Source organism: Streptomyces gardneri, assembly GCF_006539185.1.
Classification (GTDB): domain Bacteria; phylum Actinomycetota; class Actinomycetes; order Streptomycetales; family Streptomycetaceae; genus Streptomyces; species Streptomyces gardneri.
In genome coordinates this window covers 1-55,925 of record NZ_BJMN01000057.1, presented here as the reverse complement: position 1 = coordinate 55,925, position 55,925 = coordinate 1, and the positions used below count along the sequence as shown (strand labels likewise).

General features: G+C 71.3%; 54 protein-coding genes. 7 read left to right on the top strand and 47 right to left on the bottom strand.

The window, feature by feature from the left end; all coding sequences use genetic code 11:
• From SGA01_RS35050 to rpsB, 9 genes are all read right to left on the bottom strand, one after another.
• Nucleotides 1-510 (bottom strand): ABC transporter ATP-binding protein (locus SGA01_RS35050; protein ID WP_141301878.1); only part of this gene is annotated, 510 nt, incomplete at its 3' end.
• On the bottom strand, nucleotides 510-2,123 hold the full coding sequence (locus SGA01_RS35045) for an ABC transporter permease (RefSeq protein ID WP_141301882.1): 1,614 nt from the start codon (nucleotides 2,121-2,123) through the stop codon (nucleotides 510-512). The genes SGA01_RS35045 and SGA01_RS35050, both read right to left, overlap by 1 nt.
• 38 nt (nucleotides 2,124-2,161) lie before the next feature.
• Nucleotides 2,162-3,241: a thiamine ABC transporter substrate-binding protein gene (locus SGA01_RS35040; protein WP_141301880.1), complete on the bottom strand. Its 1,080-nt coding sequence runs from the start codon at nucleotides 3,239-3,241 to the stop codon at nucleotides 2,162-2,164.
• Nucleotides 3,242-3,497: 256 nt separating this feature from the next.
• On the bottom strand, nucleotides 3,498-4,610 hold the full coding sequence (rlmN, locus tag SGA01_RS35035) for a dual-specificity RNA methyltransferase RlmN (protein ID WP_055641103.1): 1,113 nt from the start codon (nucleotides 4,608-4,610) through the stop codon (nucleotides 3,498-3,500).
• Nucleotides 4,611-4,818: 208 nt separating this feature from the next.
• Nucleotides 4,819-5,922 (bottom strand): phosphatidate cytidylyltransferase, encoded by a 1,104-nt coding sequence (locus tag SGA01_RS35030; protein WP_141301876.1) that lies wholly within the window; start codon nucleotides 5,920-5,922, stop codon nucleotides 4,819-4,821.
• Complete coding sequence (gene frr, locus SGA01_RS35025) at nucleotides 5,922-6,479, bottom strand: ribosome recycling factor (RefSeq protein ID WP_055641105.1); 558 nt, start codon at nucleotides 6,477-6,479, stop codon at nucleotides 5,922-5,924. Before frr ends, SGA01_RS35030 begins: the two co-directional genes overlap by 1 nt.
• A 97-nt stretch (nucleotides 6,480-6,576) precedes the next feature.
• Nucleotides 6,577-7,341: a UMP kinase gene (gene pyrH, locus SGA01_RS35020; RefSeq protein WP_055646001.1), complete on the bottom strand. Its 765-nt coding sequence runs from the start codon at nucleotides 7,339-7,341 to the stop codon at nucleotides 6,577-6,579.
• Nucleotides 7,342-7,505: 164 nt separating this feature from the next.
• A complete protein-coding gene (gene tsf, locus SGA01_RS35015; protein ID WP_055641106.1) occupies nucleotides 7,506-8,342 on the bottom strand; it encodes a translation elongation factor Ts in 837 nt (278 codons plus the stop codon).
• Between the two features lie 102 nt (nucleotides 8,343-8,444).
• Nucleotides 8,445-9,371: a 30S ribosomal protein S2 gene (gene rpsB, locus SGA01_RS35010; protein ID WP_141301874.1), complete on the bottom strand. Its 927-nt coding sequence runs from the start codon at nucleotides 9,369-9,371 to the stop codon at nucleotides 8,445-8,447.
• A gap of 256 nt (nucleotides 9,372-9,627) precedes the next feature.
• Between rpsB and SGA01_RS35005 the strand changes: the two genes are divergently transcribed.
• Entirely contained in the window at nucleotides 9,628-10,110 is a 483-nt protein-coding gene (locus SGA01_RS35005; RefSeq protein WP_141301872.1) for a murein hydrolase activator EnvC family protein, read from the top strand.
• Here SGA01_RS35005 and SGA01_RS35000 read toward each other — a convergent pair.
• The 17 genes from SGA01_RS35000 to SGA01_RS34920 all read right to left on the bottom strand — a co-directional run bounded on the left by SGA01_RS35000 (nucleotide 10,091) and on the right by SGA01_RS34920 (nucleotide 22,881).
• Entirely contained in the window at nucleotides 10,091-10,639 is a 549-nt protein-coding gene (locus SGA01_RS35000; RefSeq protein WP_055646002.1) for a TetR/AcrR family transcriptional regulator, read from the bottom strand. The two genes, SGA01_RS35005 and SGA01_RS35000, sit on opposite strands and share 20 nt — an antisense overlap.
• A 72-nt stretch (nucleotides 10,640-10,711) precedes the next feature.
• Nucleotides 10,712-11,548: an RNA polymerase sigma factor WhiG gene (gene whiG / locus SGA01_RS34995; RefSeq protein WP_055641109.1), complete on the bottom strand. Its 837-nt coding sequence runs from the start codon at nucleotides 11,546-11,548 to the stop codon at nucleotides 10,712-10,714.
• 251 nt (nucleotides 11,549-11,799) lie between these two features.
• On the bottom strand, nucleotides 11,800-12,951 hold the full coding sequence (gene dprA, locus SGA01_RS34990) for a DNA-processing protein DprA (protein ID WP_141301865.1): 1,152 nt from the start codon (nucleotides 12,949-12,951) through the stop codon (nucleotides 11,800-11,802).
• A complete protein-coding gene (locus SGA01_RS34985) occupies nucleotides 12,948-14,561 on the bottom strand; it encodes a YifB family Mg chelatase-like AAA ATPase (RefSeq protein WP_141301863.1) in 1,614 nt (537 codons plus the stop codon). Before SGA01_RS34985 ends, dprA begins: the two co-directional genes overlap by 4 nt.
• Complete coding sequence (locus SGA01_RS34980; RefSeq protein ID WP_141301861.1) at nucleotides 14,561-14,926, bottom strand: YraN family protein; 366 nt, start codon at nucleotides 14,924-14,926, stop codon at nucleotides 14,561-14,563. The genes SGA01_RS34985 and SGA01_RS34980 overlap by 1 nt, the downstream gene beginning before the upstream one ends.
• Before the next feature lie 111 nt (nucleotides 14,927-15,037).
• Nucleotides 15,038-15,346 (bottom strand): DUF2469 domain-containing protein, encoded by a 309-nt coding sequence (locus SGA01_RS34975; RefSeq protein ID WP_005311352.1) that lies wholly within the window; start codon nucleotides 15,344-15,346, stop codon nucleotides 15,038-15,040.
• Nucleotides 15,347-15,401: 55 nt separating this feature from the next.
• On the bottom strand, nucleotides 15,402-15,923 hold the full coding sequence (locus SGA01_RS34970; RefSeq protein WP_055641113.1) for an NUDIX hydrolase: 522 nt from the start codon (nucleotides 15,921-15,923) through the stop codon (nucleotides 15,402-15,404).
• A complete protein-coding gene (lepB, locus tag SGA01_RS34965; protein ID WP_141301859.1) occupies nucleotides 15,920-16,720 on the bottom strand; it encodes a signal peptidase I in 801 nt (266 codons plus the stop codon). The genes SGA01_RS34970 and lepB (SGA01_RS34965) overlap by 4 nt, the downstream gene beginning before the upstream one ends.
• Before the next feature lie 53 nt (nucleotides 16,721-16,773).
• Nucleotides 16,774-17,700, bottom strand: a complete 927-nt coding sequence (gene lepB, locus SGA01_RS34960; protein ID WP_371866269.1) for a signal peptidase I — start codon at nucleotides 17,698-17,700, stop codon at nucleotides 16,774-16,776.
• A gap of 1 nt (nucleotide 17,701) precedes the next feature.
• The gene (gene lepB / locus SGA01_RS34955) at nucleotides 17,702-18,640 is read right to left on the bottom strand and encodes a signal peptidase I (protein ID WP_141301857.1); all 939 of its coding nucleotides are present in this window, start codon (nucleotides 18,638-18,640) and stop codon (nucleotides 17,702-17,704) included.
• Nucleotides 18,633-19,397 carry a signal peptidase I gene (gene lepB / locus SGA01_RS34950; RefSeq protein WP_141301855.1) on the bottom strand — a complete coding sequence of 255 codons (765 nt, stop codon included), beginning with the start codon at nucleotides 19,395-19,397 and terminating at the stop codon, nucleotides 18,633-18,635. Before lepB (SGA01_RS34950) ends, lepB (SGA01_RS34955) begins: the two co-directional genes overlap by 8 nt.
• Nucleotides 19,398-19,465: 68 nt before the next feature.
• Nucleotides 19,466-19,816, bottom strand: a complete 351-nt coding sequence (gene rplS, locus SGA01_RS34945) for a 50S ribosomal protein L19 (protein ID WP_024755882.1) — start codon at nucleotides 19,814-19,816, stop codon at nucleotides 19,466-19,468.
• A gap of 127 nt (nucleotides 19,817-19,943) precedes the next feature.
• Nucleotides 19,944-20,765 (bottom strand): tRNA (guanosine(37)-N1)-methyltransferase TrmD, encoded by an 822-nt coding sequence (gene trmD, locus SGA01_RS34940; RefSeq protein ID WP_141301852.1) that lies wholly within the window; start codon nucleotides 20,763-20,765, stop codon nucleotides 19,944-19,946.
• Nucleotides 20,762-21,328 carry a ribosome maturation factor RimM gene (gene rimM, locus SGA01_RS34935; protein ID WP_141301850.1) on the bottom strand — a complete coding sequence of 189 codons (567 nt, stop codon included), beginning with the start codon at nucleotides 21,326-21,328 and terminating at the stop codon, nucleotides 20,762-20,764. Before rimM ends, trmD begins: the two co-directional genes overlap by 4 nt.
• Before the next feature lie 118 nt (nucleotides 21,329-21,446).
• The gene (locus SGA01_RS34930; protein ID WP_005311361.1) at nucleotides 21,447-21,686 is read right to left on the bottom strand and encodes an RNA-binding protein; all 240 of its coding nucleotides are present in this window, start codon (nucleotides 21,684-21,686) and stop codon (nucleotides 21,447-21,449) included.
• Nucleotides 21,687-21,688: 2 nt separating this feature from the next.
• A complete protein-coding gene (gene rpsP / locus SGA01_RS34925) occupies nucleotides 21,689-22,132 on the bottom strand; it encodes a 30S ribosomal protein S16 (protein ID WP_024755885.1) in 444 nt (147 codons plus the stop codon).
• Nucleotides 22,133-22,287: 155 nt separating this feature from the next.
• Entirely contained in the window at nucleotides 22,288-22,881 is a 594-nt protein-coding gene (locus SGA01_RS34920) for a hypothetical protein (RefSeq protein WP_024755886.1), read from the bottom strand.
• A gap of 389 nt (nucleotides 22,882-23,270) precedes the next feature.
• Between SGA01_RS34920 and SGA01_RS34915 the strand changes: the two genes are divergently transcribed.
• Nucleotides 23,271-24,008 (top strand): methyltransferase domain-containing protein, encoded by a 738-nt coding sequence (locus tag SGA01_RS34915; protein ID WP_141301848.1) that lies wholly within the window; start codon nucleotides 23,271-23,273, stop codon nucleotides 24,006-24,008.
• 16 nt (nucleotides 24,009-24,024) lie between these two features.
• Here SGA01_RS34915 and ftsH read toward each other — a convergent pair whose 3' ends face one another.
• The 6 genes from ftsH to nsdA form a co-directional block, all read right to left on the bottom strand.
• Entirely contained in the window at nucleotides 24,025-25,950 is a 1,926-nt protein-coding gene (gene ftsH, locus SGA01_RS34910) for an ATP-dependent zinc metalloprotease FtsH (RefSeq protein ID WP_141301846.1), read from the bottom strand.
• Between the two features lie 173 nt (nucleotides 25,951-26,123).
• A complete protein-coding gene (gene ffh / locus SGA01_RS34905) occupies nucleotides 26,124-27,677 on the bottom strand; it encodes a signal recognition particle protein (protein ID WP_141301844.1) in 1,554 nt (517 codons plus the stop codon).
• Nucleotides 27,678-27,796: 119 nt separating this feature from the next.
• Nucleotides 27,797-30,250 (bottom strand): [protein-PII] uridylyltransferase, encoded by a 2,454-nt coding sequence (locus SGA01_RS34900; RefSeq protein WP_141301842.1) that lies wholly within the window; start codon nucleotides 30,248-30,250, stop codon nucleotides 27,797-27,799.
• Between the two features lie 20 nt (nucleotides 30,251-30,270).
• Entirely contained in the window at nucleotides 30,271-30,609 is a 339-nt protein-coding gene (locus SGA01_RS34895; protein WP_015036464.1) for a P-II family nitrogen regulator, read from the bottom strand.
• Nucleotides 30,606-31,952 carry an ammonium transporter gene (locus tag SGA01_RS34890; protein ID WP_141301839.1) on the bottom strand — a complete coding sequence of 449 codons (1,347 nt, stop codon included), beginning with the start codon at nucleotides 31,950-31,952 and terminating at the stop codon, nucleotides 30,606-30,608. The genes SGA01_RS34895 and SGA01_RS34890 overlap by 4 nt, the downstream gene beginning before the upstream one ends.
• Before the next feature lie 348 nt (nucleotides 31,953-32,300).
• A complete protein-coding gene (gene nsdA / locus SGA01_RS34885; protein WP_055641124.1) occupies nucleotides 32,301-33,776 on the bottom strand; it encodes a transcriptional repressor NsdA in 1,476 nt (491 codons plus the stop codon).
• Nucleotides 33,777-34,204: 428 nt separating this feature from the next.
• Between nsdA and SGA01_RS34880 the strand changes: the two genes are divergently transcribed.
• Nucleotides 34,205-34,858 carry a bifunctional DNA primase/polymerase gene (locus SGA01_RS34880; protein WP_141301837.1) on the top strand — a complete coding sequence of 218 codons (654 nt, stop codon included), beginning with the start codon at nucleotides 34,205-34,207 and terminating at the stop codon, nucleotides 34,856-34,858.
• 76 nt (nucleotides 34,859-34,934) lie between these two features.
• On the opposite strand, the gene ftsY is transcribed toward SGA01_RS34880, so the two are convergent.
• Complete coding sequence (gene ftsY, locus SGA01_RS34875) at nucleotides 34,935-36,158, bottom strand: signal recognition particle-docking protein FtsY (RefSeq protein ID WP_141301835.1); 1,224 nt, start codon at nucleotides 36,156-36,158, stop codon at nucleotides 34,935-34,937.
• 84 nt (nucleotides 36,159-36,242) lie between these two features.
• Between ftsY and SGA01_RS34870 the strand changes: the two genes are divergently transcribed.
• Both SGA01_RS34870 and SGA01_RS34865 read left to right on the top strand, forming a co-directional pair.
• Nucleotides 36,243-37,700 carry a cytosine permease gene (locus SGA01_RS34870; RefSeq protein WP_141301833.1) on the top strand — a complete coding sequence of 486 codons (1,458 nt, stop codon included), beginning with the start codon at nucleotides 36,243-36,245 and terminating at the stop codon, nucleotides 37,698-37,700.
• A 58-nt stretch (nucleotides 37,701-37,758) separates the two neighbouring features.
• Nucleotides 37,759-38,730, top strand: a complete 972-nt coding sequence (locus SGA01_RS34865) for an LLM class flavin-dependent oxidoreductase (RefSeq protein WP_141301831.1) — start codon at nucleotides 37,759-37,761, stop codon at nucleotides 38,728-38,730.
• Between the two features lie 105 nt (nucleotides 38,731-38,835).
• Here SGA01_RS34865 and SGA01_RS34860 read toward each other — a convergent pair whose 3' ends face one another.
• The 4 genes from SGA01_RS34860 to SGA01_RS34845 form a co-directional block, all read right to left on the bottom strand.
• Entirely contained in the window at nucleotides 38,836-40,269 is a 1,434-nt protein-coding gene (locus SGA01_RS34860; protein ID WP_141301828.1) for a sugar porter family MFS transporter, read from the bottom strand.
• Between the two features lie 181 nt (nucleotides 40,270-40,450).
• Nucleotides 40,451-43,996, bottom strand: coding sequence for a chromosome segregation protein SMC (smc, locus tag SGA01_RS34855; protein ID WP_141301826.1), 3,546 nt, complete (start codon nucleotides 43,994-43,996; stop codon nucleotides 40,451-40,453).
• A gap of 236 nt (nucleotides 43,997-44,232) precedes the next feature.
• On the bottom strand, nucleotides 44,233-44,451 hold the full coding sequence (locus tag SGA01_RS34850; RefSeq protein WP_055641131.1) for a hypothetical protein: 219 nt from the start codon (nucleotides 44,449-44,451) through the stop codon (nucleotides 44,233-44,235).
• Between the two features lie 385 nt (nucleotides 44,452-44,836).
• Entirely contained in the window at nucleotides 44,837-45,118 is a 282-nt protein-coding gene (locus SGA01_RS34845) for an acylphosphatase (RefSeq protein WP_141301824.1), read from the bottom strand.
• 223 nt (nucleotides 45,119-45,341) lie between these two features.
• Here SGA01_RS34845 and SGA01_RS34840 point away from each other — a divergent pair, with 223 nt between their 5' ends.
• Nucleotides 45,342-46,346 (top strand): CAP domain-containing protein, encoded by a 1,005-nt coding sequence (locus SGA01_RS34840; RefSeq protein ID WP_141301821.1) that lies wholly within the window; start codon nucleotides 45,342-45,344, stop codon nucleotides 46,344-46,346.
• Nucleotides 46,347-46,452: 106 nt separating this feature from the next.
• Here SGA01_RS34840 and SGA01_RS34835 read toward each other — a convergent pair whose 3' ends face one another.
• Nucleotides 46,453-47,037 carry a flavodoxin family protein gene (locus SGA01_RS34835; protein ID WP_055641134.1) on the bottom strand — a complete coding sequence of 195 codons (585 nt, stop codon included), beginning with the start codon at nucleotides 47,035-47,037 and terminating at the stop codon, nucleotides 46,453-46,455.
• A 122-nt stretch (nucleotides 47,038-47,159) separates the two neighbouring features.
• Here SGA01_RS34835 and SGA01_RS34830 point away from each other — a divergent pair, with 122 nt between their 5' ends.
• Nucleotides 47,160-47,546 (top strand): winged helix-turn-helix transcriptional regulator, encoded by a 387-nt coding sequence (locus tag SGA01_RS34830; protein ID WP_055641135.1) that lies wholly within the window; start codon nucleotides 47,160-47,162, stop codon nucleotides 47,544-47,546.
• 59 nt (nucleotides 47,547-47,605) lie between these two features.
• On the opposite strand, the gene mutM is transcribed toward SGA01_RS34830, so the two are convergent.
• The 9 genes from mutM to SGA01_RS34785 form a co-directional block, all read right to left on the bottom strand.
• Entirely contained in the window at nucleotides 47,606-48,466 is an 861-nt protein-coding gene (mutM, locus tag SGA01_RS34825) for a bifunctional DNA-formamidopyrimidine glycosylase/DNA-(apurinic or apyrimidinic site) lyase (RefSeq protein ID WP_141301819.1), read from the bottom strand.
• A gap of 118 nt (nucleotides 48,467-48,584) precedes the next feature.
• Nucleotides 48,585-49,397, bottom strand: coding sequence for a ribonuclease III (rnc, locus tag SGA01_RS34820; RefSeq protein ID WP_055641137.1), 813 nt, complete (start codon nucleotides 49,395-49,397; stop codon nucleotides 48,585-48,587).
• A gap of 20 nt (nucleotides 49,398-49,417) precedes the next feature.
• Nucleotides 49,418-49,591: a 50S ribosomal protein L32 gene (gene rpmF / locus SGA01_RS34815; protein WP_015036448.1), complete on the bottom strand. Its 174-nt coding sequence runs from the start codon at nucleotides 49,589-49,591 to the stop codon at nucleotides 49,418-49,420.
• A gap of 2 nt (nucleotides 49,592-49,593) precedes the next feature.
• The gene (locus SGA01_RS34810) at nucleotides 49,594-50,247 is read right to left on the bottom strand and encodes a YceD family protein (RefSeq protein WP_141301817.1); all 654 of its coding nucleotides are present in this window, start codon (nucleotides 50,245-50,247) and stop codon (nucleotides 49,594-49,596) included.
• A 127-nt stretch (nucleotides 50,248-50,374) separates the two neighbouring features.
• A complete protein-coding gene (locus SGA01_RS34805) occupies nucleotides 50,375-51,433 on the bottom strand; it encodes a F0F1 ATP synthase subunit B (protein ID WP_141301815.1) in 1,059 nt (352 codons plus the stop codon).
• A 110-nt stretch (nucleotides 51,434-51,543) separates the two neighbouring features.
• Complete coding sequence (gene coaD, locus SGA01_RS34800) at nucleotides 51,544-52,023, bottom strand: pantetheine-phosphate adenylyltransferase (RefSeq protein WP_190133561.1); 480 nt, start codon at nucleotides 52,021-52,023, stop codon at nucleotides 51,544-51,546.
• A gap of 26 nt (nucleotides 52,024-52,049) precedes the next feature.
• Nucleotides 52,050-52,634, bottom strand: a complete 585-nt coding sequence (gene rsmD / locus SGA01_RS34795; protein ID WP_141301811.1) for a 16S rRNA (guanine(966)-N(2))-methyltransferase RsmD — start codon at nucleotides 52,632-52,634, stop codon at nucleotides 52,050-52,052.
• A 77-nt stretch (nucleotides 52,635-52,711) separates the two neighbouring features.
• Nucleotides 52,712-54,928 (bottom strand): ATP-dependent DNA helicase RecG, encoded by a 2,217-nt coding sequence (gene recG, locus SGA01_RS34790; RefSeq protein ID WP_141301809.1) that lies wholly within the window; start codon nucleotides 54,926-54,928, stop codon nucleotides 52,712-52,714.
• Between the two features lie 40 nt (nucleotides 54,929-54,968).
• Nucleotides 54,969-55,925: fatty acid kinase subunit FakA-related protein (locus SGA01_RS34785; RefSeq protein ID WP_503827363.1), on the bottom strand; the 957-nt coding region annotated here is incomplete at its 5' end.

The following is a 55,925-nucleotide window of genomic DNA, read 5'->3' as shown; positions in this document are numbered from 1 at the left end:
GAGCCGCTCCCGCAGCCCGCGGTCGAGCTGCCCGAGCGGCTCGTCCAGCATGAGGAGCCGGGGCCGCGGCGCCAGCGCCCTCGCCAGCGCCACCCTCTGCTGCTCGCCGCCGGAGAGCGCGGCGACGGAACGCCGCTCGGCCCCCGGCAGCCCGACGAGTTCGAGCAGTTCCCGAACCCGCTCCGCCTGCTCGGCCTTCCCGGCCCCGCGCATCCGCGGCCCGAAGGCGATGTTGCCGCCGACGTCCCGCTGCGGGAACAGCTGGTGGTCCTGGAACATCAGGCCGACGCCCCGCCGGTGCACCGGCACGCCCGCCTGGTCGGCGCCGGCCAGCAGCACCCGACCGCCGTCCAGCGTCTGGAGCCCCGCGACGGCCCGGAGCAGCGTGGACTTGCCGCTGCCGCTGGGGCCGAGCACACACACGATCTCGTGCTCGGCGACCTCCAGGTCCACGGCGTCGAGCGCGGCCCGCTCCCCGAACCGTACGGTCGCGTCCTTGATCGAAAGCATCAGAACTCCCCCGAGGTGCGCTCGGTCCGGAGCCGTTCGAGCAGCAGCAGGGACACCGCGCACACCACCATCAGGATCGTCGAGAGGGCCATCGCCTGGCCGTAGTTGAGTTCGCCGGGGCGGCCGAGGAGCCGGGCCACCGCCACCGTCAGCGTCGGACTGTCGGGCCGGGCGATGAACACGGTCGCGCCGAACTCGCCGAGCGAGACGGCGAACGCGAACCCGGCGGCGATCAGCAGCGCCCGCCGCACCAGCGGCAGGTCCACCTCCCGCCAGGCCCGCCACGGCGAGGCACCGAGCACCGCCGCCGCCTCCCGCAGCCGGTCGTCCACCGCGCGCAGCACCGGCAGCATCGTCCGTACGACGAACGGCACACCGACCAGGGCCTGCGCGAGCGGTACGAGGATCCAGCTGGCCCGCAGGTCGAACGGCGGCTCGTCGAGCGTGATGAGGAACCCGAAGCCGACGGTGACGGCCGACACCCCGAGCGGCAGCATGAGCAGCGCGTCGAAGCCCCGGACGAGCCGCCCGGCCCGCCGGGTCAGCGCGGCCGCGGCGAGCCCGCCGATGACCAGGGCGATCAGCGTGGCCACGACGGCGTACCGGAGCGAGTTCCCGATGGTGTCGAGCAGGGGCACGAGGAACGTGCCGGAGGGGTCCGGGGTCTGCAGCGCCCGGTAGTAGTCGAGCCCGTATCCGTGGGAGGTGGCGAAGGACCGCTCGACGAGCACCCCGAGCGGCAGCACGATCAGCAGGGCGACGGACACCAGGACGACCACGAACAGCGCCCACTGGCCCGCACCCCGGGGCCGGCGCGCGGTCTCCTCGGGCGCGACCAGCCTCAGCGCCGTCTCCCGGCGGCGGACGATCCGGGCGTGCACGGCGAGGACGAGGCCGACCGCGACGAACTGCACCATCGTGAGGACGGCGGCCGTCGTGAGATCGAAGCGGACGACGGTCTGCCGGTAGATCTCCGTCTCCAGCGTGGAGTACGTGGACCCGCCGAGGATCTGGACGACGGCGAAGGAACTCGCCGTGAAGAGGAACACCATCAGCGCCGCCGCGGCCACGGAGGGGGCGAGCGCCGGCAGGGTCACCGTCCGCCACGCCCTCCAGCGGGACGCCCCGAGGACCCGGGCGGCCTCCTCCTGACGCGGGTCGAGCTGCGCCCACAGGCCACCGACAGTGCGGACCACGACGGCGTAGTTGAAGAACACATGGGCGATCAGGATGGCCCAGACCGTGCCGTCGAGCCGGACGCCCCACAGTCCGTCGAGGAGCCCGCCGCGTCCGACCAGCGCCAGGAAGGCCGTACCGACCATGACGGTCGGCATCACGAAGGGGATGGTGACGACGGCCCGCAGCAGCCCCTTCCCGCGAAAGTCGAAGCGCGCGAAGACGTACGCCCCGGGCAGGGCGATCAGCAGGGTCAGCCCGGTCGAGGCGAGCGCCTGCCAGCACGTGAACCACAGGACGTCGAGGATCTCCGGCCGGCTCAGCGTCTCGCCGAACCGGCCGAACTGCCACGCCCCGTCGACCCGCAGCCCGCGCTCGACGATCGAGACGACGGGCCAGGCGAAGAAGAGCGCGAAGAAGACGACGGGCGCGGCCATCAGGCCGAGCCGCGCCGCGCTTCCCCCGCGGTCGGGGACTACTTCAGAACGAGCGACGACCACTGCTGGATCCACGGGTCGCGCTTCTCGGCGATCTTCTCGGGCGCCATGGTCTCCGGCTGCTCGACGACCACACCGTGCTTCGTGAAGAGCTCCGGCAGCGCCGCGTCCTTCGCCACCGGGTTGACGAACATCTGGAGGGGCATGTCCTCCTGGAACTTCTTCGAGATCAGGAAGTCGATCAGCGCCTTGCCGCCCTCGGGGTTCTTCGCCCCGTTCAGCAGGCCCGCGAACTCGATCTGCCGGAAGCAGGTGCCGGTGGAGACGCCGGTGGGCGCCACCTTCGGCTGCGGCTCGCCGTACAGCACCTCGACCGGCGGGCTGGAGGCGTACGACACGACGAGCGGCCGGTCGCCCTTGGCCTGCTTGCCGCCGGCCGAACCCGAGAACTCCTGGTTGTAGGCGAGCTCCCAGCTGTCGACGGTCTTCACGCCGTTGGCCTTGAGCTTCGTCCAGTAGTCCTGCCAGCCCTCGTCGCCGTACTTGGCGGCGGTGCCGAGCAGGAAGCCGAGCCCCGGGGACGACCGCTCGGGGTTCTCGACCACGAGCAGGTCCTTGTACGCGGGCTTCGCCAGATCGTCGAAGGTCACCGGCGGCGCCAGCTTCTTGTCCGCGAAGTACTTCTTGTCGTAGTTGACGCAGATGTCGCCGGAGTCGATCGGCGTGACCCGGTTCTCCTTGTCGAGGCGGTACGTGGCCGGGACCCGGTCGACGCCCTTCGCCTCGTACGGGACGAAGATCCCGTTGTCGAGGGCGCGGGAGAGCAGGGTGTTGTCGACGCCGAAGAAGACGTCGCCCTGCGGGGAGCCCTTGGTCAGGATCTCCTTGTTGACGGCCTCGCCCGCGTCGCCGGCCTTCAGGACCTTGACCTTGAAACCGGTCTCCTTCGTGAACTCCGCGAGCACCTCCTTGGAGGCGTTGAAGGAGTCGTGACTCACGAGGGTCACGGTCTTCGGCGCGGGAGCGCCGGTCTTGCCCGCGGCGTCACGGACGTCCTCCGTGCCGCAGGCGGCGAGGGTGGTGACGCCGAGCGCCGCGACGAGCGCGGCGGCGGCCATTCTCTTCGTGCTCGACGAGATGGTGGTGCTCACTGAGATTCCTCCTGGGTGTGACCAGGAAGAGACGCGGCCCTGCCCGCGTCCGGCGCAACCGGACGCGGGCAGGGCGCAACAGCTTGAGTTAACGACCGAACTTCCTACCCAGAATGACCTGGGCAAGGTTCAGAGGGTCTGCGGTCCTACGGTGACCGCACTCTCAGCGCTGTGGCGCTCCCCTGTCGGAATATGGAGATGTGTTCGACCTCAGAGTACAAGGTCAGCGCTCGGAGGCCGCCAGCTGTCCACAGGCACCGTCGATCTCCTGGCCGCGGGTGTCCCGTACGGTCACCGGAACGCCGTGGCGGGCGATGGCGTCGACGAAGGCCTTCTCGTCCTCCGGACGGGACGCCGTCCACTTCGAACCGGGGGTCGGGTTCAGCGGGATCAGGTTGACGTGCACCCGCTTGTTCTTGAGCAGCCGGCCGAGGAGGTCACCGCGCCAGGCCTGGTCGTTGATGTCGCGGATGAGCGCGTACTCGATGGAGACCCGGCGGCCGGACTTCTCCGCGTACTCCCAGGCGGCGTCGAGGACCTCGCGCACCTTCCAGCGGGTGTTCACCGGCACCAGGGTGTCGCGCAGCTCGTCGTCGGGGGCGTGCAGCGAGACCGCGAGCCGGCACTTGAAGCCCTCGTCGGCGAACCGCTGCATCGCCGGCACGAGGCCGACCGTGGACACGGTGATCCCGCGCTGCGAGAGCCCCAGGCCGTCGGGCTCGGGGTCGGTGAGCCGGCGGATCGCGCCGACGACCCGCTTGTAGTTGGCGAGCGGCTCGCCCATGCCCATGAAGACGATGTTCGAGAGCCGCGCCGGTCCCCCGGGCACCTCCCCGTCCCGCAGGGAGCGCATGCCGTCCACGATCTGGTGCACGATCTCGGCGGTCGACAGGTTCCGGTCGAGACCGGCCTGCCCGGTCGCGCAGAACGGGCAGTTCATCCCGCAGCCGGCCTGCGAGGAGATGCACATGGTCACCCGGTCCGGGTAGCGCATGAGCACCGACTCGACGAGCGTGCCGTCGTGCAGCCGCCACAGGGTCTTACGGGTGGTGTCGTCGTCGCAGGAGATGTGCCGCACGACGGACATCAGGTCGGGCAGCAGCTCCCCGGCCAGCTTCTCCCGCGAGGCCGCCGGGATGTCGGTCCACTGCGCGGGGTCGTGCGCGTACCGCGCGAAGTAGTGCTGCGACAGCTGCTTGGCGCGGAACGGCTTCTCGCCGATCGCGGCGACGGCTTCCTTGCGCTCGGCGGGCGAGAGGTCGGCCAGGTGCCGCGGCGGCTTCTTGGCTCCCTTGGGGGCGATGAAAGTGAGTTCTCCGGGCACAGGACGGGCCACGATCGGGTGTCTCCTCAGACGGCACGAGGTCCGGACAGCCCCGCGTCGGCGGGAAGCGCGGCATGACGATGCCGAAGCCAGGAGACCTCACTGGAGCGCCCTCGCGGCGGCGAGGACGACGGAAGGGCCCGCGACGCACGCGCCACGAGCCCTTCCAGAGTACCCGCTGTCCGTCAACCGTCTCCGACGGACGAAACCGACCGGCCGGTCAGCTCGTCCCCACGAACAACGCCAGCAGCAACCACACCACCGGCGCCGTCGGCAACAACGAGTCCAGCCGGTCCATGATCCCGCCATGGCCCGGGAGCAGCGTGCCCATGTCCTTGATGCCGAGATCGCGCTTGATCATCGACTCGCCGAGGTCGCCGAGCGTCGCGCTCGCCGCCACCGCGAGACCGAGGAGCAGGCCCTGCCACCAGGTCCCGTCGTCGATCATGAACTCCATGCACAGCGCGCCCGCCGCCATCGCGAAGGCCAACGCACCGACGAGGCCCTCGCGGGTCTTGCCGGGGCTGATCCTCGGAGCCAGCTTGTGCTTGCCGAAGCGCCAGCCGACGGCGTACGCCCCGGTGTCGCTGACCACCGTCAGGATCAGGAAGGTCAGCACCCGCTGCGGACCGTCGTCCGCGGTGAGCAGCATCGCCACGAACGTCGCCAGGAACGGCACGTAGAACGCGGCGAAGACACCCGCCGTGACGTCCTTCAGGTAGCCCTCGGGGGGCTCCGTCATCCGCCAGACGAGTACCGCGAGCGCCGTCAGCGCCATCGCCACCCAGGCGCCCTCGGGACCCCTGACGTAGCCGGCGACGACCATCGCCGCGCCGCCGACCGCGAGCGGCACCAGCGGAGCCTTGATGGCCTTGCGCTCCTGGAGGCGGGAGGTGAGCTCCCACAGACCGACGACCACGGCGACCGCGATCACCCCGACGAACGCCGGCTTCCAGATGAACAGCGAGGCGATGATGACGGCGCCGAGGCCGACTCCGACCCCTATGGCCGCGCCCAGGTCCCGCCCCGCGCTCTTCTTCTGCCGTGGCGCCGTCGGCGCGGGCGGCGGAGGCGGGGTGGGGCTGGACATGGGCTCCTGCGGGTGCTCGTGCGGCGTCTCGTCACGGAACAGGGGACCGCTCTGGTGAGCGGCCCCCCGGCCGTGACCGTCCTGGAATCCGCCGGCGGGAACGTCGGGCACGATGGGCATGGGCCGAGTCTGCGCCGCCTGATGCCGATCGTATGCGGGACCCGCCGGGGCAGGCCCCTGGTCGGGTCCCCGGCGGTCGGTGCCGCCCGGGGCCCCCCAGGAAGAGTCGTTCATCAGACCTCGAGCAGCTCGGCTTCCTTGTGCTTGAGCAGCTCGTCCACCTGCGCGACGTACTTCGCGGTGGTGTCGTCGAGCTCCTTCTCCGCGCGACGGCCCTCGTCCTCGCCGACCTCGCCGTCCTTGACGAGCTTGTCGATGGACTCCTTGGCCTTGCGGCGCACCGAGCGGATCGAGATCTTCGAGTCCTCGGCCTTGCCCTTGGCGACCTTGATGTACTCCCGGCGGCGCTCCTCCGTCAGCTCGGGGAACACCACCCGGATGATGTTGCCGTCGTTGCTCGGGTTGACGCCGAGGTCCGAGTCGCGGATGGCCTGCTCGATGTTGCGCAGCGCGCTCTTGTCGAACGGGGTCACCACCGCCATGCGCGGCTCCGGCACGGAGAACGACGCGAGCTGGTTGATGGGGGTGATGGCGCCGTAGTAGTCCGCCACGATCTTGTTGAACATCGCCGGGTGCGCACGGCCGGTGCGGATCGCGGCGAAGTCCTCCTTGGCGACCACGACGGCCTTCTCCATCTTCTCCTCGGCCTCGAGGAGAGTCTCTTCGATCACCACATGCTCCTGCGTGTCGTCGCTTTGTGTCCTGCACGGTGGGTACGACCGGCAGGGCTCTGTCCATCCCCTTGCGGGGCGGTTCCCGGTTCGGGTGTCAGGCCCGGGTGCCCTGGTCGCTCACGAGCGTGCCGATCTTCTCACCCTTCACCGCGCGAGCGATATTGCCCTCGGTGAGCAGTTCGAAGACGAGGATCGGGAGCTTGTTGTCCCGGCACAGGGTGATGGCGGTGGCGTCGGCGACCTTGAGGTCGCGGGAGAGCACCTCGCCGTACTCCAGCGCGTCGAACTTCACCGCGCCGGGGTTGGCCTTCGGGTCGGAGTCGTAGACGCCGTCCACGCCGTTCTTGCCCATGAGCAGGGCCTCGGCGTCGATCTCCAGGGCACGCTGGGCCGCGGTGGTGTCGGTGGAGAAGTACGGCATGCCCATGCCCGCGCCGAAGATGACCACGCGGCCCTTCTCCAGGTGGCGCACGGCGCGCAGCGGGATGTACGGCTCGGCGACCTGGCCCATGGTGATGGCGGTCTGGACGCGCGAGTCGATGCCCTCCTTCTCCAGGAAGTCCTGGAGGGCGAGGCAGTTCATCACGGTGCCGAGCATGCCCATGTAGTCGGAGCGGGCCCGGTCCATGCCGCGCTGCTGGAGCTCGGCGCCACGGAAGAAGTTACCGCCGCCGATCACCACCGCGATCTCCGCGCCGTCGCGGACGACCGCCGCGATCTCACGCGCGATGGCGTGCACGACGTTGGGGTCGACGCCCAGGCCGGTACCGCCGGAGAAGGCTTCTCCGGACAGCTTCAGCATGTAGCGGCCGGCCTTTTTGCCGTTGTTGTCGTCGCCCTGTACGGCGCCCTGGTTCATGGAGATCTCCTCGTGCACATACGAAGGAGGCCATTGCCTTGGGTCCTCTCGGTATCCCAGTACGGCAATGGCCTCCTCGTCAGATCTGCGGTCGTCCTGCGCGGTGGCGGACGACTGCCTCAGACCCTACCGGGGTCCGGTGTCCGTCGCGTTCGCGGACGGACTCAGATGCCGACCTTGATACGCGTGAAGCGCTTCAGGGTGACACCGGCCTCGTCCAGCACCTGCTGGACGGACTTCTTGTTGTCCAGGGCGTACGGCTGACCGAGCAGCGTGGCGTCCTTGAAGAAGCCGTTGACGCGACCCTCGACGATCTTCGGGAGCGCGGCCTCGGGCTTGCCCTCGGCGCGGGTGGTCTCCTCGGCGACGCGACGCTCGGACTCGACGACCTCGGCCGGGACGTCCTCACGGGTGAGGTACTTCGGCGCGAAGGCGGCGATGTGCTGGGCGACACCCTTGGCGAGGTCGGCGTCGGCCTTGTCGAACTCGACGAGGACACCGATCTGCGGCGGGAGGTCCGGCATCGTGCGGTGCATGTACGCGAAGACGAAGCCGTCCGAGTACTGCGCGAAGCGGTCCAGGACGATCTTCTCGCCGAGGTTGGCGTTGGCCTCGTCGACGAACGCCTGCACGGTCTTGCCAGCCTCGATCTCGGAGGCGAGCAGCGCGGCGATGTCGGCCGGGGAGGTGGCGGCGACGTGCGTGGCGAGCGCGTCGGCGACGGCGGAGAACTTCTCGCCCTTGGCGACGAAGTCCGTCTCGCACTTCAGCTCGACGAGGACGCCGGAGGTGTTGTCGTCGGCGATGAGGGAGACCACGGCGCCGTTCTCGGCGGAGCGGCCCTCGCGCTTGGCGACGCCCTTCATGCCCTTGATGCGCAGCGCCTCGACGGCCTTGTCGACGTTGCCGTCGGCCTCGTCCAGGGCCTTCTTGCAGTCCATCATGCCGGCGCCGGTGAGCTCGCGGAGCTTCTTGACGTCAGCGGCGGTGTAGTTCGCCATGAGTCTGTTTCTCTCTCGAAGTCTGAAAGATCGGGCGGGTCCACGGGTGGACGGCGGGGGCTTCGTGAGCCCCCGCCGTCGTCACCCGAAGGTCCTGAAGGGTCAGGCCTGCTCGGCGTCCGCGGCCGGAGCCTCGGCCTCGGCAGCGACCTCGGCCTCGGCGGCAACCTCGGCCGGGGCCTCGGCGGCCTCGGCGTCGGCGACCTTCTCGGTCTCGGCGGAGGTCTGGACCTCGGCGTCGTCGGCCTTCTTCTCGCCCTCGAGCAGGTCGCGCTCCCACTCGGCGAGGGGCTCGCCAGCGGCCTTCTCGCCCGGCTTCGAGTCGCCGGTCGCGGCGCCGGAGCGGGCGATGAGGCCCTCGGCGACAGCGTCGGCGATCACGCGGGTGAGCAGGGTGACGGAGCGGATCGCGTCGTCGTTGCCCGGGATCTTGTAGTCGACCTCGTCGGGGTCGCAGTTGGTGTCGAGGATCGCGACGACCGGGATCTTGAGCTTGCGAGCCTCGCCGACGGCGATGTGCTCCTTCTTGGTGTCCACGATCCAGACGGCGCTGGGCACCTTGGACATCTCGCGGATACCACCGAGGGTCTTCTCCAGCTTGGCCTTCTCACGCGAGAGGACCAGGAGCTCCTTCTTGGTGAGACCCGAGGCGGCGACGTCCTCGAAGTCGATCTGCTCGAGCTCCTTGAGGCGCTGCAGACGCTTGTAGACGGTGGAGAAGTTGGTGAGCATGCCACCGAGCCAACGCTGGTTGACGTACGGCATGCCGACACGCGTCGCCTGCTCGGCGATGGCCTCCTGGGCCTGCTTCTTCGTACCGACGAACATGATGGAGCCGCCGTGCGCGACGGTCTCCTTGACGAACTCGTAGGCGCGGTCGATGTACGACAGCGACTGGAGCAGGTCGATGATGTAGATGCCGTTGCGCTCCGTGAAGATGAAGCGACGCATCTTCGGGTTCCAACGACGGGTCTGGTGACCGAAGTGGACGCCGCTTTCCAGCAGCTCCCGCATCGTGACGACGGCCATGGCCGTATCTCCTTGGGTTTCTCGGTTGTATTCCTGACGCCCCGACGCGCCATGCCCACAGAGGGACCGAAAGGCGCTGCCACGACCGGTGAGGGCTATGGCGGGGCGTGCGAAGTCGACCCGGTGACCCGAGTCGCCATAGGAAGTGTACGGGACCCCGGGAGCGGCGGGTGACGGCACTGTCCACAACCGGCGGGTAGTCCACAGAAACCGTGCCTGACCGTCGCGAACCGGTCACCCCGGGGAGCCTTCCCCCATGCACCTGATGACCTTGCTCCTGACCCTCGGCCTGCTGTGGCCGGTGGGGCCGCCCCCGCCCGAGATCCTCCGCGGCTGGCAGCCCCCGGCGGGCCCGTACGGCCCCGGCCACCGCGGTGTCGACCTGGCGGCGCCACCCGACAGTCCGGTACACGCCCCGGCGGCGGGCACGGTCTCCTTCGCGGGCCCGGTCGGCGGCCGCGGGGTCCTCACCCTCACCTTCCCGGGCACGGGCGCTCCCCCGCTGCGCACGACCTTCTCCCCGGTGACCCCGCTGGTGAGAGCCGGCACCCGGGTCGCCGCGGGCACCCCCGTCGCCCGGGTCGCCCCGGGCACGCACTGCCCGGAGACCTGCCTCCACTGGGGCCTGCTCCGCGGTGACACGTACCTGAACCCGCTGCTGCTGGTCAGGAGGGCCCCGTCACGGCTTCTGCCGGTCGACGGCGGTTTCGGCCCGACGGTCAGGCCGGAGAGCCGTTGACGCCGTGGAGGGCCATGGCGACCGCCGCCTCGGCGATCCGCGTCGGGTCCTCCGCCGCGCCGAGTTCGATGCGGCGGACGGCCGCGTCGACGACGCCCTGGAGGAGCATGGCGCCCAGGCGGGGCTCGGGCTGGCCGAGGGCGGCGAGGGCCTCGACGATCATGGCGACGAGGCCGCCGTGGGCCGCGCGGATCTTCTCGCGGGCGCCGTCGTCCAGCTCGCTCGCCGAGATCGCGACGACGGCCCGGTGGCGCCGGTCCCCGACCAGGGTCAGCTGGGTGCGGACGTACGCCTCGACCTTCCCCTCGGGCGTCTCGGCGCCGGCCATGGCGGTCTCGACCTCGGCGGCCCAGACGGGGAAGTCCACGGCGCACAGCTCTTCGACGACGGCCGCGCGCGAGCGGAAGTACTCGTACACCGAGGACCGGGCCAGGCCCGTGCGCTCGGCGAGTGCGGGGAAGGTCAGCGCCTCCGTACCGCCCTCGGACAGCAGGGAACGCGCGGCGTCCAGCAGGGCGCCTCGCTGCATCGTCCGGTGCTCGGCCACGGAGGCCGCTCGAATCCTGGGCACGGCTCCACTGTACGACCGGCTCCGGGCGGCTCAGCGTCCGACGTCGGCCAGCTTGGCGCGGAGCTGGAGGACCGACTTGGTGTGGATCTGGCTGACGCGGCTCTCGGTGACGCCGAGGACCTGGCCGATTTCGGCCAGCGTGAGGCCCTCGTAGTAGTAGAGCGTGACGACGGTCTTCTCACGCTCGGGGAGGGTGTTGATCGCCCGGGCGAGCAGCCGGCGCAGCTCGCGGTCCTCCGCGACCACGACGGGGTTGTCCGCCGCCGTGTCCTCCAGGGTGTCCATCAGGGAGAGGCGGTCACCGCCCTCGCCGCCGACGTGCAGCAACTCCTCCAGGGCGACCACGTTCGCCAGGGACAACTGGCTGAAAACTGCGTGCAGTTCCTCCAGCGTGACGTCCATCTCCGCGGCGACCTCGCTCTCGGAGGGGGTGCGCCGGAGCTGGGCTTCGAGGGTCGCGTAGGCGCGTTCGACGTTGCGCGCCTTCTGGCGGACGGAGCGCGGGATCCAGTCGAGGGCGCGGAGTTCGTCGATCATGGCGCCGCGGATGCGGGTGATCGCGTACGTCTCGAACTTGATGGCGCGCTCGACGTCGAACTTCTCGATGGCGTCGATGAGGCCGAAGACCCCGGAGGAGACGAAGTCGGCCTGCTCCACATTGGACGGCAGCCCCACGCTGACGCGTCCGGCGACGTACTTGACGAGCGGCGAGTAGTGCAGGATCAGCTGCTCCCGCAGCCGCTCGTCGCCGGTGTCCTTGTACGAGCGCCACAGCTCGTCGAGCGAGGTCGGTGCGGGTGGTCGCACGGCGCCCCGGGCTGCTGGGGGCACCGCAGCGCGGTCAGACCCGGAGGTGTGCTGGGGCATGCGTTGCCTTGAGCCGTTCTGCTGTCGGGTGTGTCGGTGGAGGTGTCCTGTGGGGTGTCCTGAGGGGAATCCTGGTGAGCGTAGCGTGAGTGCGCTGTCGCGGTGCGCGAACATCGGTGGATCGCGCCGGTCCGGGTGGACGCCGTCGGCCACATCTTCGAACCCGGGTCGTGGCGCGTGTCGACCCCTCGGATCCGGCCGAGAGAACTCGGTTGCTCATCGGCTTCACCCTGTCACCCGAATGCTCCAGGTCAAGTATCGCCTCGCCGCGCGTTCGACCGCCGTGTGGCCGTGTTCGTCAACTGCCAGCCCGCTCCGTACCGTTCGACGAAGCCGAGGGAGTGGAGTTCGTACAGCTTCGCGAGGGTGTCGTCGGGGGTGGTTCCGGCTCGTCGGGCGATGACGGTCGTGGGGGTGGGGCCGCGGGCGGGGACGGCTTCGAGGATGTGTGCGGTGGCGGGCGCGAGCAGGTCGCGGGGCAGGACGGGCCCGCGTCGGGCGGGGGCGAGTTCGCCCATGTCGCCGACGAGTTCGACGATCTCCTGTGCGTCGGTGACGAGGGTGGCGTCGCCCCGCAGGAGTTCGTGGACGCCCGCGGAGAGCGCGCTGGTGACGGGGCCCGGGACGCCCATGGTGTGGCGGCCGAGGCGGGCGGCGGCGCGGGCGGTGACGAGCGATCCGCTGCGGTGCTGGGCCTCGACGACGACGGTGCCGCGGGTGAGGGCTGCGATCACACGGTTGCGGAGGATGAAGCGGCTGGGGGTGGGGTGGCTGTCGGGTGGCAGTTCCCCGACGACGAGCCCCTGTTCCGCGATGCGTCCGATGAGCCCGCCGTGGCCTCGGGGGTACGGGGTGTCGACGCCGCAGGCGAGGACGGCGACGGTGGCTCCGCCGGCGGCGAGGGCGCCGCGGTGGGCCGCGCCGTCGATGCCGTAGGCGGCTCCGGAGACCACGACCCAGCCCTGTCGGGCGAGGTCGGTGGCGAGCTCGGCCGCGATGTGGGCGCCGTACGGGGTGCAGGCGCGGGCTCCGACGAGGGCGACGGAGCGCAGGGCCCAGGTCCGCAGGTCGGCGGGGCCTCGGAGCCAGAGGCCCAGCGGGCGGGCGTGGCCGAGGTCGTCGAGTTGACGGGGCCATTCGGTGTCCCCGGGGATGAGGAAGCGGCCGCCGAGCCGGTGGACGGTGTCGAGGTCGCGGGCGGGTTCGGCAGCGGTGGCGCGTCGTCGCCAGCTGTCGACGCGTTTCGCTCCGGTGCCGGGGAAGGGGTCGTCGCCGGGGTGGAGGAGCCGGTCGAGGAAGCCGGTCGCTCCGTGCTGGTGGAGCCAGCGGCCGGCGTGCTCGTCGCCGGGTTCGACGGTCCGGGTGAGGGTCGCGCGGGCGAGTCGCTCGTCCGTGGCGGTCATGTGCGCTCCCCCGCTCCCACGGGCACGCCGCGGGCGATGCCGGTGCGCATTTCGAGGGCGAGGGCGATGTCCCCGCTGTCGGGCCGCTCGTGTCCGGCGAGGTCGGCGACGGTCCAGGCGACGCGGAGGACACGGTCGAGGCCGCGGGCGGTGAGGAGTCCGCGTTCGATGTCGCGTTCGGCGGCGGCGAGGGCGCCGGGTGCGGCGAGATAACGCGTACGGAGTTCGTGTCCGGGGATCTCGCTGTTGACGCTCCAGGGGGTGTCGGCGAGGCGGGCGGTGGCGCGGGCCCTGGCCTCAAGGACACGGGCGGCGACGGCGGCGGTGGTCTCACCCCGTCCGCCCTGCCCGAGGAGGTCGGCGCGGGTGACGGGTTCGGCCTCGACGCGGAGGTCGACGCGGTCGAGGAGGGGGCCGGAGAGGCGGGCCTGGTAGCGGCGGATGAGGGAGGAGGGGCATTCGCAGCCGACGCCCTGGAGGGTGTGCCGTCCACAGGGGCAGGGGTTGGCGGCGAGGACGAGGAGGAAGCGGGCGGGGAGCCGGACGACGCCCGCGGCGCGGGCGATGACGACGTGTCCGGATTCGAGGGGCTGGCGGAGTGCGTCGAGGACCTTGCCTGAGAACTCCGGGGCCTCGTCGAGGAAGAGGATGCCGCGGTGCGCCAGGGAGACGGCGCCGGGCCTGGGGAGGCCGTTGCCGCCGCCGACGAGGGACTGCATGGTGGCGGAGTGGTGGGGCGCGCAGTAGGGCGCTCGGCGGACGAGGGGTTCGCCGGGCGGGAGGATGCCGGCGACCGAGTGGACGGCGGTGACTTCGAGGGATTCCTGCCGGGTGAGCGGCGGGAGGATGCCGGGGAGCCGCTCGGCGAGCATGGTCTTCCCGGCGCCGGGAGGGCCGGAGAGCATCAGGTGGTGGCTGCCGGCGGCGGCGATCTCCAGGGCGTGGCGGGCCCGGTGCTGGCCGGCGACGTCGGCGAGGTCGGGTCCTTCGGCGGGGTCGGCGGCGAGTCCGGTGCCGATGCCGGCGCCGGGGACGAGCAGTCCGGCGAGCATGGCGTCGGGTCGTCCTTCCTCGGTGGGTTCCTCGCGGGGGACGGGTTCGTCGGTGAGGACGGCGATCAGCTGGCGGAGGGTGCGGACGCCGAGCACGGAGACACCGGGGACGAGTGCGGCCTCGCCGGCGGTCTGTTCGGGCACGACGACCTGGTGGTATCCGGCGTCGGCGGCGGCGAGGACGGCGGGCAGGACCCCTCGGACGGGCCGGACGCGGCCGTCGAGTCCGAGTTCGCCGATGAGGACGAGGTCGGCGATGGTGCGCGGGTCGATCCGCTCGGCGGCGCCGAGGACGGCGGCCGCGACGGCCAGATCGAAGCCGCTGCCGCTCTTGGGTACGGACGCGGGGCTGAGTCCGACCGTGAGCTTCTTCTGGGGCCATTCGGCACCGGAGTTGACGACGGCGGCCCGGACGCGGTCGCGGCTCTCGCTGAGGCTCTTGTCGGGGAGACCGACGAGGGTAAAGGCGGCGACGCCTGGTTCGAGGTCGGCCTGGACCTCGACGACGACGCCTTCGACGCCGACGAGGGCGACGGAGCAGGTGCGGGCGAATCCCATCAGGCCACCCCCTGGGCGTGGGTGAGGACGGGGGCGCCCTTGCGGGGCAGGACGATGCCGACGAGGTCGATGCGGACGCCGCCCTGCGGGGCGGGAGTGCCGCTGCGGTCGAGCCAGCAGGCGGCGAGGCGGCGGAGCCGCTCGGCCTTGGTCGGGGTGACGGCTGCCATCGGGTGTTCGTAGGCGCCGTGGCGTCGGGTCTTCACCTCGCAGATGACGAGGGTGTCGCCGTCGCGGGCGACGATGTCGATCTCTCCGGCCCGGCCGCAGCGCCAGTTGCGGGCGAGGATGTGCATGCCGGTCGCGGTGAGCCGACGGGTCGCCAGCTCTTCTCCGTACCGTCCGAGGGCTTGGGTCCTGTTCATGCGGTACCACCTCCGTCACCGACTGTGACGGAGTGCGCCGGACCGTGTGCGGGCCTGTGGAGGGCCGGGGTGCTGTGGAGAACTCGCTCACCCCTGGGGGTGAGTCAGCGGTCAGCTGCCGGGAAGTTCGAGGTCGCTCTTGTTGAGCTCCTCGATGTTCACGTCCTTGAAGGTGAGCACACGGACCTGCTTGACGAACCTGGCCGGCCTGTACATGTCCCAGACCCAGGCATCGGCCATGCTGACCTCGAAGAAGACCTCGCCCTGCACCGAGTGCACCTGCATCTCGTAGTCATTGGTGAGGTAGAAACGCCGCTCGGTCTCGATCACGTATTTGAACAGCCCGACGACGTCGCGGTACTCCCGGTAGAGCTTCAGCTCCATCTCGGTCTCGTACTTCTCGAGGTCCTCGGCGCTCATGGCATGTTCCCCTTCAGCCGTGCGTCCACCTATTGTGCGCCAGTCGGCCGCACCCCTAAACGATTTCCGGGGCGAGAACCACCGGCGCACTCGGAGGTCCTTCGTCGAGCAGCGTGCGCAGCAACTCGGCGAGTCTGGTCGGGTACACCGTCTCACGGGCCGCCGACAGTTCGGCGGAGGTCCACCATCTGAGGCCCGCGAGGCTGCGGGTCTCCAGCTCCGTGAGGGCCTGGGGGCGGGGATCTGTCCCGGTCCGGCGGATGCGGGCCAGGTAGTACCACTCGTCCTGGTCCCAGCGGCGGCCGTCGAAGGGGAAGGAGCAGTACCGCTGCCAGAGGACCGGCCCGAGCTCGGCGTCGGTGATGCCGGTCTCCTCGGCGAGTTCGCGCAGCGCGGCCTCCGCCCGGGTCTCGTCGCCCTCCAGGCCGCCGCCGGGGGTGAACCACCAGGTGTCGGCGGGGTCGTCAGGTTCGTATCCGTGCATGAGCAGGATGCGGTCGTCGGGGTCGAGGAGGACGACCCTGGCCACCTGTCGCACGGCGGGCTCCGGTGCCGTGGAGGGAGCGTGATCCGTCATGTCCCCACCTTCTCCCCCGCGGCCGGCCCCTGTGGGACCCCCGACCCGGATCGCTTCCCGGGCCCCGTCCCGCCCGGACGCCGCGTCAGGAGGCGCGCCACGGGCCCGTACGCGGCACCGGCCAGGACCAGTGCGGTCCCGGCCACGATCGCCGCGAGGAGGGCCGTGAAGGGTCCCGGCCGGGAGATCCCGCCCGGCAGGTCGGCGAAGCCCTTCGCGGGCTCCAGGAGGCCCTCGGCGGGCCAGGCGACGGCGTCGACCCTGCCGACGACCGCGGAGCGGGGCACGGACCCGTGTCCGGCCTCCTCCATGTGCGAGCGGGAGTCGAGCGAGGTGTAGCGGTCGTCGCCGAGCAGGAAGAGGTTCCCCTCGGGAACGGTCACGGAGAACTCCTGGCCGGAGGCGACGACGACGCCGCCGGGTCCCGGTCGCAGGTAGGGCTCGTCGACGGCCTTGCCGTTGACGGTGAGCCTGCCGTCCCGGTCGCAGCAGGCGACGGTGTCGCCGCCGACCGCGACGACCCGCTTGATCATCGGCGAGGAGCCCCACAGGGCGTCCGTGAAGACGACGACGTCACCGCGCCGCACCTCGTCGCCGTCGACGCGCTCGGCGAGGACCCGGGAGCCGACGGCGATGGTGGGGGTCATGGAGTCGCTGGGGACGGTGTACGGCTGGTAGACCAGCGCGCCCCAGACGAAGCCCCCGAGGAAGAGCACACAGCCGACGGCCACGGTCAGCCCCGACAGCACGCTGCCGAGGCGACCGTGGCCGCCCGATGCACTTCTGTTTCCGCTCATGCGCACCCCAGAGGTCTGTCGACGGTCCGGGACGGCAATCTACCCGCGGGTCACTACTCGGCGGTATGCCCTGCCGTGCGCTTCTTCCGACGCCACAGGACCAGCGGGAGCGCTCCGGCCAGACCGACCGCGCCCAGCGGTGCGGCGGCCACGGCCTTGTTGAGGGCGGGCTGGTCGAAGATGTCGGGCACCGGGAGGGTGGCCCAGCGGGTGACCGGCCAGGCGATCACGACGGCGCGGCCCACGACCAGGTCGTTGGCGACGGTGCCGCCGCCGGGGAGCTGCTGGTGGAAGCGGGAGTCCAGCGAGTTCTGCCGGTTGTCGCCCATGACCCAGATGCGGCCCTCGGGGACCTTGATCGGGCCGAAGGAGTCCTGGCAGGGCACGGAGCCGGGGTAGAGGTACGCGCTCTCGTCCAGGGCCACGCCGTTGAGGACGACCTTGCCGCCCTCCTTGCAGGAGACCGTGTCGCCGCCGACCGCGATGACCCGCTTGATGAGGTCCTTCTCCTCGGCGGACGGCATGAGGCCGATGAAGCTGAGGAACTTCTGGACGACGTTCGGGTCGGGGGTCTTCTGGCCTTCGAGCCAGCCGCCCGGGTCGTGGAAGACGACGACCTCGCCGCGCTCCGGCTCGGAGCCGAACCACGGGGTGAGCTTGTCGACGAGGACCCGGTCACCGCGCTGGAGGGTGTTCATCATCGATTCCGAGGGAATCGAGAACGCCTGCACCAGGAAGGTCTTGATCAGGAGCGCGAGCACCAGGGCGATGCCGATGAGGAGGGGCAGTTCCTTCCAGAAGGAACGGGGCTTCTTCGGGCTCGCGCCCGACCTGCCCGCCGCCGCCTCGCCGTCGCCGTCGTCGTGCGCCCGCTCGTCATCCGTCACATCGTCACCCGTCACATCGTCGCCGATGGCCTCATCGGCCTTCTTCTCGGGCTCATCGTGTCCGGATCGTGCGCCGACGGCCAAATCCCCCACATCAACTCCTCACTCCGTGCGATCGCCTGCCCCGGAACAGGGACAGGCCCACCACTCCCATAACGAGCAGAAGTTCCGCAGGGGTCGGGAGCCCGGGCAATCCGTTCAGATTGCGCGGGGCAACACTATGCGACAGACCGAGCGCGGGCTCGGAACTCGCACGCCCGTCCGGTACGGCGGCGAAGGTCTGTCGCTCCTCCAGGCTGCGCCAGTTCCCGACGGGCCAGGCGATCACGACGGCACGCCCCACGACCTGCTCCTCGGAGACGGTGCCGTGGTCCTTCTCGTCGAGGTGGAAGCGGGAGTCGGCCGAGTGGGAGCGGTGGTCGCCGAGGACGAAGATCCGGCCCTCCGGGACCTTCACCTCGAAGGGGATCGTGGACGGCTTGTTCCCGGGGTGCAGGTACGGCTCGTCCAGGGGTACGCCGTTGACGGTGAGCCGACCGTCCTTGTCGCAGCAGCGGACGGTGTCCCCTCCGACGGCGACGACCCGCTTGATGAGGTCGCGGTCGTCGGCGGAGGGCAGCAGTCCGATGAAGGTCAGGGCCTGCTTGACCTGCTTGATGCCGACAGGGTCCTCGGAGGCCGGCGCGGCCTCCTTCTGGAGCCAGTTGCCGGGGTCCTTGAAGACGACGACGTCGCCGCGCTGGGGCCGGGAGCCGAACCAGGGGGTGAGCTTGTCGACGAGGACCCGGTCGTCGATGCGGATCGTCTGCTCCATGGAGCCGGAGGGGATGACGAACGCCTGGACCAGGAAGGTCTTGAGGACGAGCGCGATGAGCACGGCGACGGTGACGAGGATGGGGATCTCGCGGATCGCGGAGCGCTGTCGGCGGCGCTTGACCTTGCGGGCGAGCCTGCGCCGCTCGGCCCGGCCCGGCAGCGGTGTGGTGCCGGGGCCCTGGGCGGACCCGCCCGGCGGACGGCCGCGGCTACCCACGGGGGCCTGTGCCGTGCCCGCCGACTGCTGCGGTCGGAGCCGTTGCCGGTACGGCGTCGAAGGCGCCCGTCCCGGGCACGGTGGACCAGCGGTCGAAGGGCCAGGCGATCCAGTCGGCGCGTCCGACGACCTTGTCGACGGGGACCATGCCGCCGCCGGGGCTGCCGAGGTGGTCGCGGGAGTCGCTGGACTCGCTCCGGTGGTCGCCCATCACCCAGAGCTTCCCCTCGGGGACGACGATGTCGAAGGGCACACGGGACGGCTGGTCGCCGAGCATCACGTACCGCTCCTCGACGGGGACGCCGTTGACGGTGAGCCGCCCGTCCTTGTCGCAGCAGACCACCCGGTCGCCGCCGACGCCGACGACCCGCTTCACGAAGTCGGTCTCGTCGGGTTCGGCGAAGCCGAGGGCGGCCGCGGCGTCGTGCAGGAGCCCGGTGAGCGGATTGCCGCCGACGTCCTCGCGTACGAAGGAGCCGGTGCCGTCGAAGACGACGACGTCACCCCGGCGCGGCTCGCTGCCGAAACGGTACGCCAGCTTGTTCACGAGGATCCGGTCGCCGACCTGGAGCGTCGGCTCCATCGAGCTGCTGGGGATCAGGAACGGCTGGATCACGAAGTGACTCAGGAGCAGCAGGAAGACCACGCATGCCGCGCCGAGCAGGCCCGTACGCCGCCAGGAAACGCGCGCGGAGCGCGACCCGTCCTCCGTGTCGGTGGAGGGGTCGCGCTCCGTGTGCTGTGCTTCGGTGTCCATCGGGGACAGAGCCTATCCGGCCCGTCTGTGCGAGGACCTCAAGCGTCGCGTGAGCGAAGAGCCGGGGCTCAGCGGTCGCGCTTCTCCTTGATCTTGGCAGCCTTGCCGCGCAGCTCACGCAGGTAGTAGAGCTTGGCGCGACGGACGTCACCGCGGGTGACGAGCTCGATCTTCTCGAAGATCGGGCTGTTCACCGGGAAGGTGCGCTCGACGCCGACGGAGAACGAGACCTTGCGGACCGTGAAGGTCTCGCTGACGCCCGCGCCCTGGCGGCGGATGACGACGCCCTTGAACTGCTGGATACGGGAGCGGTTGCCTTCGATGACGCGCACGTGGACGTTCACGGTGTCACCGGCGCGGAAGGCGGGGAGGTCGGAGCGGATGGAACCCGCGTTGACCTGGTCGAGCAGGGAGGCCATGGAGGTCTCTTTCCTCGCTGATGCCACAGGTCATCAGCGGTACGTTCGGATGTCTGGGGTGCCGTTCGTGCCTGGCGGGCGTCGTTCCCCCTGTGGCAGGGGCGCGCGCCGGACGGACGACAGCGGCTTATTCTTCCACGTCGGGGAGCTTGCGCCAAAATCGGCCACCGGGCTCGGGCGCCCACCCCATCATCGAGAGGACCTCGCGGTCCTTCTTGTCGAAGGCGGCCGGATCGCAGCGCTCGATGAGGTCGGGCCGGTTGGCGACGGTGCGCCGGAAGGCCTCGTCCCGCCGCCAGCGCGCGATCTTCCCGTGGTGCCCGCTGAGCAGGACGTCGGGAATGCCACGGCCGCGCCACTCGGGGGGCTTCGTGTAGACGGGCCCCTCCAGGAGGTTGGCCATGGCGCCGGGGGCGAAGGAGTCGTCGCGGTGGGACTCGGCGTTGCCGAGGACGCCGGGCAGGAGGCGGGCGACGGCCTCGGTGACGACGAGGACGGCGGCTTCTCCGCCGGCGAGGACGTAGTCGCCGATGGAGACCTCGTAGACCGGCATCCGGGTCGCGTACTCGTCCATGACACGGCGGTCGATGCCCTCGTAGCGGGCGGGCGTGAAGATCAGCCAGGGCCGCTCGGAGAGCTCGACGGCCAGCTCCTGGGTGAAGGGCCGGCCGCTGGGGGTCGGGACGACGAGGACCGGGCCGTGGGCGCCGGCCTCGTAGCCGTCGGCGAGCGTCTCGTCGAGCGCGTCGCCCCAGGGCTCGGTCTTCATGACCATGCCGGGGCCGCCACCGTACGGGGTGTCGTCGACCGTGTTGTGGCGGTCGTAGGTCCAGTCGCGCAGGTGGTGGACGTGGACGTCGAGCTGGCCCCGGGCGCGCGCCTTGCCCACGAGGGAGACGTTCAGCGGTTCGAGGTACTCGGGGAAGATCGTGACGACGTCGAGCCTCATGCGTCGTCACCCGATTCGTCGTCCTCGGCGTCGCGGGAGGAGGCGATCTCGGCGCGGTCGTCGATCAGGCCGGGCGGCGGGTCGATGACGGCCCGCTGCTCCTCCAGGTCGATCTCGGTGACGATCGACGAGACGAAGGGGATCATCAGCTCGGTGCCGTCGGGCCGCTCGACGATGAAGAGGTCCTGGGACGGCAGGTGGGAGATCTCGGTGATCCGGCCGATCTCGGTGCCGTCGGCGAGGACGACGTCGAGGTCCATGAGCTGGTGGTCGTAGTACTCGTCCTCCTCCTCCGGCAGCTCCTCGGGGTCGATCTCGGCGATGAGGAGGGTGTTGCGCAGGGCCTCGGCGGCGTTGCGGTCGCGGACGCCCTCGAAGCGCAGCAACAGCTTGCCGCTGTGGACCTTGCCGGACTCGATGGTCAGCGGCCCGGCGGAGGCCGGGTCGGTGAGCAGGACGGCGCCGGGGCCGAGCCTGAGCTCGGGCTCGTCGGTCCGCACCTCGACGGTGACCTCGCCCTTGATGCCGTGGGCGCGGCCGATCCGCGCGACTACCAACTGCACTGCTCCACACTCTCCTGTCACACAGCTCGTACGAGGAAAACGACAACGGGCCGGGGTGGGCTCTTCAGCCCTCCCCGGCCCGTGCCGGCACATCATTCAACCGATGCGGCCGACTTGTTCAGCGGACCTGGTCCACGTCGACGAGGTCGACCCGGATTCCACGGCCGCCGATGGCGCCCACGACGGTACGCAGCGCACGCGCGGTGCGGCCGTTACGGCCGATCACCTTGCCGAGGTCGTCGGGGTGCACCCGGACCTCAAGCACGCGGCCACGGCGCAGGTTGCGCGAGGCGACCTGCACATCGTCGGGGTTGTCGACGATGCCCTTCACGAGGTGCTCGAGAGCCTCCTCGAGCATGCTCAGGCCTCGGTCGACTCGGTCGACGCGGCCTCGGCCTCGTCAGCCTTCTTGTCGGCCTTCTTGGCCTTGGGGGTGATGGCCTCACCCTTGTCGTCGCCGCCCTCGAGGGCCTTCGCGAACTCGTCGAACGACGCGCGCTTCGCCTCCTTGGTGGCGGGGACGAGCAGCGCCTTCTCGGGGGCCGGGAGGCCCTTGGCCTTCTGCCAGTCGCCCGTGAGCTTCAGGATGGCGAGGACGGGCTCGGTCGGCTGGGCGCCGACAGACAGCCAGTACTGCGCACGCTCGGAGTCGACCTCGATACGCGACGGGTTGTACGTCGGGTGGTAGAGGCCGATCTCCTCGATCGCGCGACCGTCGCGGCGGGTGCGCGAGTCGGCGACGACGATGCGGTAGTGCGGCTGGCGGATCTTACCGAGGCGCTTGAGCTTGATCTTGACTGCCACTGGAGTGGTGTCTCCTGGTCTTGACGTGGTTGGGCACTTTGAGATGCCACGTGGGGTTGCGGTACTCGGATGCCCGATGGACGCGTCAGCCGGAGGAGAGAGGGGTCCTATGCGACTGTCGAGTACAGCTGTCCATTGTGCCACACGCCGCCGGCTCAGCTGGCGGCGCCCACCGTCTCGGGAATGCGGAAGGGTTTGCCGCAGCCGCCGCAGACGATCGGGGCCTGGGCCAGCACGGACGGCACCACGCGGACGTTCCGTCCGCAGTCGCAGACGGCCTTGACGCGGACGCCGCCGCCGGAGGAGCCGTGCCGGGCGGCCGGTCCGCGGAAGGAGCGCTTCGTGTCGGCCGCGGTCGCGACGGTGTGGGCCTTGAGGGCCCGCTGGAGGCGCTCGATGGTCGGGCGGTACCGCCGCCGTGCCTCCGGGTTGAGCGTGACCAGGGAGAAGCCGCTGCTGGCGTGTGGCTCCTCGGGGTGGTCGAGCCCCATCTCCTCGGCGATCGCGAGGAATCTGCGGTTGTGGTAGCGGCCGGCGCGTGAGGTGTCGCGGACCCCTCGCGCGGCGGCGATGCCGTGGACTGCCTCGTGGAGCAGTCGCTCGAAGGAGAGCTCGGCGCCGCAGGCGGACGAGGACTCTCCGATCAGGGACTCGGGCGCGGCAAGATCGGGCAGCTCGGGGTGGTGCCGCTGAATGTCGGCCCACGCCTGTGCCAGCTCTGCGGCGAGAACAGGTGGTGTCGTGCTCACGTCGTGTACAACGAGCCGATGTGCCCCCGGGTTCCATTCCGGGGCATCCCAAATATTTTGCACTTACCCGTCAGTTGCCATTGATGCGTCCTGACGAGGGCCAGTGCGCCGATCTGCGGAGAAGCCGCGCAGGAGGCGTCAAGCCGGTGCGTAGTGACGCATACGCCCCGGCGCGTAGCCGTGGTGCGCACGCCCCCGTGAGGGGCTCCCGGGACGTCCTGGGACAGGCGCGGGAATCGTTGCAGGGACATTACCGGGTCGGCGCACGCGGGCGCGCACCGACCCTCCCCCGGGCGAATCGGTGCGGTGCCAGCACTGGACGCGGCCGGGGTTGCGCAGTTCCCTGACTACGGGGGGCTGTCGTCCAGGCACGGATTGGGGCTCTTTCCATGACACCTACGCTCGTCCCGCACCACCCCGCGCGTGACTGGGCCGAGATCCAGGAACGCATGCTCGTCCCGCTCTACGAGGCGGTGTACGACCGCGTCGGTGTGGGTGCGCGCTCCCGCCTGCTCGGCCTCGGCTCGGGCACCGGCCTGGCCCTGCTGATGGCGGCGGCGCGGGGCGCGCGGGTGGCCGGCGTGGACCGGGACCACGCGCGCGTGGAGCTGGCCAGGGAGCGCCTCCCGGAGGACGTACCGGTCGCGAAGGACGCGGCGGACGTACCGGCGGGCGACCTCCCGTACGACGTGATCACGGCCTTCCACGCGACGGACGGACTGCTTCCCGAGCTCGCGGCACTCACCCGTACGGCGCAATCGGACGCGGTGGTCGTCCTCGCGGGGTGGGGGCCGCCGGAGCGGTGCGCCACTGAGCCGGTGCTGCGGGTCGCGGACCGGCTCGCGGACCGTGCGCCGTCGGTACGGGCCGACCTCGACGGTCTGGTGGCCGGGTCGGGGCTCCGGCCGGCCGGTTCGGGGCGGGTCGCGTGCCCCTTCGGGTACGCCGACGGGGCCAGCGCCGTGCGCGGCCTGCTGTCGACGGGCGCGTTCGACGAGGCCGTGCGGGCGACCGAGCTCTCCCAGGTGGAGAAGGAGATCGAGGAGGCGCTCGCCCCGTACGTCCGGGCGGACGGGACGGTGTGGATGCCGAACGTCTTCCGGTACGTGCTCGCACGGGTGCCGTAGGCGCCCCGTACGCAGGTCAGTCCTCTTCCCGGCCCGGGCGGGTGATGCCGGCCGCGCGGTACGCCGCTTCCTCCTCCAGGGTCTCGTTCGCGAGGAGGGCGGCGGCCAGGGCGTCGAGCTGCGGGCGGTGGTCGTGGAGCTGCCGTACGGCGCTCTCGTAGCACTCGTCGACGATCCGTCGCATCTCGTGTTCGACCGCGTCGAGCGTGGCGGGCGCCGCCGAGAGACCGTAGGCCTGTTGGACGTCGCCGGGGATGGCGGTCAGCCTGCCGACCCGTTCGCTCATGCCCCACCGGCCCACCATGCCCCGGGCGATGTTGGTGACCTGCTCCAGGTCGCTCTCGGCGCCCGTCGTGATCGTGTCGAAGACGACGCGCTCCGCCGCCATCCCGCCCAGCGCGCCGATGATCCGGCCGCGCAGGTACTCCTCCGTGTAGGCGTACCTGTCGGCGTCGGGCGTCGAGAGGGTGACGCCGAGGGCCCGGCCGCGCGGCACGATGGTGATCTTGCGGACCGGGTCGGCGCCCGGCTGGAGCATGCCGAGCAGGGCGTGCCCGCTCTCGTGGTAAGCGGTCCGGCGCCGCTCCTCCTCCGGCATCACCAGGGGCCGTTCGGCGCCGAGCTGGACCTTCTCCAGGGCGTCGGAGAGGTCCGACTGGGTGACGGCCTTCTGGTCGCGCTTGACCGCGAGGAGGGCGGCCTCGTTGGCGAGGTTGGCGAGTTCGGCGCCGGTCATGCCCGGCGTCGTCCGGGCCACGTGCTCCAGGTCGACGTCCTTGGCGAGCGGGATCTCCCGGGTGTGGATCTTCAGGATGGCCTCGCGTCCGCCCCGGTCGGGCGGGTTGACGTGGACGATCCGGTCGAAGCGGCCGGGCCGGGTGAGAGCGGGGTCGAGGACGTCGGCGCGGTTGGTGGCGGCGAGGACGATGACGCCCTCGGAGCCGGTGAAGCCGTCCATCTCGGTGAGGATCTGGTTGAGGGTCTGCTCGCGCTCGTCGTGGCCGCCCATGCCGGAGCCGCCGCCCCGGGCGCGGCCGATGGTGTCGATCTCGTCGATGAAGATGATCGCCGGGGCGACCTTGCGGGCCTCGGCGAAGAGCTCCCGGACCCGGGAGGCGCCGACGCCGACGATCATCTCGATGAACTCGGAGGCGGAGGCGGAGAAGAAGGGCACTCCGGCCTCGCCGGCGACGGCTCGGGCGAGAAGGGTCTTGCCGGTGCCGGGAGGGCCGGCGAGGAGCACGCCGCGGGGCATCCTGGCGCCCATGTCGCGGTAGGCCTGCGGGTTCTTGAGGAAGTCGACGACGTCGTTGAGCTCGCCCTCGACCTCGTCGATGCCGGCGACGTCCTCGAAGGTGGTGCGCTTGGCACCGGCCTCCAGCTCGACGGGTTTGGGCGGGGTCTTGCGGCCGAGCATGCCGCCCGCGCCGCCCATGCCCGAGCTCATCCGGCGGGCGATGAACACCCACAGCACGACGAGCAGCAGCATCGGGGCGAGCGAGATGAGGAGGTTGACGAGGAAGCTGCGTTCCTTGACGACCGGTTCGGCGGTGACGGTGACGTTCTGCTTGGTCAGCTGCGCCCACAGGTCGTCGTCGGCGAAGGCGGGCCGCTGGGTGGTGAACTTGGTGTAGTCGCCCTTGCCGTCGGGGACGGGCTGCTTGTTCTTCAGCTGCCCCTGGATCGCGTCGCCCTTGGAGTAGATCTTCGTGACGTTCCCGGCGGCGACCTGCTTGTCGAACTCGGTGTACGAGATCGTCGGCCCGTCGCCCTCGTTGAAGAACGACAGGACGATGTTGGCGAGCAGGTACACGACGAGCGCGGTGAGGATGAGCCCGCCCCAGCCACCCGGCATCTTCTTCCGCTTCGCCGGCGGCGACGGGGCCCCTTCCGAGCGCCAGGGCTGATCGGTCCGGTCGCGCGGGGGTACGGGGTTGGCCACGTGACTCTCCTCGGGGCGGCAGTGGCCCCAGTATCGAAGAGCGGGATGAACCCGGCATCGCGGGCGGGCCGGAGGAGTGAAAAGGGGCCCGGGGCGGTTTCGTACCGCTCCGGGCCCCTCGTCAGGCTTCGGTCGGCCCGAGCCTCGGGCTTCGCTCCACCTCAGTCTCGGCCTCAGCCCATGAACTTCTTGAACTCGTCCGGGAGCTCGAAGTCCTTCGGGCTCTGGCCCGCCGCCGGGAGACCGAAGGCGCCGCCCTGCTGCGCCTGCTCGCGGCGCTCGGCCTCGGCCTGCTCCTCGGCCTTCCGCTTCATCGGGTTGCCGCTCTTGCGCTTGCCCTTGGCCTGCTTGACCTGCTTCTTCTGCCGGCCGGGGCCGCCACCCATGCCGGGCATGCCGGGCATCCCCGGCATGCCGCCGCCCTGGGCCATGCGGGACATCATCTTGCGGGCCTCGAAGAACCGCTCGACCAGGCCCTTCACGGCGCTGACCTCGACGCCCGAACCCTTGGCGATACGGGCGCGGCGGGAGCCGTTGATGATGGTCGGGTCGTGGCGCTCGGCCGGGGTCATCGACTTGATGATGGCGGCCGTGCGGTCGACGTCCCGCTCGTCGATGTTGGCGATCTGCTCCTTCATCTGGCCCATGCCGGGCAGCATGCCGAGCAGCTTGGAGATGGAGCCCATCTTGCGGACCTGCTCCATCTGCGCCAGGAAGTCGTCGAGCGTGAAGTCCTGGCCCTTCTTCGACGCGAGCTTCGAGGCCATCTTGGCGGCCTCGTCCTCGTCGAAGGTCTGCTGGGCCTTCTCGATGAGGGAGAGCATGTCGCCCATGCCGAGGATGCGCGACGCCATGCGGTCCGGGTGGAACGCGTCGAAGTCGTCGAGCTTCTCGCCGTTGGAGGCGAACATGATCTGCTTGCCGGTGACGTGCGCGATGGAGAGCGCGGCACCACCGCGGGCGTCGCCGTCGAGCTTGGAGAGCACGACGCCGTCGAAGCCGACGCCGTCACGGAAGGCCTCGGCGGTGTTGACCGCGTCCTGACCGATCATGGCGTCGACGACGAAGAGGACCTCGTCGGGGCTGACGGCGTCGCGGATGTCCGCGGCCTGCTGCATCAGCTCCTGGTCGATGCCGAGGCGGCCGGCGGTGTCGACGACGACCACGTCGTACATCTTGGTCCGCGCGTACTCGATCGAGTCCTTCGCGACCTGGACCGGGTCACCGACGCCGTTGCCCGGCTGCGGGCCGTAGAAGGCCACGCCCGCGCGGTCGGCGACGACGGAGAGCTGGTTGACGGCGTTGGGGCGCTGGAGGTCGCAGGCGACGAGCAGCGGGGAGTGGCCCTGGCTCTTGAGCCAGACGCCGAGCTTTCCGGCGAGGGTGGTCTTACCGGCACCCTGGAGACCGGCGAGCATGATCACCGTCGGCGCGGTCTTCGCGAACCGCAGGCGCCGGGTCTCGCCACCGAGGATGGCGATGAGCTCCTCGTTGACGATCTTGATGACCTGCTGGGCCGGGTTCAGGGCCTGCGAGACCTCGATCCCGAGGGCGCGCTCCTTGACCTGCTTGATGAAGGACCGGACGACCGGCAGGGCGACATCCGCTTCGAGCAGCGCGATACGGATCTCGCGCGCGGTGGCGTCGATGTCCGCCTCGGACAGACGGCCCTTGCCGCGGAGGTTCTTGAAGGTCGCTGCAAGGCGGTCGGAGAGGGTATCGAACACGGCGGTCGCGGATCCTCAGGTGTCGGGGGCGGTCGGATTGCCCTCCAGGGTATCGGGCCGCTCGGAGGATGTGCCCCCGCCCACCGGATCCGGTGGGCGGGAACGGGTCGGTCACGGTGTCACCGCAGTGCCGCCTCCAGGGTGCGGGCGAGGTCGATCGCCTCCTCGTCCGGGAGCAGGGACCCGTCCGGACGGGTCACGTAGAGGGTGTCGACGGCGTTGGCTCCGAGCGTGGAGACATGGGCGCTGCGGACCCGTACCGCCGCGCCCTCCAGCGCACGGCCGATGCGGTGCAGCAGGCCGGGGGCGTCCTGGGCGCGGACCTCGATCACGGTGGCGAGGCGGGAGTCGGCGGCGGCGACGGTGACACGGGGCGGCGGGGCGGTGAGGCCCCGCCGGCGCGGGTAGGCCGCCTCGCGCTCGGCGAGCCGGGCGGGGATGTCGAGGGAGCCTTCGAGGGCCCGGACGAGGTCGGCGCGGAGGCGGGCGGCCTCGGGCAGGGAGCCGTACTCGGCCGCGACACGCCAGTCGAGCACGAGTACGGCGCCGGAGCCCGCGCCGATCCCGGTGGGGAGGTCGACGGCGCGGAGCTCGGCGGCGCGGACGGTGAGCCGGTGGAGGGCGAGGACGCCGGCGACGGCGGGGAGGACGCCGGGCCGGTCGGGGAGGGCGATGAGGAGTTCGACGCCGACGGGCTCGGGTTCCTCCGGTTCCGCGACGACCGGTTCGGTACGCAGGGTGAGGACGGGCTCGCCGGTGCGCAGGGCCTCGATCGCGAGGCGTTCCTGCTCGGCGCTGGGGGCGGCGGCCTCGGGGTCGGGGAGGGGCTCCCCCGCGAGGACGCCGGCGACCCGTTTGACCAGGTCGGCGACGAGGGAGGCCCGCCAGGAGGACCAGGCGGCGGGGCCGGTGGCGAGGGCGTCGGCCTCGGTGAGGGCGTGGAGCAGCTCCAGGGTGCCGAGGGTGCCGACGGCGTCGGCGACGGACTGCACGGTGGCGGGGTCGTCGAGGTCGCGCCGGGTCGCGGTCTCGACGAGGAGCAGGTGGTGACGGACGGCGGTGGCGATGATGCCGGTGTCCGTGCGGTCGAATCCGATGCGCGCGGCGAGGTCGCGGGCGATGGTCTCGCCGGCGACGGAGTGGTCACCGGGCCAGCCCTTGCCGATGTCGTGGAGGAGGGCGGCGACGAGGAGGAGGTCGGGGCGGCCGACGCGGCGGGTCAGCGAGGCGGCGCGTACGGCGGTCTCGACGAGGTGGCGGTCGACGGTCCAGGTGTGGACGGGGTTGCGCTGGGGGCGGCACCGTACGCGCTCCCAGTCGGGGAGCAGGCGGGTGATGATCCCTTCGGCCTCCAGGGCCTCCCAGACGGGCACGGTCGACTCCCCCGCGCCGAGGAGCGTGACGAGCTCCTCGCGGGCCTCGGCGGGCCATGGCACGGGCAGGGGTTTGGCGGCGGCCGCGAGGCGGCGTACGGCGTGCAGGGAGATCGGCAGGCCGGACTGGGCGGCGGCCGCGGCGGCCCGCAGGGGCAGGACGGCGTCGCGTTCGGGTTTGGCGGTGAGGGCGAGGACGACCTCGCCGTCCATCTCGACGACGCCCTCGGTGAGGGGCGTGCGCTCGACGGGCGGCTTCGCACCGCCCGCCCGGCCGCCGAGGAGGGACCGCAGCCGGGGCCGGGCCGAGCGGGCCTTGAGGACGCGGTTGACCTCGCGCCAGGTGACGTCGGTGGCGTACGAGATGATCCGCGCGGCCTCGTACACCTCGCGGAGCAGGGTGTCGGCGTCGAGGAGGCCGAGTTCCTGGGCGACCGCGTCCTGTTCCTGGAGGGCGAGCCGGTCGGTGGCCCGGCCGGTCGCGAGGTGCAGGGCGTCGCGGGCGTCGAGGAGACGGCGCCTGGCGCCGTCGAGGCCCTCGCGGGGGGCGTCGGCCAGCCAGGAGGCGGCGACCGCGCGGAGCACCTGGGCGTCGCGCAGTCCGCCCCTCGCCTCCTTGAGGTCGGGTTCGAGGAGGAACTGGAGCTCCCCCATGCGGTCGGCGCGCTCGCGGCAGAGTTCGTCGAGCTCGGGGAGGCGCCGGGGCGCCTGGTTGCGCCAGTCGGCGAGGACCGTGGTGCGCAGGGCGGCGACGAGGGCGGTGTCCCCGGCGACGTGCCGGGCGTCGAGGAGGCCGAGCTGGACCTTGAGGTCCTCGCCGGCGGTGGTGCGGGCCTCGGCGGGCGTGCGGACGGAGTGGTCGAGAGCCAGTCCGAGGTCCCAGACGGGGTACCAGATCCGGTCGGCGAGGGCGGCGACGGCGGCCTTGTCGGCGCTGCCGTCGTGGAGCAGGAGGAGGTCGAGGTCGCTGCGCGGGGAGAGCTCGGCGCGCCCGTAGCCGCCGACGGCGACGAGGGCGGTCCCGCGGGGCGGTGCGGCGGCGGCGAAGAGGCCGGCCAGCCAGTCGTCGGTGAGCCGGGCGAGGGCGGCACGGCGCGGCGGCCCGGACCGCTCCTTCTCGTGGAGGAGGAGCAGCCGGGCCGCCGCGTAACCGCCGGGTCCCGAATCTTCGTTCTGCGTACGCGCTTCGAGGCTCGTCACCCGGCGGCTCCTTCGTGTGCTTACAGTGCGTCCGGACCGCGCTCGCCGGTGCGGACCCGTACGGCGGTCTCGACCGGCACGCTCCACACCTTGCCGTCTCCGATCTTGCCGGTTCGGGCGGCCTTCACGACGACGTCGATGAGCTGTTCGGCGTCCTCGTCCTCGACGAGGACCTCGATGCGGATCTTGGGGACGAGGTCGACGGTGTACTCGGCGCCCCGGTAGACCTCGGTGTGGCCGCGCTGGCGTCCGTATCCGCTGGCCTCGGTGACCGTGAGGCCGTGGACGCCGAAGGCCTGGAGGGCCTCCTTGATCTCGTCGAGCCGGTGCGGCTTGACGACCGCGGTGATGAGCTTCATGCGTCCACCTTCTTGTTCTCCGTGACGGCCGGGGCGGGGGCGGCGGTGGAGCGCGAGGACGCGCCGCCGCCGGCTCCGCTGAAGTCGTACGCGGTCTCGGCGTGCTCGACCTGGTCGATGCCGGAGACCTCGTCGTCCTCGCTGACCCGCATCCCCATCGTCTTGTCGATGATCAGGGCGAGGATCGCGGAGGCGATCAGAGAGTAGGCGAGGACGGCGAAGACTCCGACGGCCTGCTTGCCGAGCTGGTCGAGGCCGCCGCCGTAGAAGAGGCCCTTGGCGTCGGACTGGACGCCGCCGGTGGCGAAGAAGCCGACGAGGAGGGAGCCGATGACACCGCCGACGAGGTGGACGCCGATGACGTCGAGGGAGTCGTCGTAGCCGAACTTGTACTTGAGGCCGACGGCCATGGCGCAGAGGAGACCGGCGATGGCGCCGACGGCGATCGCGCCGAGCGGGCTGACGGCACCGCCGGCCGGGGTGATGGCGACGAGGCCGGCGACCGCGCCGGAGGCGGCACCGAGGGTGGTGAAGGAGCCGTGGCGGATCTTCTCGTAGGCGAGCCAGGCGAGCATGGCGGCGGCGGTGGCGACCTGGGTGTTGACGAACATCACGGCGCCGACGCCGTCGTCGTTGCCGAGCCACGAGCCGGCGTTGAAGCCGAACCAGCCGAACCAGAGGAGACCGGCGCCCAGCATGACCAGCGGGAGGCTGTGCGGGCGCATCGGGTCCTTCTTGAAGCCGACGCGCTTGCCGATGACGAGGATCACGCCGAGGGCCGCGGCACCGGCGTTGATGTGGACGGCGGTGCCGCCCGCGAAGTCGATGACGCCCATCTCGAAGAGCCAGCCGCCGGAGCCCCAGACCCAGTGGGCGACGGGGAAGTAGACGATGGTGACCCAGAGGGTGATGAAGAGGGCCCAGGCGGTGAACTTGACGCGGTCGGCCAGGGCGCCGCTGATCAGGGCGGGCGTGAGGATGGCGAACATCAGCTGGAAGACGGCGAAGACGTACACCGGGATGGTGTAGCCGTCCCACAGCTCGGTGACGCCGATGCCGCTGAGGCCGACGTACTCGGAGGACCAGCCGATGATCGATCCGGAGTCGGTGCCGAAGGCGAGGCTGAAGCCGTAGAGCACCCAGAGGATCGTGACGATCCCGAGGCTGATGAAGCTCATCATCAGCATGTTCAGGGTGGACTTGACGCGGACCATGCCTCCGTAGAAGAAGGCGAGTGCCGGGGTCATCAGCATGACCAGGGCGGAGCAGATGAGCATGAACCCGGTGTTGGCGGCGGACAGCTCGGGGGCGTCTGCTGCCAGGGTCGTGATGGCTGGTGCCATCGGCGTCTCCTCGTCGTCGGTACGGCCTGTGCGGGGCGGGGCCGGAGAGAGCGGCCGGCCGCGAGGGGCGTGGCCGGTTATGGGCCAGAGATTCGCGCAGCGCGGTTTCCGTCGATGCCGCACGATGTTTCGCGACGGTGACGAAGGGGTGTGGCGTGTTACGCGGCCGTGAACGGCCGGATCACGCCCGGATCCCGGGCGCACGCTCCCGGGATCGGCGTCCGGGAACACAGAACCGGCCGCGTCGGGCGTCCGTGTGACCTTGCGGCGGGGGAGCCGAGTCGGGCAGTACGGGACGTCCGGCGCGGCCGGGGTCCTGGGAGGTCCTGGGGAGGGTCCTGGGCGGGGTCAGACCGCCTCGGCGGCCTCCGGCAGGAGCTGGGTGAGCCGGTCGGTGAGCTGGACGACCTCGGCGACGTCGCTGTAGTTGCGGGCGGCGTGGTCGACGGTCTTGCGGAGCCGGGTGTTGACGCGCTCGGAGCGGATGCTCCGGGCGACGCCGAGGGCCTTCTCGGCGAGGACGACGGACTGCTCGGGCTCGCGCTTGAGGAGGTGGACGGTGGCCATCCCGATCAGGTTGAGCGCGTACGACCGCTGGTGGTCGGGGTCCTTCTCGAAGAGCTCGACAGCCCGCTCCATGACGGGTTCGGCGAGGGAGGCGTAGGTCGGGGAGCGGCCGGCGACATAGGCGAGGTCGCGGTAGGAGTGGGAGTTCTCGCCGTTGAGTTCGGCCTCCGAGAAGAAGCCGATCCAGTCGGGCTCGGGCTCGCCGTCGAGGCCGACGTCGGAGAAGGTGTCCTCGGCCATCCGGACGGCCCGCTTGCACTTGGAGGGCTGGCCCATGTTGGCGTAGGCGCGGGCCTCCATCGCATACAGCATGGCCTGGGTGCGGGGGGTGGCGCAGTCACGGCTGCCGTACTGGGCGAGGTGGATGAGTTCCAGGGCGTCGTCGGGCCGGCCGAGGTGGATCATCTGACGGCTCATGGAGGACAGGATGTACGAGCCGAGGGGCTTGTCCCCGGCCTCCTTGGCGGCGTGCAGCGCGAGCACGAAGTACTTCTGGGCGGTGGGCTGGAGGCCCACGTCGTAGCTCATCCAGCCGGCGAGTTCGGCGAGTTCGGCGGCGCAGGTGAAGAGGCGCTTGGCGGTCGCGGCGGGCTGGGGCTCCTGGAGGAGGTCGGTGACCTCGTGGAGCTGTCCGACGACGGCCTTGCGGCGCAGTCCCCCGCCGCACTGGGCGTCCCACTTGCGGAACATGGCGGTGGTGGATTCGAGGAGGTCGAGCTCGATGTCGGAGAGCCGGTTGGGGCGGCGGCTCTCGGCCGGGGACTCGGGGCGCTCGATGTCCGTGACCGGGGTGGGGACGAGCCAGCGCTGCATCGGCTCGATGAGGGCGGGTCCGGCGGCGAGCGAGAGCGAGGAGCCGAGGAAGCCGCGCCGGGCGAGCATGAGGTCGCTGCGGGAGAACTCGCTGAGCAGGGCGACGGTCTGGGGTCCGGCCCAGGGCAGGTCCACGCCGGAGACGGACGGGGACTGGTGGGCGGTGCGCAGGCCGAGGTCCTCGACGGCGACGACGGAGCCGAAGCGCTCGGAGAACAGCTCGGAGAGGATCCTCGGAATGGGCTCGCGGGGCTGCTCGCCGTCGAGCCAGCGGCGGACCCGCGAGGTGTCCGTGGAGATGTGGTGCGCGCCCATCTGGCGCGCCCTGCGGTTCACCTGCCGTGCCAGTTCGCCCTTGGACCAGCCGCTGCGCACGAACCACGAGCCCAGCTGCTCGTTCGGGCGCTTGCCGGCAGTCGTACCGTCTGCGCCGTTGCCGCCCACTGGAACGCCCCCATCCACCTGATTGCCTGTCATGCGAACCCCTATCAGAATGCCGCCTCACACGGCCGCTCGTCCGGGGTTCTCACTCCTTCGAACTGGAAACCGGGTTGCCTCCGGCATACCCGTGCGCGCGAGCGGCCCCGGGGTTCGAGTACCGAAAGTAATCCTACGATCACCCGTCCCGTGAGGGCGATTCAAGAAACGCCACCATTCGCCACCCCTTCGAATGAACTCGCCACGCGCCGGACGCGATTCACTTGACATGCGACGAACCGGAGTACGGCGGACGGATGCGCGGAGAGGCGCGCGCGACGGACCGCACCACCCCGCCCACGACCGCACGCCACATACGGCGACGGACCGTGACCAAAGGTGACGACGGCGCTCCGGGTCGTAACCACCGGCGCGTTCGACCCGTTGGAGGGGGCATGGGCTTCACGATCGGCGGCATTCGTGAGATGCGGTCCGGCTCGCGCCGCCGCGTACGCACCACGGAGTGCACAGCGGTGGCCGAGTACACAGGACTGTGGGGCTGGGACGTGGTCCCCGGGGCACGGGCGGCGTCCGGCCGTTGCTCCTGCGGGGATCCGGCGTGCGCGGCTCCGGGAGCGCACCCCCTCTCCTTCGCCGAACCGGTGCCGGCGGGCGCCGGTCTCGACGACGCGACGAAGGCGTGGGCGGAGTACCCGGGCGCGGCGCTGATGCTTCCGGTGGGCCGGGCCTTCGACGTGATCGAGGTCGCCGAGGCGGCGGGCCGGCGGGCGCTCGTCCGGCTGGAGCGCATGGGGCTCCCGCTGGGCCCGGTGTGCGCGACCCCGACGGGCCGGGCGCGGTTCTTCGTGGCCCCGGGCGCGGCGGCCGAGCTGCCGCGGCTGCTGTACCGGATGGGCTGGGACGACGCCGATCTGGACCTGCACTGCCTGGGGCCCGGCGCCCACATCACCGCTCCCCCGTCGGACCTGGGCGGGCTCGGGCCGGTGCGCTGGCTGCGGCCGCCGACGCTGGACACGGCGGGTGCGCCGCCGGAGGCGCGGCTGCTGCTCGGGACGCTGGCGTACATCTGTCACCGGACGCACTTCTGAGCCTCCGACATGCGTGAGGGCCCCCGCCGGAGTACGGCGGGGGCCCTCACGCGTCCATGGCCGGCGCGGAAGTCGGTCAGTCGCCGATCAGGGCGTCGACGAAGGCGCCCGGCTCGAACGGGGCCAGGTCGTCGGGGCCCTCGCCCAGGCCGACCAGCTTGACCGGGACGCCCAGCTCGCGCTGGACGGCGACGACGATGCCGCCCTTGGCGGTGCCGTCGAGCTTGGTCAGGACGATGCCGGTGATGTCGACGACCTCGGCGAAGACACGGGCCTGGATGAGGCCGTTCTGGCCGGTGGTGGCGTCGAGGACGAGCAGGATCTCGTCGAGCGGGCCGTGCTTCTCGACGACGCGCTTGACCTTGCCGAGCTCGTCCATGAGGCCGGTCTTGGTGTGGAGGCGGCCGGCGGTGTCGATGAGGACGACGTCGGCGCCCTCGGCGATGCCCTCCTTGACCGCGTCGAAGGCGATCGACGCCGGGTCGCCACCCTCGGGGCCGCGCACGGTGCGGGCGCCGACGCGCTCGCCCCAGGTCTGGAGCTGGTCGGCGGCGGCGGCACGGAAGGTGTCGGCGGCGCCGAGGACGACGGACTTGCCGTCGGCGACCAGGACGCGGGCCAGCTTGCCGGTGGTGGTGGTCTTGCCGGTGCCGTTGACGCCTACGACCATGACCACGCCCGGCACGTCCGAGGGGCTCTCGGTGTGCACGGTGCGGTCGAGGTCGGGGCCGAGGAGGGCGACGAGCTCCTCGCGGAGCAGGCCGCGCAGCTCGTCGGGGGTGCGGGTGCCGAGCACCTTGACCCGCTCGCGCAGCCGCTCGACGAGCTCCTGCGTGGGGGCGACGCCGACGTCCGCCGTGAGAAGGGTCTCCTCGATCTCCTCCCAGGTGTCCTCGTCGAGGTGCTCGCGGGACAGGAGCGTCAGGAGCCCCTTGCCGAGCGAGTTCTGGGAGCGGGCGAGCCGGGCACGGAGCCGTACGAGACGGCCGGCGGTCGGCTCCGGGACCTCGATCTCGGGGGCCTCGGGCGCGGCGACGACGGGGTCCTCGACGGCGGCCGGCGTCTCGGCGGCCTCCTCGGTGGGGAGCTCGACCTCCTCGACCGTGCGGCGTGGTTCCTCCCGCGGCGTCTCCGCCTCCTCGCCGACGTGCGGTTCGGCGGGCGGAGCGGTGATGGTCGGCGTGGTGGACGGCGGCTCGGCGGGCGGCAGCTGCTTCTTCTTGCGGCCGCTGATCACGAGCCCGCTCGTCACGGCGACCACGACGACCAGAGCGATGACTACAGCAAGGATGAGTTCCATAACCCGACCAGTATCGGCCACGAGGGGCACAAAGGCGGAGCACGTAACCTAGATGGCTCCCCCACCTGTTTACGGAGTACCCCCATGCCCCACGACGCCTCCGAAGCCGTAGGCGCGACGCACGACGGCGCGATGGAGACCCGCGGTCTCGAGCCCGTCCCCGACGCCGAGCGGACCGGCCGGGTCCGCGAGCTCTTCCCGACGTGGGTCGCGGCCAACATCAGTGTGCTGCTGCTCACGATGGGCGCCGGCCTGATCGTCTTCAACGGCCTGAACTTCTGGCAGGTCCTGACCGTGGCGATCGCCGCGCCCGTGCTCTCGTACGGGATCGTCGGCCTGATCTCGATCGCGGGGAAGCGCGGCGGCGCGCCGGGCATGGCGCTGTCGCGGGCCGTCTTCGGTCAGCGCGGAAACCTTTTTCCCGGTGCACTGATCTGGGTCGCCCGCTGGGGCTGGGAGACCATCAACGCGGTGACCGGCGCCTACGCGGTGCTGACCGTGCTCGACCTGCTCTTCGGCGTGAAGTCGAACACGCTCCTCATCGTGGTGACGCTGCTGCTCTTCGTCACCTGCACCTTCCTGGTCTCGGGTCTCGGGATCAACGCGCTGCGGGTGTGCAGCAAGTGGTCCACGTACCTCTTCGGCGCCTTCTCCGTCCTCGTCCTGGTCTATCTGGTGGCGAACACCGACTGGTCCGCGGTCTTCGACAAGCCGGCCGGCTCGACCGCGATGATGGTCGCGGGCATCGGCACGATCGCGGCCGGCGGCATCAGCTGGGTCCCGTCGGGGCCCGACTTCACCCGCTACCTGCCCCGCACGGCCTCCTCGAAGGCGATGGTCGGTTCGACGGTCGGCGGCGCCGGGATCGTGGTCCTGCCGATGGTGCTGATGGGCGCGGTCATGGCCGTGTCGACGCCGGACCTGGCCTCGGCGCAGGACCCGGTCTCCTTCATCGGCGAGCTGCTCCCGACGTGGATCTCCGTGCCGTACCTGGTGATCGCGCTGCTCGGGATGCTGCTGATCAACTCGATGTCGATGTACTCGGCCGGCTTCACGGCGCAGACCCTGGGCATCAAGGTGTCGCGCGCGGCGGCGGTCAGCGTGAACGCCGTGATCAGCCTGGTCTTCGGCTTCCTGCTGATGGTGGTGGCGACCAGCTTCATCGGTTCGTTCATCTCCTTCCTCACCCTGCTCGCGGTGGCGTTCTCGGCGTGGATCGGGGTCTTCGGCGTGGACATGCTGCGGCGCAGGACGTACGACGCGGTGGCGCTGATGGACACCACCAGGACCAGCGCCTACTGGTACCGGGGCGGTTTCGCCTGGCAGGCGATGACGGCGTGGGCCGTGGCGCTGCTCGTGGGCCTGCTGTTCACGAAGGTCGACTGGTTCTCGGGTCCGCTCGCCTCGTCGTGGATCGGTGAGAACGGTCTGGGCTGGGCGGCGACGATCGTGGTGGCGGGCGTGCTGTACGCCGTGCTGCCGCGGACGGCCGAGAAGGCTCCGGCGGCGCCGATCGAGGTCCGCGAGACCGTTTCCATCTGACGCTACGTCAGATAACGTCCCCCTTCGCCGGTATCCCACCCGCGGAGGGGGACTTTCCATGCCGTTCAGCGTCGTACGGTTCAACCTCGTCGATCCCCGCGCGACCCCCGAATCCCTTTCGGCCCGCTACCGGGCCGCCGTCGAGATGGCCGCCCACGCCGACGCGCACGGGGTCGACACGGTCCAGACCGAGGAGCACCACGGCGTCGCGAACAACTGGCTGCCCTCCCCCTTCGCGTTCGCGGGCGCGGTCTTCGGGGCGACGAAGCGGATCGCGGTGACCGTCTCGGCGATCATCGGGCCGCTGCACGACCCGCTGCGGCTCGCGGAGGACATCGCGGTCCTGGACCTGCTGAGCGGGGGTCGCCTCGTGACGGTGGCCGGCATCGGCTACCGGCCGGAGGAGTACGAGGAGCGCGGGGTCGACTGGGGCCGGCGAGGGAAGCTCCAGGACCTGCTCCTGGAGACCCTCCTGACGGCGTGGACCGGGGAGCCCTTCACCTATCAGGGCCGTACGGTACGGGTCACCCCGCGGCCGCTCACGCAGCCGCATCCGATGCTCCTGGTCGGGGGCTCGTCGCGGGCGGCGGCCCGGCGGGCGGCCCGGCTCGGGCTGCCCTTCTTCCCGAGCGCGCACCTGCCGGAGCTCGAGGCGTACTACCGGGAGCGGTGTGCCGAGTACGGCACGGAGGGCTGGACGATGATGCCGGCCGAGGAGACGCCGCTGCTGCACCTGTCGGAGGATCCGGACCGGACCTGGGCGGAGTACGGGGAGCACTTCCTGCACGAGGCGCGGACGTACGCCTCCTGGCAGTCGAAGGACATCACCTCGGCGGTGCGGTCGACGGCGACGACGGTGGAGGAGCTGCGCGCGGAGGGGGTCTACCGGGTGGTGACCCCGGACGCGTGCGTGGCGCTCGGTCTGGAGAGCCTGGTGCTGCATCCGCTGTGCGGCGGGATGCCGGTCGAGGAGGGGTGGCGGAGCCTGCGGCTGTTCTGCGAGGGCGTACTGCCCCGGCTCAAGGCCTGACGGCTTACTGCCCGGCTACGCGAGGCCTGACGGCTGCTGCCCCGGCGCGAGGCGTAGGGCCTCGGGCCGGGGCAGTTCCGTGGGTGAGGAGAGGGGCAGCGGGGTTTAGCCCATCTCCTCCAACGCCTTGCCCTTGGTCTCCTTGACGTACCTGAGCACGAAGGGGATCGAGAGCACGGCGAAGAACGTGTAGATCATGTAGGTGCCGGAGAGGTTCCAGTCCGCCAGGGACGGGAAGCTCGCGGTGATGGCCCAGTTGGCGATCCACTGCGCGGAGGCGGCGACGCCGAGGGCGGCGGCGCGGATCCGGTTGGGGAACATCTCGCCGAGGAAGACCCAGACCACGACGCCCCAGGAGAGGGCGAAGAAGAGGACGAAGACGTGGGCGGCGACGAGCGCCACGACGCCCTGGGTCTCGGGGAGCTTGCCGTCGACGAGGTCGGCGGAGAAGGCCCAGGCCTCGACGCCGAGGGCGATCGCCATGCCGACGGAGCCGACGAGCGCGAGCGGCTTCCGGCCGACGCGGTCGACCAGGACCATCGCGATCACGGTGCCGATGATGTTGATGATCGACGTGGTGAACGAGTAGAAGAACGAGCTCGACGGGTCGATGCCGACGGACTGCCAGAGCGTCGAGGAGTAGTAGAAGGCGACGTTGATGCCGACGAGCTGCTGGAAGACGGAGAGTCCGATGCCGACCCAGACGATGGGCAGCAGCTTGGACTTGCTGCCGGCGACGAGCAGGTCCTTGAAGGTGGACTTGTGCTCGCTGCGCATGGCCCGGTCGATCTCCTGGACGCGCGCGTCCAGGTCGACGCCGTGGCCCTCGACCTCGGCGAGGACCTCCTTGGCCCGCTCGGTCTTCCCGACGGAGATGAGGAAGCGCGGGGACTCGGGGATGGCGAAGGACAGCATGCCGTAGAGGAGCGCGGGGACGACCATCACGCCGAGCATCCACTGCCAGGCCTCAAGGCCGCCGATCTCGCCGCGCTGGTCCCCGTCGGCGAGCTGGAGGATGCCGTAGTTGACCAGCTGGGAGATGGCGATGCCGATGACGATCGCGGCCTGCTGGAAGGAGCCGAGGCGGCCGCGGTAGGCGGCGGGGGCGACCTCGGCGATGTACGCGGGGCCGATGACCGAGGCCATGCCGATGGCGAAGCCGCCGATGACCCGCCAGAAGGCCAGGTCCCAGAGGGCGAAGGGGAGCGCGGAGCCCACGGCGCTGACGGCGAAGAGGACCGCGGAGATCTGCATGCAGCGGATGCGGCCGATGCGGTCGGCGATCCGGCCGGCGGTCGCGGCGCCGATGGCGCAGCCGATCAGGGCGATGGCGATGACCTGGGCGAGGGTGCCGGAGCCGATGTCGTACCGGTCCCGGATCGCTTCGACGGCGCCGTTGATGACGGAGCTGTCGTAGCCGAAGAGGAATCCGCCCATCGCGGCGGAGGCCGTGATGAAGATGACGTGGCCGAGGTGGTCAGGATGGGCCGCTCGGCCTTCGGACGGCGGCGGCGTGGGCGCCTGCGCGGTACTGGTCACATGGACTCCTGGGTGGGGGGCAAGCCCTTCCAGTGGCGCACAACTTCACGCCGCTCACCACGTGAAGGTAAAAGCAACGTTGCAGAGACTATGCCTTCAAGTTTCGAAGTCAATAGTCGATGTCGTATGACTTTAAGAACGTGAGGGTGCACTGTCGCTTCAAGACTTGAAGAGATGAACCTCAGCGCAGCCGCTGGCTGATCACCTTCGAGACGCCGTCGCCCTGCATGGACACGCCGTACAGCGCGTCCGCGACCTCCATCGTCCGCTTCTGGTGCGTGATCACGATCAGCTGCGAGGACTCCTGGAGCTCCTCCATGATCCGGATGAGCCGCTGGAGGTTGGTGTCGTCGAGCGCCGCCTCGACCTCGTCCATCACATAGAACGGGCTGGGCCTGGCCTTGAAGATCGAGACCAGCAGCGCCACGGCGGTGAGCGACCGCTCGCCGCCGGAGAGCAGCGAGAGCCGCTTGACCTTCTTGCCCGGCGGGCGGGCCTCGACGTCGACGCCGGTGGTGAGCATGTTGTCCGGGTCGGTGAGGATCAGCCGGCCCTCGCCGCCCGGGAAGAGCCGCGAGAAGACGCCCTCGAACTCCCGGGCCGTGTCCCGGTACGCCTCCGTGAAGACCTGCTCGACCCGTACGTCGACCTCCTTCACGACCTGAAGCAGGTCGGTCCGGGTCTTCTTCAGGTCCTCCAGCTGCTCGGAGAGGAAGCGGTGCCGCTCCTCCAGGGCCGCGAACTCCTCCAGGGCCAGCGGGTTGACCTTGCCGAGCTGGTGGTACGCCCGTTCGGCGGTTCTGAGCCGCTTCTCCTGCTCCGAACGGACGAACGGCCGGGCGGTCCCGGCCTCTTCGGGGTGCTCCTCGCCGTCGACGGACGGCGAGGGGGGTACGGGCCGGTCGGGGCCGTACTCGGCGACCAGCGCGGTCGCCTCCACCCCGAACTCCTCCAGGGCCTTGGCCTCCAGCTGCTCGATCCGCATCCGCTTCTCCGCGCCGAGCACCTCGCCGCGGTGGACCGAGTCGGTCAGCTTGTCCAGCTCGGCCTTGAGGTCCCGGGCGCGGGCCCGGGCCACCGTGAGTCCCTGTTCACGATCGGCCCTCGCGGCCTGGGCCGCCACCCGCTCCCGCTCGGCGCGGACGAGCGAGACCTCCACATGGGCCAGGAGCCCGCGGGCCCCGGCGGCGACCGCGCCCGCGACGCGCCGTTCGTGGCGGAGCCGGGTCCGGCGCTGCTCGGCACGCGCGCGTGCCTCGCGTTCGGCGCGGGCGGCCCGGTCGAGGGAGTCGGCGCGCCCGGCGAGCCCCTTGAACCGCTCCTCGTGGGTACGGACCTGGAGCCGCGCCTCCATCTCGGTCTGGCGCGCGTTGGAGCCGTCAATCGAGAGCCGGTCGCGGACGGAGGTGTCGGGCTCGTCCTCGGCGTCCCCGAAAGCGGTGGCCTCCTGGGCGACGAGGAGCCGTTCGGCCAGCTCCTCCGCTTCGGAGACGGCCTTCTCCAGGGCCTCCTGGGCGCGGGCGACGGCCGCCGCGGTCCGCTCGGCCTCCCCCGCCGCTCCCCTGGCCTGCCCGGCGAGCCGTCCCAGCTCCGTGGCGACGGCCGACTTCTCCCGCTCGGCGGCCCGGCGGTTCGCGTCCAGCTCCTCGACGAGCGCTCCCGCGCTCCGGCGACGCTCGTCGGCCTCGCGCTGAGCGGTGGTCAACTCCGCGCACCGTACGGTCAGTTCGTCGAGCTCGGCGGCCGCTTCGGCCACCGAGGCCTGGACTTCGAGGAGGCTGGGCGCGCCGGCGGAGCCGCCGTGCGCGAAGTGGCCGCCGAGCAGGTCCCCTTCGGCGGTCACCGCGGTGAGCCCCGGCCGGGACCTGACCAGCCGCTCGGCCTCGTCGAGGTCGTCGACGACGACCACTCCGGCCAGCAGACGGCGGACGGCGGGGAGGAGTTCGGCGGGACCGCGGACGAGGTCGGCGGCGCTCGGGCAGCCGTCGGCGCCGGGACCGGGGGGCGGCTCCGGGGCGTCGGTCAGGAGGAGGGAGGCGCGGCCCGCGTCCTGCTTGCGGAGGAGGCGCAGGGCTTCGGCCGCGGCGGCCGGTCCGCTGGCGGCGACCGCGTCGGCGGCGGCGCCGAGGGCGGCGGCCACGGGGATCTCGTATCCCGGGGCGACGGTGAGGAGTTCGGCGGCCGGGCCGAGGAGTCCGGTGACGCCGGCGGAGAGCAGGGCGCCCGTACCGTCCTTGCGGCGCAGGCCGAGGGCGAGGGTGTCGTGCCGGGCCCGGGTCGCGGCCCGGCTCCGTTCGGCGGTGCCGAGCGCGTCGCGGGCGGCGCTCAGCGCGCTGTCCGCCTCGGCGAGTTCGCGGCGGGCCTCCTCGTACCGCTCGCCGTGTCGGCCGTCGGCGGCGTCGAGGTCCTCGACCTCCGCCGTGAGCTGCTCGTACTCCTCCTGGGCGGCGACCGCCCGGTCCGCCGCCTCGTCGCGGGCGGCGGCCAGCCGGTCGATCTCGGCCTGGGCGGCGGCGGCGCGCGAGCGGGCCGCGTTCACCTGGCCGTGGAGGCGGGCGAGACCCTCGCGCCGGTCGGCGATGGCCCGGGCCGCGTCCTTGAGGCGGCGTTCCTCCGCGGTCAGCGCGCGTTCGAGCTCGGCGCGGTGGGCGACGGTGTCCTCCAGGGCGCGCTCGGCCGCCTCCAGGGCCGCTTCGAGCTCGGCCTCCTGTTCGCGGACGCGGGCGGCCTCCCGCTCCAGGTCCTCGGGGTCGCGGCCGCGCCGCTCCTCGGCGGGGGCGTCGTCGGCGCTCTTCACGCGCGCGTCGGCGAGGGAGATCGTGCCGCGGACGCGTTCGGCGAGCTGGGAGAGGGCGTACCAGCTCTGCTGGGCGCGTTCGAGGCGGGGAGCAAGGGCCTGGACCTCCGCTTCGAGCTCCGCCTCGCGGGCGAGCGCGTCGCGCAGCTCGGTCCCGGTGGCCTCCTTGCGGGCGAGGAGCGCCGCCTCGTCGGCGACTTCGGCGGTGAGCGCCCGCTGGAGCCGGTCCAGGTCGTCGGCGAGGAGCCGGAGGCGGGCGTCGCGGAGGTCGGCCTGGATGACGACGGCGCGGCGGGCGACGGCGGCCTGCCGGCCGAGGGGCTTGAGCTGGCGGCGCAGTTCGTCGGCGAGGTCCTGCACGCGCGCGAGATTGGCCTGCATCGCGTCCAGCTTCCGCAGCGCCTTCTCTTTCCGCTTGCGGTGCTTGAGGACGCCGGAGGCCTCCTCGATGAAGGCACGGCGGCCCATCGGATCGGCGTGCAGGACGGAGTCGAGCTGTCCCTGACCGACGATGACGTGCATCTCGCGTCCGATGCCGGAGTCGGAGAGCAGGTCCTGGATGTCGAGCAGCCGGCAGGTGTCGCCGTTGATCTGGTACTCGCTGCTGCCGCCCCGGAACATGATCCGGGTGATGGTGACCTCGGCGTAGTCGATGGGCAGCGCGCCGTCGGAGTTGTCGATGGTCAGCGAGACCTCGGCGCGGCCGAGCGGAGGGCGCCCGGTCGTGCCGGCGAAGATGACGTCCTCCATCTTGCCGCCGCGCAGCGACTTGGCGCCCTGCTCGCCCATGACCCAGGACAGGGCGTCCACGACGTTGGACTTGCCCGATCCGTTGGGGCCCACGACACAGGTGATACCGGGTTCGAACCGCAGGGTCGTGGCCGAGGCGAACGACTTGAATCCGCGGAGGGTCAGGGCCTTGAGGTGCACCCCGGGGACTCTACCGGGGCTCGCGCGTTTCACTCGCGAAGGTGCAGGGCAGATCACCGGGTGAGGAGGGGTGGGTCCGGGGTGGGCCGTGGGGTGAACGGCGGGTGAAAGAAAGAAGGGACGCCGAAGCGCCCCTTGCATATCCAGCTGTGCCTTGTCCTGCTACGCCGACGTGGGTTTCGCGGTCGGCGATGCCGGACGGAGTGTTTCCCACCTGGCCCCTGGGGGCTGGGTTGTCAGGTGAGCGCAGGCTCCGCCTGGGGTACGTCGAGATCGATGCTGTCGAGCAGCGACTCTCCCTGGTGCTGAGCGGCGGCAGCCGCGAGCGTGTCGTTCTCGGACTGGATCCGTACCAGCTCGGATTCCAGGTCCTGGACGCGCTGCTGAAGCCGTCGCATCTCGGCGAGGAGTCGCGGGTCGGAGCCGCCGACGTAACCGAGAAGCGCCTTTGCCATGATGGATGGTCCTCCACACTGAGTGACCGACCGATTGCGGTGTGGGTCGTGAGGGATTCGCACCCGCGGTGCTCGGCAGTGCATCGTGCCGGTTCTCACTGCCAAACAGCTAAGGTGCGCGGGGATTCCAGCGTCTCACCAAAAAGTTTGACGGTCAACACGATCACGCCCGTTCAAAGGGGCGCCCGGGGAGTCGGCGGCCGCGCGGCAGGCAGCGGCGCCTCTCGACCCGGTACCTCGGGGCGTGGCGATCATCCTTTACGGGCAGCCTTCCACGGCGGGCACTTCTTGGCAACCACCAGGCAGTTCTCCCTTCCCGCCCTCGTCACGGCCTGTTCCCCCGGCACCCCTCCCGGTCACCGAGGAGGGGTCGCCGTCGCGGACGTCAGCGGATCGCGAAGCTCTCGTAGCCGCCCCGCGGGGTGCCCCATATCTCCGTGACTCCGTCCACGCGGCCGGGCGTGTCGCCCGTGCGGAGCCAGTCGAGAAGACGGTGGCAATTGTCACTCGGCCCCTCGGCCACCACCTGGACCCGGCCGTCGTCGAGGTTCAGGGCGAAGCCCACGAGGCCACCGATCTCCAGTGCGTTTGCCCTGGTGAACCAGCGGAAGCCCACTCCCTGTACCCGGCCGCGCACCCAGGCGGTCATCCGTACGTCGTCACTCATGGCTGCACGCTAACCGGCGAATCCCCCGATGAGCACGTCGCCCCGGCTTCTCATCGCGTACAGTCCCGTCGGAATGCGACTCACCCGTTCGGGCGCGCGCCATTCGGCAGTCGGTCCGAACCGAGCCGGCAGCAAAGATCAGCAAAGCAGAGCAAAGACCGTCGCACACCAGCAAGGATCCGCAGGGAACGGCGGAGCTCCGCAGAGGAAGGCAGGGCAGCACATGGGACGCCACCGTCGCTCCGGCTCCGCACCCGCCGCAGAAGACTACGCGGCCGGTACGGACCGTCGACACCGGGGTGACCGCCGCAAGTGGCGGAGCACCCCCGTGCGCACCGGACTCCTCGGCGTCTCCGCGGCGGTGGCGGTGGGAGCCGTGGCCGTCACCTCGGGTCTGCTGCCCGGCGGGGACACCTTCACCGTCGGCAACGCCGGCGCGGGCGAGCGCCAGATCCAGTCCCGGCAGGCCCCGGAGCTGACGACGCAGGGCGGGGCGACCCAGACCCCGGCCGGCGGCGAGTCGGGCGGCACGGGCAGTGGCACGGGCGCCACGGCGGGCTCCGGTTCGGGCAAGAGCCCGAGCGCGCGCCCGAGCGCGAGCGCGAGCAAGTCCGCCTCGCCCTCCGCCGCCCCCTCCACCTCCGCGAAGCCGAGCGCGAAGCCCAGCGCGAAGCCGACCGCGAAGCCGAGCCCGAAGGCGACCCCGCCGAAGACGGCGACCCCCACCAAGCCCGTGACCCCGAAGGTCCCGGTCGCGACCACGACGAAGCCGGCCGCGCCGCGGCCCACTCCGGATCCGACCACCGAGGCGCCGGTCGAGACCTCGGCCGCGCCCTCCACGGCCGACCGGAGCGAGGCCGCCGAGGCGGAGGTCGTCCGGCTGGTCAACGTCGAGCGCGCCCAGGTGGGCTGCACCCCGGTCCGCTCGGACGCACAGCTCGCGACGCTGGCCGGGGCGTTCAGCACGGACATGGCGCAGCGCGGTTTCTTCGACCACACGGACCCGGACGGGGACACCCCGTGGGCGCGCGCCGAGCAGGCTGGCGTCACGGGCCTGGGCGGCGAGAACATCGCGCGCGGCCAGGCCGACGCGGCGGCCGTGATGGAGTCGTGGATGAACAGCGACGGCCACCGCGCCAACATATTGAACTGCGACTTCACGACGCTGGGCGTCGGCGTGCACTTCGGTGACGGCGGCCCCTGGTGGACCCAGGACTTCGGCCGCTGAGTCCGCTCCCGTACGCGAAAGGGCCCCGTCACCACTCCGGTGACGGGGCCCTTTCCGTTGCGCGGGATCAGCGCGGAATCCGCTCGGTTCAGCGCGGGACCAGCGATCAGGCGGCGAGCTTGCCGGCCGCGAAGGTGCGCGCGGTCACGGCGACGCGGTGGCCGAGGTGCTCGGCGGTGGCGACATCCGCCTTGTGGACGCCGTCGGGGCCCAGGTCGGTGTGGGTCTGGGCGCCGGCGCCGGAGAAGAAGCCGAGACGGTTGAGGTCGTTCTCGGAGGCCTCGCTGCTGTTCCAGCCGGGCTTCAGGCCGAGGTTGACCCAGGTCATGCCGTGCTGGCCGGCCAGGGTCTGGAAGAACTGCAGGGTGTGCAGCTTGTCACCGCTCTTGGAGCCGGAGTTGGTGAATCCGGCGGCGAGCTTGTCCAGCCAGGCGTCGCTGAACCAGCGCTTCGAGGTGGCCTCGGCGAACTGGTGGAAGGCTCCCGACGCGGTGCCCATGTAGGTCGGGGAGCCGAAGACGATCGCGTCGGAGGAGTCGAGCAGCTCCCACTCGGCGTCGGTGATCCCATCGACGTTGATCAGGTGGACGGTGGCACCCGCGTCGGCGGCACCGGCGCGGACGGCCTCGGCGAGGACCGCGGTGTGGCCGTAGCCGGAGTGGTAGGCGATGGAGACGACGGGGGTGGTCACAAGAGGCTCCTCGAAAGGTCTGCGGGGTATGACCAGAAGTAGAGCACTAACTTTTCGATAGCGCAAGCAAGTGGATAGCGCTGCACTGTCGGTAAGCGCTGTGCGCGAGTACGGTAGGGGGCATGACTGACGACCTCGCCTACGACGTCTTCGCGCGGGCCTGTCCCTCGCGCGGCACGCTGGAGCACGTGACGGGCCGCTGGGGCAGCCTGACCCTGGGCGCCCTGTACGACGGGACGTTCCGCTTCAACGAGCTGCGGCGCCGGGTCGACGGCGTGAGCGAGAAGATGCTGTCGCAGACGCTCCACGCGCTGGAGCGTGACGGTCTCGTCCACCGGGACGCGCAGCCCACGAATCCGCCGCGCGTCGATTACCGGCTCACCCCGCTCGGCCGCGAGATCGCGGAGCGGCTCATCGGCCTGATCGAGCTGGTGGAGGGCCGCATGCCGCAGGTCGAGGCGGCGCGGGAGAGTTACGACGCGGAGCGCACGGCCCCGGTCACGAGCTGAGGCCCCGCCCCGGTCAGGCGGCGAGACCTCGCTTCGTCAGGGCGTCGAGGCCCTGTCCGTCACGCGCTCGGGCGCGGCGGGCGCTGGCAGCGCGGGCAGAAGTAGCTGGAGCGGTTCATCCAGGGGCGCCGGCGCATCGGAGTACCGCAGCGGTGGCACGGCTCGCCCTCGCGCCCGTAGGCGTCGAGCGAGCGGTCGAAGTAGCCGGACTCGCCGTTGACGTTCACGTACAGGCTGTCGAAGCTGGTGCCGCCGACCGCGAGCGCTTCGTTCATGACGTCCCGGGCGTGCCCGAGGAGCTCCGCCGAGCGCGGCCGGGTGAGCGTGGCGGTGGGCCGGTCGTAGTGCAGCCTGGACCGCCAGAGCGCCTCGTCCGCGTAGATGTTGCCGACGCCGCTGATCAGCGACTGGTCGAGCAGGGCCCGCTTGACGGTCGTACGGCGCAGGCGCAGCGCGCGGTGGAAGGCGGCCTCGTCGAATGCGGGGTCCAGCGGGTCCCGGGCGATGTGCGCGATGACGTCGGGCAGCCCGTCGGGGGTCTGGTCGTGGAGCGAGAGCCCGCCGAAGGTGCGCTGATCGACGAAGCGGAGCTCGGTGCCGGTGGCGTCGTCGAAACGGATCCGGATGCGGAGGTGCTTCTCGTCGGCGGCGTCCTCCGGCTGGACGAGCAGCTGGCCGCTCATGCCCAGGTGCCCGAGCACGGAGGTGCCGGTCTCGGCCAGCGGAAGCCAGAGGTACTTCCCGCGCCGCCGCGCCACCTCGAAGCGCTGCCCCTTCAGCCGCGCGGCGAAGTCCGCGCCGCCGGCCGGATGGCGCCGTACGGCCCTCGGGTGCAGCACCTCGACCTCGGTCACGGTCCGTCCGGCGACCCAGCGCTCAAGACCGCGCCGTACGACCTCGACCTCGGGCAGCTCGGGCACGGCACTCCTCCGGACGACGTCGATCGACAGCGCCTCAACCCTACCGGCGTAGCCGCCGGGGAAAAGACGAGAACCCCGCCCTGGGGCGGGGTTCTCGGGAAGCGGAGGGGGAAGGCCGTCAGGCCGTCGCCCCGTCCGTGCTCGGAGAGGGGTCGGCGACCTCTCCCTTACCGGCTTCGGCAGCGGCCTTGGCCGCCGCCACGCGCTCGTCCGCGGCCGCGCGAATAGCGCGCCACGCGGACTCCGCCGCCTGCTGTTCCGCTTCCTTCTTGCTGCGGCCGGTGCCGGTGCCGTACGAGACACCACCGACGCGGGCGGCAGCAGTGAAGACCTTCTCGTGGTCCGGGCCCTCTTCGGTGACGAGGTATTCCGGCACACCCAGGCCCTCGGCCGCGGTGAGCTCCTGGAGACTGGTCTTCCAGTCCAGGCCGGCACCGAGGCTTGAGGACTTCTCGATCAGCGGGTCGAAGAGCCGGTGAACCAGCTCGGACGCCGCGTCGAGGCCCTGGTCGAGATAGACCGCGCCGATCACCGCTTCAAGGGTGTCGGCGAGGATGGACGCCTTGTCCCGGCCACCCGTGCCCTCTTCGCCCCGGCCGAGCCGGATGAAGGAGCCGAGTTCGAGGCCGCGACCGACCTCCGCAAGTGCGCGTGAGTTGACCACCGCGGCCCGCAGCTTGGCCAGCTGGCCTTCGGGCAGGTCGGGGTGGGTGCGGTACAGCGTGTCCGTGACCACCAGGCCGAGCACGGAGTCCCCGAGGAACTCGAGACGCTCGTTGGTGGGCAGACCGCCGTTCTCGTACGCGAACGAACGGTGGGTCAGTGCACGCACCAGAAGGGCGGACTCGAGCCGATAGCCGAGCCGCCCTTCCAGAAGCGTGTGGGACGAGGCATGGTCCGTCTTGTCGTCCGTCTTGCGGGACTCAGACATTGCGCCTCTCACCAGCCCAATCAGACCGAGAGGACCTGGCGCTTGTTGTAGGTGCCGCAGCTCGGGCACGCGATGTGCTGCAGCTTCGGCTCCTGGCAACGCTCACACGAAACCAGGGTGGGGACCGCAGCCTTCCACTGCGACCGGCGGTGGCGCGTGTTGCTGCGCGACATCTTCCGCTTCGGAACAGCCACGGCTACTTCTCCTGCTTCTCGGCGGCGCTTCGGACGTCCCCGTCAGAGGCTTTGCCGCTCATGTTGTCCTTCTCATCGGTTCCCAGCGAACCGGCGAGTCCCTGCAATGCCGCCCAACGAGCGTCGACGGCATCATGGTGGTGGTCCGGGTTCTCGTTCAGGTTGGCTCCACACTCGGAGCACAGACCCGCACAGTCATCCCGGCACACCGGCTGCATCGGCAGTGCGAGCACCACCGCATCACGCAGCAGAGGCTCGAGGTCGAACATGCCGTCCTCGAGGGGGATCATGTCCTCGCCTTCCTCGGCTTCGTCGTCCGCGGCCGCCCTGGAGCGGCCCCGGTCGTCGGAGTCGGGGTACGAGAACATCTCCTGGAAGTCCACGTCGAGCTCCAGCTCGACGGGCTCCAGACACCTTACGCACTCCCCCTCGGCCGATGCACGGGCGGTGCCTGTGACAAGCACCCCTTCCATGACCGATTCGAGACGGAGATCGATTTCCACCGGAGCGCCCTCGGGCACTCCGATGACCCCTTCGACGCCGAGGGCCGCGGGGGCCTCGACGGAACGCGAGAGCCGCTGGAGGGCACCAGGACGCCGCCCCAGCTCGTGTGTGTCGAACACGAGGGGATTGCGGTGGTCGAGGCGCGTGCTCAGGGCTCTTCCTGCTTTCGAATCGTGAGGGGGCCGCCAGAAGTGGGCAGCAAGGATCGCGGAACAGGCGCGACCGAAGAGCCAGGATACTGGACGCTTCGCTCAGGGCCCAATCCGGGCCCCGTGCCCCTTACTGCCCCTGTTCGTACCGGCGCAGCTGCTCCAGGTCGATCATGCTCGTGTCGAAGAAACTGGTCTCGTCGAGCGCGGCGGCCGGCTGCTGTTGTGGGGCCTGGGGCTGGTACTCGTGCTGCTGGTGCTGGTGCTGCTGCTCGTAGCCGTACTGGCCCTGGTAGGCGTACGGGTCGGGCTGCTGCTGGTAGCCGTACGGGTCCGGCTGCTGCTGCTGGTAGCCGTACGCGGGCTCCTGCTGCGGCTGCTGCTGGTAGCCGTACGGGTCGGGCTGCTGCTGGGCCGGGATCTGTGCGGGGGCCTGTGCGGGGACCGGGACCGGCTGGGGGTCGGCGAGCTCCGCGAGCCCGGCGAGGTAGTCGGCGTCGCTCGTGTGCACCGTGCCGGCGAGGCCGTCCTGTGCGGCCATGTGCTCGCCGAGGTCGTCGGTGGCGATCCGGCCGTGCAGCTTCTGCCGGCCCCGCCCGACGGCCTCCAGGGTCTTGCTGAGCACCGCCTCGAAGGCGCCGAGCTTGGCGTCCACGTACTCGTCGGCCCGGCTGATCAGCGTCTGCGGGTCCGAGCTGTACTCGGGGGCGTCCTCGTCCGCGTAACCGTCCTGGTCGAGGCCCGGGCCGCGACCGAGGAGCTTCTCGCGGCCCCGGTCGACGGAGCCGATGGTCTTGTTGAGGACGACCTCGAAGTTGGCGAGCTTGGAGTCGACGTAGTCGTCGGCCTCGGCGCGGACCTCCTCGGCCTCGCGGCGGGCCTCGGCGAGGATCCGGTCGGCCTCGCCCTGAGACTCCCGGGCGACCTGGGTGTCGGAGACGATCGAGCCGCGCTCGGCGTGGGCCGCCTCGATGATCCGCTCCGCCTCCTGGCGGGCCTGCTCGACCAGCTGCTCGCGGCCGCCGATCAGCTCCTGGGCCTGGGCCAGGGAGCCGGGCAAGGCGTCCCGCACCTCTTCGAGCAGGGCGAGCAGATCGGCGCGGTTGACCACACAGGATGCCGACATGGGCATGGAACGGGCGCCCTGCACGGTCGCGACGATCTCGTCGAGCTTCTTCTGCACGTCCACCGGGTGCTCGCCACTCTCTACAGCTGGATGGAGACGGACGGGACGACTGTAAGGGCAGTCGCCTCCCGTCCGACACCAGATGACGGAGCGTCAGCGGCGGTGGCCGCGCGTCACTTCTGCGCGAGGCGCTCGCTCAGCCTGCCGAGGACCTGCGGCGGGACCAGGTGCGAGACGTCGCCGCCCCAGGCCGCCACCTCCTTGACCAGCGAGGAGGAGAGGAAGCTGTACGTGGGGTTGGTGGGGACGAAGAGGGTCTCCACTCCCGTGAGGCCGATGTTCATCTGGGCCATCTGCAGCTCGTAGTCGAAGTCGCTGACGGCGCGCAGGCCCTTGACGATGGCGGGGATGTCCCGCTGCTTGCAGAAGTCGACGAGCAGTCCGTGGAAGGACTCCACCTCGACGTTGCCGAAGTCGGCGGTGACCTCGCGGATCAGCTCGATCCGCTCCTCGACCGTGAACAGTCCCTTCTTGGACTGGTTGATCATCACCGCGACATGTACGACGTCGTACAGCTTGGATGCGCGGGCGATGATGTCGAGATGTCCGTTGGTGATGGGGTCGAATGACCCCGGACAGACGGCGCGGCGCAACGTGGGTCCCTCGCTCTCCGGTCCGGTCATCGTGCGTCTTCGCACGTAGAGGCGGCGCGACCGTACCAAAACGTTCCCTCGCCGTAACGACGGGCCCGCAGTGGCTCGAATCCGTCCGGCCAGCCGAACTCCCCGCCTCGGGTGCTGCGCTCCACGGTGACGAGAGCGTCGCCCGTGAGCCAGCCTTCCGAGCGGAGTGTGAGGAGGATCTCGCGAAGATCGTCGTCCGCGACGGCGTACGGCGGGTCGAGGAAGACCAGGTCGTACGGGTCGGCCGGGGCCGGTCCCGTCACGATCTGCTCCGCCTTGCCGGTCCGGAGCTCGGCACCGGGCAGGCCGAGTGTCCGGATGTTGTCGCGGATCGTCTTCGCGGCGCGCGGCTCGGCCTCGACGAGGAGCGCGTGGACCGCGCCGCGGGACAGCGCTTCGAGCCCGACGGCGCCGGAGCCCGCGTACAGGTCGGCGACCCGGGTCCCTTCAAGGCTGCCGAGGAAGGCCTCCCAGGTGGAGAAGAGCCCTTCGCGCGCCCGGTCGGAGGTGGGTCGGGTGCCGTTGCCGGGGGGTACGGCGAGTCGGCGTCCGCCGGCGGTGCCGGCGATCACGCGGGTCATCGGTTTCCTCGTTCTCCATGAGCCATTGCGTACGCATCAGCTTATGGCGGTTGCGCCCGCGCCGGGGTCCGCCGGGGTCAGCCCTTCTCCAGGTACTCCTCCCGGTCCTTGTCGAGCAGGGCTTCGAGGGCGGTGCGGAGTCCGGGGTGGGCGGTGAGGTCCGGGTCGGCGAGGACGAGGGAGGTGGCCTCCTCGCGGGCGGCGGCGATGACCTCCTCGTCGTCGATGACGGTGAGCATCTTCAGGGAGGAGCGGACGCCGGACTGGGCCTGGCCGAGGACGTCGCCCTCACGGCGCTGTTCGAGGTCGATACGGGAGAGCTCGAAGCCGTCGAGGGTGGCGGCGACGGCGCCGAGGCGCTGCCGGGCGGGGCTGGCCTCGGGCATCTCGGTGACGAGGAGGCAGAGGCCGGGGGCGGATCCACGGCCGACGCGGCCGCGGAGCTGGTGGAGCTGGGAGACGCCGAAGCGGTCGCCGTCCATGATCACCATGGCGGTGGCGTTGGGGACGTTGACGCCGACCTCGATGACGGTGGTGGCGACGAGGACGTCGAGCTCGCCGGCGGCGAAGCGCCGCATGACGTCGTCCTTGTCGTCGGGGTGCATGCGCCCGTGCAGGACGGCGATCCGCAGGCCCGCGAGGGGGCCGGTACGGAGCTTCTCGGCGACCTCCAGGACGGCGAGCGGCGGCCGCTTCTCGGCCTCGTCCTCGGCGGACGCCTTGGACTTCTTCTTCTGGTCCTCCTCGTCGCCGATACGGGGGCAGACGACGTAGGCCTGGTGGCCGTTCTCCACCTCCTCGCGGACCCGCTCCCAGGCGCGCGCGAGGAAGTGCGGCTTGTCGGCGGCGGGGACGACGTGGGTGGCGATCGGGGAGCGGCCGGCGGGCAGCTGGTCGAGGACGGAGGTCTCCAGGTCGCCGAAGACGGTCATGGCGACCGTGCGCGGGATGGGTGTGGCGGTCATCACGAGGAGGTGGGGCGGCTGCTTGCCCTTCCCCCGTAGGGCGTCGCGCTGCTCGACGCCGAAGCGGTGCTGTTCGTCGACGACGACCAGGCCGAGGTCGTGGAACTGGACCTTGTCCTCGATCAGCGCGTGCGTGCCGATGACGATCCCGGCCTCCCCGGTGACGAGGTCGAGGAGGGCCTGGCGGCGGGCGGCCATGCCCATGGAGCCGGTGAGCAGGACGACCTTGGTGGCCCGCTCGGCGCCGCCGAGCATGCCGCCCTCGGCGAGCTCGCCCATCATCTCGGTCACCGAGCGGTGGTGCTGCTGGGCGAGGACCTCGGTGGGCGCGAGCATCGCGGCCTGTCCCCCGGCGTCGACGACGGCGAGCATGGCGCGCAGGGCCACCATCGTCTTGCCCGAGCCGACCTCGCCCTGGAGGAGGCGGTGCATGGGGTGTTCGGTGGCGAGGTCGTCGAAGATCTCGCGGGAGACCTTCTGCTGGCCGTCGGTGAGGGTGAAGGGCAGCTTGGCGTCGAAGGCGTCGAGGATGGCGTCGGGGACGGGGCGGCGGGCGACGGCGGGGAGTTGGGTGTCGGCGTGCCGTCGGCGCGCGAGGGCGACCTGGAGGACGAAGGCCTCGTCCCACTTGAGCCGGTCGCGGGCGTCGGCGATGTCCGCCTTGGTGCGGGGGCGGTGGATCTTCCGCAGGGCCTCGGGCAGCTCGGTGAGGCCGCGGCCCTCGCGCAGGGCGGGCGGCAGGGGGTCGACGGCGTCCTCTGCGTGCGGCAGGACGGCGTCGACGGCCTTGGCGATCTTCCAGGACTCCAGCTTGGTGGTGGCCGGGTAGATCGGGATGAGGGCCCCGGCCCAGCCGGCCACGCTGTCGGAGCTCGCGGTGGTCCCGTCGCTGTCGCCGTCGCCGCGGAGGAGTTCGTACGCGGGGTGGGCGAGTTGGAGGCGGCGGTTGAAGAGCGAGACCTTGCCGGAGAACATCGCCCGGGTGCCGGGCAGCAGGTCCTTGTGCGGCTTGTGCACGCCCTTGCCGAAGAAGACCAGTTGGAGCCGGCCGCTGCCGTCCGTGATGGTCACTTCGAGGCGCTGGCCGCGTCCCTTGGAGCCGTTGAAGGTGAGCACGCGGGCGTCGGCGACCTGCGCGACGACCGTGACGTGCTCGTCGAGCGGCAGGTCGGCGAGTGTGGTCAGCTCCCCCCGCTCGGCGTACCGGCGGGGGTAGTGGTGGAGCAGGTCACCGACCGTGTGCAGGTCGAGCGCCTCGGCCATGACCTTGGCGGTGGCGGGGCCGAGGGACTTCTTGAGTGGTTCGTCGAGCGCGGGCACGCGTTCCATTGCACACCACGGGACCGACAGTCGGGTGGTTCCCCTCGGGTCATTCCACTCCGATGAGCAGCGGAGGCGCTCCTTCGCCCGCGTGGTACGTGGTCGTGTCGACGGCCAGGTAGCCGCGGCGGACGTGGCCTTCGAGGGCGGCGGCCAGGTCGGGCGGGGTGCCGTCGGCGACGATCAGGGTGACGAGTTCGCCGCCCGCCGAGAGCATCCGGTCGAGGACGGTGCGGGCGGTCTCGGTGAGGTCCTGGCCGATGACGGCGACGTCGCCCTCGATCAGGCCGAGGACGTCGCCGGCCTGGCAGACGCCGGCCGAGGTGAAGGACTGGCGTTCGGCGACGGCGAGTTCGGCGTAGCGGGTGGCGCCCGCGGCGGCCGTCATGGCGACGACGTCCTCGTCGAAGCGGCGGTCCGGTTCGTGGACGGCGAGGGCGGCGATGCCCTGGACGGCGGCCCGGGTCGGGATGAGGGCGACGCGGATGCCCTCCGCCCTGGCCCGTTCGGCCGCGGCGGCGGCCGTCTGGCGGAGCTCGGTGTCGTTGGGCAGGAGGACGACCTCGCGGGCGTGCGCCCGGCGGATCGCGTCGACGAGCTCGTCGCCCGCGGGCTGTTCGCCGGGGCGTGTCTGGACGGTGGTGGCGCCCGCCTCGGCGCACAGCCCGGCCAGGCCCTCGCCGGGGACGACGGCGACGACCGCGCGCTGGACCCGCGCCCCGCGCGCGTCCGTGTCCGTGTCCGCCTGCGCCTCGGCGCTCGCGAAGTGGGTGATGCGGATCCGGTGGGGGCGCCCCGCCTCGACGCCGGCCTCGACGGCGGCTCCGGCGTCGTCGACGTGCACGTGGACGTTCCACAGTCCGTCGCCGCCGACGACGACCAGGGAGTCCCCCAGGGCGTCGAGGCGGGACCGCAGCAGGTCCACGGCCGCGTCCCCGGCCTCCAGGAGGTAGATCACCTCGTACGCGGGGCCGTCCCCGTCGCCGCACCGCTCGGGTGCGGCGGG

Coding starts and splice junctions, on each gene's coding strand:
- SGA01_RS34975 (WP_005311352.1), bottom strand. CDS start 15,346: ATGAGCGCCGAGGACCTCGAGAAGTACGAGACCGAGATGGAGCTGAAG.
- SGA01_RS34865 (WP_141301831.1), top strand. CDS start 37,759: ATGCCGTTCAGCGTCGTACGGTTCAACCTCGTCGATCCCCGCGCGACC.
- SGA01_RS34985 (WP_141301863.1), bottom strand. CDS start 14,561: ATGGGATTCGCCCGCACCTGCTCCGTCGCCCTCGTCGGCGTCGAAGGC.
- SGA01_RS34850 (WP_055641131.1), bottom strand. CDS start 44,451: ATGGCAAAGGCGCTTCTCGGTTACGTCGGCGGCTCCGACCCGCGACTC.
- SGA01_RS34870 (WP_141301833.1), top strand. CDS start 36,243: ATGCCCCACGACGCCTCCGAAGCCGTAGGCGCGACGCACGACGGCGCG.
- SGA01_RS34895 (WP_015036464.1), bottom strand. CDS start 30,609: ATGAAGCTCATCACCGCGGTCGTCAAGCCGCACCGGCTCGACGAGATC.
- SGA01_RS34845 (WP_141301824.1), bottom strand. CDS start 45,118: ATGAGTGACGACGTACGGATGACCGCCTGGGTGCGCGGCCGGGTACAG.
- SGA01_RS35040 (WP_141301880.1), bottom strand. CDS start 3,241: ATGGCCGCCGCCGCGCTCGTCGCGGCGCTCGGCGTCACCACCCTCGCC.
- SGA01_RS34890 (WP_141301839.1), bottom strand. CDS start 31,952: ATGGCACCAGCCATCACGACCCTGGCAGCAGACGCCCCCGAGCTGTCC.
- SGA01_RS34840 (WP_141301821.1), top strand. CDS start 45,342: ATGGGACGCCACCGTCGCTCCGGCTCCGCACCCGCCGCAGAAGACTAC.
- whiG (WP_055641109.1), bottom strand. CDS start 11,548: ATGCCCCAGCACACCTCCGGGTCTGACCGCGCTGCGGTGCCCCCAGCA.
- SGA01_RS34915 (WP_141301848.1), top strand. CDS start 23,271: ATGACACCTACGCTCGTCCCGCACCACCCCGCGCGTGACTGGGCCGAG.
- SGA01_RS35030 (WP_141301876.1), bottom strand. CDS start 5,922: ATGAACGACTCTTCCTGGGGGGCCCCGGGCGGCACCGACCGCCGGGGA.
- SGA01_RS35045 (WP_141301882.1), bottom strand. CDS start 2,123: ATGGCCGCGCCCGTCGTCTTCTTCGCGCTCTTCTTCGCCTGGCCCGTC.
- lepB (WP_141301859.1), bottom strand. CDS start 16,720: ATGAGCGGAAACAGAAGTGCATCGGGCGGCCACGGTCGCCTCGGCAGC.
- tsf (WP_055641106.1), bottom strand. CDS start 8,342: ATGGCGAACTACACCGCCGCTGACGTCAAGAAGCTCCGCGAGCTCACC.
- SGA01_RS34880 (WP_141301837.1), top strand. CDS start 34,205: ATGGGCTTCACGATCGGCGGCATTCGTGAGATGCGGTCCGGCTCGCGC.
- SGA01_RS34980 (WP_141301861.1), bottom strand. CDS start 14,926: ATGAACAGGACCCAAGCCCTCGGACGGTACGGAGAAGAGCTGGCGACC.
- SGA01_RS34830 (WP_055641135.1), top strand. CDS start 47,160: ATGACTGACGACCTCGCCTACGACGTCTTCGCGCGGGCCTGTCCCTCG.
- SGA01_RS35000 (WP_055646002.1), bottom strand. CDS start 10,639: ATGCAGCGAGGCGCCCTGCTGGACGCCGCGCGTTCCCTGCTGTCCGAG.
- recG (WP_141301809.1), bottom strand. CDS start 54,928: ATGGAACGCGTGCCCGCGCTCGACGAACCACTCAAGAAGTCCCTCGGC.
- SGA01_RS35005 (WP_141301872.1), top strand. CDS start 9,628: ATGCACCTGATGACCTTGCTCCTGACCCTCGGCCTGCTGTGGCCGGTG.
- rnc (WP_055641137.1), bottom strand. CDS start 49,397: ATGTCTGAGTCCCGCAAGACGGACGACAAGACGGACCATGCCTCGTCC.
- ftsY (WP_141301835.1), bottom strand. CDS start 36,158: ATGGAACTCATCCTTGCTGTAGTCATCGCTCTGGTCGTCGTGGTCGCC.
- SGA01_RS34930 (WP_005311361.1), bottom strand. CDS start 21,686: ATGCTCGAGGAGGCTCTCGAGCACCTCGTGAAGGGCATCGTCGACAAC.
- lepB (WP_141301855.1), bottom strand. CDS start 19,397: ATGGACACCGAAGCACAGCACACGGAGCGCGACCCCTCCACCGACACG.
- pyrH (WP_055646001.1), bottom strand. CDS start 7,341: ATGAACCAGGGCGCCGTACAGGGCGACGACAACAACGGCAAAAAGGCC.
- dprA (WP_141301865.1), bottom strand. CDS start 12,951: ATGACCGCCACGGACGAGCGACTCGCCCGCGCGACCCTCACCCGGACC.
- rpsB (WP_141301874.1), bottom strand. CDS start 9,371: ATGGCCGTCGTCACGATGCGGGAGCTGCTGGAAAGCGGCGTCCACTTC.
- rsmD (WP_141301811.1), bottom strand. CDS start 52,634: ATGACCCGCGTGATCGCCGGCACCGCCGGCGGACGCCGACTCGCCGTA.
- SGA01_RS34970 (WP_055641113.1), bottom strand. CDS start 15,923: ATGACGGATCACGCTCCCTCCACGGCACCGGAGCCCGCCGTGCGACAG.
- trmD (WP_141301852.1), bottom strand. CDS start 20,765: ATGAGGCTCGACGTCGTCACGATCTTCCCCGAGTACCTCGAACCGCTG.
- rplS (WP_024755882.1), bottom strand. CDS start 19,816: ATGGCCTCCCTGCTCGACCAGGTCAACGCGGGTTCCATCCGCTCCGAC.